The organism is Rubritalea spongiae, from assembly GCF_042652385.1.
GTDB classification, from domain to species: Bacteria; Verrucomicrobiota; Verrucomicrobiia; order Verrucomicrobiales; family Akkermansiaceae; genus Rubritalea; species Rubritalea spongiae.
The window spans coordinates 3,393,684-3,451,354 of sequence record NZ_JBHSJM010000001.1 but is presented as its reverse complement, the minus strand read 5'-3'; the positions used below and the strand labels follow the sequence as shown (position 1 = coordinate 3,451,354).

49 protein-coding genes and 1 tRNA gene (2 of these 50 cut by a window edge) are annotated in these 57,671 nt (G+C 46.4%); 16 read left to right on the top strand and 34 right to left on the bottom strand.

Annotation, left to right across the window (positions count from 1 at the left end; genetic code table 11):
• The 3 genes from thrS to ACFPK9_RS15255 all read right to left on the bottom strand — a co-directional run.
• A protein-coding gene (gene thrS / locus ACFPK9_RS15265; protein WP_377096271.1) for a threonine--tRNA ligase crosses the window boundary here: on the bottom strand, window positions 1-1,127 show its 5' portion. Its footprint begins 754 nt before the window's first position; the window shows 1,127 of its 1,881 coding nt (coding positions 1-1,127); the start codon lies at window positions 1,125-1,127; its stop codon lies off the left edge, out of view.
• 214 nt (window positions 1,128-1,341) lie between these two features.
• Window positions 1,342-3,183: a molecular chaperone HtpG gene (gene htpG, locus ACFPK9_RS15260; RefSeq protein WP_377096268.1), complete on the bottom strand. Its 1,842-nt coding sequence runs from the start codon at window positions 3,181-3,183 to the stop codon at window positions 1,342-1,344.
• A gap of 211 nt (window positions 3,184-3,394) precedes the next feature.
• Window positions 3,395-4,795 carry an MBL fold metallo-hydrolase RNA specificity domain-containing protein gene (locus tag ACFPK9_RS15255; protein ID WP_377096265.1) on the bottom strand — a complete coding sequence of 467 codons (1,401 nt, stop codon included), beginning with the start codon at window positions 4,793-4,795 and terminating at the stop codon, window positions 3,395-3,397.
• A 140-nt stretch (window positions 4,796-4,935) separates the two neighbouring features.
• On the opposite strand from ACFPK9_RS15255, the gene ACFPK9_RS15250 reads away from it, so the two are divergent.
• The 3 genes from ACFPK9_RS15250 to ACFPK9_RS15240 all read left to right on the top strand — a co-directional run bounded on the left by ACFPK9_RS15250 (window position 4,936) and on the right by ACFPK9_RS15240 (window position 9,396).
• Window positions 4,936-6,960 (top strand): alpha amylase C-terminal domain-containing protein, encoded by a 2,025-nt coding sequence (locus ACFPK9_RS15250; RefSeq protein WP_377096262.1) that lies wholly within the window; start codon window positions 4,936-4,938, stop codon window positions 6,958-6,960.
• Between the two features lie 48 nt (window positions 6,961-7,008).
• Window positions 7,009-8,565, top strand: a complete 1,557-nt coding sequence (locus tag ACFPK9_RS15245; RefSeq protein WP_377096259.1) for a DUF1254 domain-containing protein — start codon at window positions 7,009-7,011, stop codon at window positions 8,563-8,565.
• A gap of 165 nt (window positions 8,566-8,730) precedes the next feature.
• On the top strand, window positions 8,731-9,396 hold the full coding sequence (locus ACFPK9_RS15240) for a YoaK family protein (RefSeq protein WP_377096256.1): 666 nt from the start codon (window positions 8,731-8,733) through the stop codon (window positions 9,394-9,396).
• A 651-nt stretch (window positions 9,397-10,047) separates the two neighbouring features.
• Here the strand turns inward: ACFPK9_RS15240 and ACFPK9_RS15235 are convergent.
• From ACFPK9_RS15235 to ACFPK9_RS15225, 3 genes are all read right to left on the bottom strand, one after another.
• Window positions 10,048-11,442 carry an NAD(P)-binding domain-containing protein gene (locus ACFPK9_RS15235; protein ID WP_377096254.1) on the bottom strand — a complete coding sequence of 465 codons (1,395 nt, stop codon included), beginning with the start codon at window positions 11,440-11,442 and terminating at the stop codon, window positions 10,048-10,050.
• A gap of 99 nt (window positions 11,443-11,541) precedes the next feature.
• Window positions 11,542-12,132, bottom strand: a complete 591-nt coding sequence (locus tag ACFPK9_RS15230; RefSeq protein WP_377096252.1) for a sigma-70 family RNA polymerase sigma factor — start codon at window positions 12,130-12,132, stop codon at window positions 11,542-11,544.
• A gap of 240 nt (window positions 12,133-12,372) precedes the next feature.
• Entirely contained in the window at window positions 12,373-12,981 is a 609-nt protein-coding gene (locus ACFPK9_RS15225) for a PEP-CTERM sorting domain-containing protein (protein ID WP_377096249.1), read from the bottom strand.
• Between the two features lie 522 nt (window positions 12,982-13,503).
• Between ACFPK9_RS15225 and ACFPK9_RS15220 the strand changes: the two genes are divergently transcribed.
• Window positions 13,504-14,220 carry a ZIP family metal transporter gene (locus ACFPK9_RS15220; RefSeq protein ID WP_377096246.1) on the top strand — a complete coding sequence of 239 codons (717 nt, stop codon included), beginning with the start codon at window positions 13,504-13,506 and terminating at the stop codon, window positions 14,218-14,220.
• 54 nt (window positions 14,221-14,274) lie between these two features.
• Here ACFPK9_RS15220 and ACFPK9_RS15215 read toward each other — a convergent pair whose 3' ends face one another.
• Window positions 14,275-16,104 carry a chloride channel protein gene (locus tag ACFPK9_RS15215; protein ID WP_377096243.1) on the bottom strand — a complete coding sequence of 610 codons (1,830 nt, stop codon included), beginning with the start codon at window positions 16,102-16,104 and terminating at the stop codon, window positions 14,275-14,277.
• Between the two features lie 61 nt (window positions 16,105-16,165).
• Here ACFPK9_RS15215 and ACFPK9_RS15210 point away from each other — a divergent pair, with 61 nt between their 5' ends.
• Complete coding sequence (locus tag ACFPK9_RS15210) at window positions 16,166-16,690, top strand: hypothetical protein (protein WP_377096241.1); 525 nt, start codon at window positions 16,166-16,168, stop codon at window positions 16,688-16,690.
• 13 nt (window positions 16,691-16,703) lie between these two features.
• Window positions 16,704-17,231, top strand: coding sequence for a YbjN domain-containing protein (locus ACFPK9_RS15205; RefSeq protein ID WP_377096239.1), 528 nt, complete (start codon window positions 16,704-16,706; stop codon window positions 17,229-17,231).
• On the opposite strand, the gene ACFPK9_RS15200 is transcribed toward ACFPK9_RS15205, so the two are convergent.
• From ACFPK9_RS15200 to ACFPK9_RS15190, 3 genes are all read right to left on the bottom strand, one after another.
• On the bottom strand, window positions 17,228-17,929 hold the full coding sequence (locus ACFPK9_RS15200) for an SDR family oxidoreductase (protein ID WP_377096236.1): 702 nt from the start codon (window positions 17,927-17,929) through the stop codon (window positions 17,228-17,230). The genes ACFPK9_RS15205 and ACFPK9_RS15200 overlap by 4 nt on opposite strands.
• 225 nt (window positions 17,930-18,154) lie before the next feature.
• On the bottom strand, window positions 18,155-19,453 hold the full coding sequence (locus ACFPK9_RS15195) for a mechanosensitive ion channel family protein (RefSeq protein WP_377096233.1): 1,299 nt from the start codon (window positions 19,451-19,453) through the stop codon (window positions 18,155-18,157).
• A gap of 58 nt (window positions 19,454-19,511) precedes the next feature.
• Window positions 19,512-22,070, bottom strand: coding sequence for an MFS transporter (locus ACFPK9_RS15190; RefSeq protein ID WP_377096230.1), 2,559 nt, complete (start codon window positions 22,068-22,070; stop codon window positions 19,512-19,514).
• A 169-nt stretch (window positions 22,071-22,239) separates the two neighbouring features.
• Between ACFPK9_RS15190 and ligA the strand changes: the two genes are divergently transcribed.
• On the top strand, window positions 22,240-24,453 hold the full coding sequence (ligA, locus tag ACFPK9_RS15185; protein ID WP_377096227.1) for an NAD-dependent DNA ligase LigA: 2,214 nt from the start codon (window positions 22,240-22,242) through the stop codon (window positions 24,451-24,453).
• On the opposite strand, the gene ACFPK9_RS15180 is transcribed toward ligA, so the two are convergent.
• The 4 genes from ACFPK9_RS15180 to ACFPK9_RS15165 form a co-directional block, all read right to left on the bottom strand.
• On the bottom strand, window positions 24,450-25,382 hold the full coding sequence (locus ACFPK9_RS15180) for an FAD:protein FMN transferase (protein WP_377096224.1): 933 nt from the start codon (window positions 25,380-25,382) through the stop codon (window positions 24,450-24,452). The genes ligA and ACFPK9_RS15180 overlap by 4 nt on opposite strands.
• Before the next feature lie 5 nt (window positions 25,383-25,387).
• Window positions 25,388-26,212, bottom strand: a complete 825-nt coding sequence (locus tag ACFPK9_RS15175) for a PepSY domain-containing protein (protein WP_377096222.1) — start codon at window positions 26,210-26,212, stop codon at window positions 25,388-25,390.
• A 4-nt stretch (window positions 26,213-26,216) separates the two neighbouring features.
• Entirely contained in the window at window positions 26,217-26,684 is a 468-nt protein-coding gene (locus tag ACFPK9_RS15170; protein ID WP_377096219.1) for an FMN-binding protein, read from the bottom strand.
• A 150-nt stretch (window positions 26,685-26,834) separates the two neighbouring features.
• Entirely contained in the window at window positions 26,835-27,968 is a 1,134-nt protein-coding gene (locus tag ACFPK9_RS15165; RefSeq protein ID WP_377096216.1) for a hypothetical protein, read from the bottom strand.
• 345 nt (window positions 27,969-28,313) lie between these two features.
• On the opposite strand from ACFPK9_RS15165, the gene ACFPK9_RS15160 reads away from it, so the two are divergent.
• Complete coding sequence (locus ACFPK9_RS15160; RefSeq protein WP_377096213.1) at window positions 28,314-28,955, top strand: c-type cytochrome; 642 nt, start codon at window positions 28,314-28,316, stop codon at window positions 28,953-28,955.
• Here the strand turns inward: ACFPK9_RS15160 and ACFPK9_RS15155 are convergent.
• Window positions 28,952-30,094: a glycosyltransferase family 4 protein gene (locus ACFPK9_RS15155; RefSeq protein WP_377096210.1), complete on the bottom strand. Its 1,143-nt coding sequence runs from the start codon at window positions 30,092-30,094 to the stop codon at window positions 28,952-28,954. The genes ACFPK9_RS15160 and ACFPK9_RS15155 overlap by 4 nt on opposite strands.
• A 282-nt stretch (window positions 30,095-30,376) precedes the next feature.
• Here ACFPK9_RS15155 and ACFPK9_RS15150 point away from each other — a divergent pair, with 282 nt between their 5' ends.
• From ACFPK9_RS15150 to ACFPK9_RS15140, 3 genes are all read left to right on the top strand, one after another.
• Entirely contained in the window at window positions 30,377-31,705 is a 1,329-nt protein-coding gene (locus tag ACFPK9_RS15150) for a mechanosensitive ion channel domain-containing protein (RefSeq protein WP_377096207.1), read from the top strand.
• 671 nt (window positions 31,706-32,376) lie between these two features.
• Window positions 32,377-32,619 (top strand): hypothetical protein, encoded by a 243-nt coding sequence (locus ACFPK9_RS15145; protein ID WP_377096205.1) that lies wholly within the window; start codon window positions 32,377-32,379, stop codon window positions 32,617-32,619.
• 18 nt (window positions 32,620-32,637) lie between these two features.
• The gene (locus tag ACFPK9_RS15140) at window positions 32,638-32,796 is read left to right on the top strand and encodes a YqaE/Pmp3 family membrane protein (protein ID WP_377096202.1); all 159 of its coding nucleotides are present in this window, start codon (window positions 32,638-32,640) and stop codon (window positions 32,794-32,796) included.
• Window positions 32,797-33,919: 1,123 nt separating this feature from the next.
• Here ACFPK9_RS15140 and ACFPK9_RS15135 read toward each other — a convergent pair.
• Together ACFPK9_RS15135 and ACFPK9_RS15130 are read right to left on the bottom strand one after the other, a co-directional pair.
• Complete coding sequence (locus tag ACFPK9_RS15135; RefSeq protein ID WP_377096199.1) at window positions 33,920-34,369, bottom strand: PA2169 family four-helix-bundle protein; 450 nt, start codon at window positions 34,367-34,369, stop codon at window positions 33,920-33,922.
• 57 nt (window positions 34,370-34,426) lie between these two features.
• Window positions 34,427-34,921 carry a YciE/YciF ferroxidase family protein gene (locus tag ACFPK9_RS15130; protein WP_377096196.1) on the bottom strand — a complete coding sequence of 165 codons (495 nt, stop codon included), beginning with the start codon at window positions 34,919-34,921 and terminating at the stop codon, window positions 34,427-34,429.
• A 377-nt stretch (window positions 34,922-35,298) separates the two neighbouring features.
• On the opposite strand from ACFPK9_RS15130, the gene ACFPK9_RS15125 reads away from it, so the two are divergent.
• The 3 genes from ACFPK9_RS15125 to ACFPK9_RS15115 all read left to right on the top strand — a co-directional run bounded on the left by ACFPK9_RS15125 (window position 35,299) and on the right by ACFPK9_RS15115 (window position 36,578).
• Window positions 35,299-35,955, top strand: a complete 657-nt coding sequence (locus tag ACFPK9_RS15125; RefSeq protein WP_377096193.1) for a response regulator — start codon at window positions 35,299-35,301, stop codon at window positions 35,953-35,955.
• 180 nt (window positions 35,956-36,135) lie between these two features.
• Entirely contained in the window at window positions 36,136-36,372 is a 237-nt protein-coding gene (locus ACFPK9_RS15120) for a hypothetical protein (protein ID WP_377096190.1), read from the top strand.
• A 59-nt stretch (window positions 36,373-36,431) separates the two neighbouring features.
• The gene (locus ACFPK9_RS15115; protein WP_377096187.1) at window positions 36,432-36,578 is read left to right on the top strand and encodes a DUF1328 domain-containing protein; all 147 of its coding nucleotides are present in this window, start codon (window positions 36,432-36,434) and stop codon (window positions 36,576-36,578) included.
• A 641-nt stretch (window positions 36,579-37,219) separates the two neighbouring features.
• On the opposite strand, the gene ACFPK9_RS15110 is transcribed toward ACFPK9_RS15115, so the two are convergent.
• The 15 genes from ACFPK9_RS15110 to gcvT all read right to left on the bottom strand — a co-directional run bounded on the left by ACFPK9_RS15110 (window position 37,220) and on the right by gcvT (window position 53,846).
• Window positions 37,220-39,139: an ATP-binding protein gene (locus tag ACFPK9_RS15110; protein ID WP_377096184.1), complete on the bottom strand. Its 1,920-nt coding sequence runs from the start codon at window positions 39,137-39,139 to the stop codon at window positions 37,220-37,222.
• 55 nt (window positions 39,140-39,194) lie between these two features.
• Entirely contained in the window at window positions 39,195-39,416 is a 222-nt protein-coding gene (locus tag ACFPK9_RS15105; RefSeq protein ID WP_377096181.1) for a histidine kinase dimerization/phospho-acceptor domain-containing protein, read from the bottom strand.
• 24 nt (window positions 39,417-39,440) lie between these two features.
• Entirely contained in the window at window positions 39,441-40,841 is a 1,401-nt protein-coding gene (locus tag ACFPK9_RS15100; RefSeq protein WP_377096178.1) for a sigma-54-dependent transcriptional regulator, read from the bottom strand.
• A 646-nt stretch (window positions 40,842-41,487) separates the two neighbouring features.
• Window positions 41,488-42,105 carry an ANTAR domain-containing response regulator gene (locus tag ACFPK9_RS15095; RefSeq protein WP_377096176.1) on the bottom strand — a complete coding sequence of 206 codons (618 nt, stop codon included), beginning with the start codon at window positions 42,103-42,105 and terminating at the stop codon, window positions 41,488-41,490.
• A 156-nt stretch (window positions 42,106-42,261) separates the two neighbouring features.
• A complete protein-coding gene (locus ACFPK9_RS15090) occupies window positions 42,262-42,702 on the bottom strand; it encodes a hypothetical protein (protein ID WP_377096174.1) in 441 nt (146 codons plus the stop codon).
• A 337-nt stretch (window positions 42,703-43,039) separates the two neighbouring features.
• Complete coding sequence (locus tag ACFPK9_RS15085; RefSeq protein WP_377096171.1) at window positions 43,040-43,846, bottom strand: metallophosphoesterase family protein; 807 nt, start codon at window positions 43,844-43,846, stop codon at window positions 43,040-43,042.
• 14 nt (window positions 43,847-43,860) lie between these two features.
• Window positions 43,861-44,772: a diacylglycerol/lipid kinase family protein gene (locus ACFPK9_RS15080; RefSeq protein ID WP_377096168.1), complete on the bottom strand. Its 912-nt coding sequence runs from the start codon at window positions 44,770-44,772 to the stop codon at window positions 43,861-43,863.
• A gap of 236 nt (window positions 44,773-45,008) precedes the next feature.
• Complete coding sequence (locus ACFPK9_RS15075; RefSeq protein WP_377096166.1) at window positions 45,009-45,344, bottom strand: DUF4235 domain-containing protein; 336 nt, start codon at window positions 45,342-45,344, stop codon at window positions 45,009-45,011.
• Between the two features lie 1,082 nt (window positions 45,345-46,426).
• Window positions 46,427-46,503, bottom strand: a tRNA-Met gene (locus ACFPK9_RS15070).
• 152 nt (window positions 46,504-46,655) lie between these two features.
• The gene (locus tag ACFPK9_RS15065) at window positions 46,656-47,564 is read right to left on the bottom strand and encodes a hypothetical protein (RefSeq protein WP_377096163.1); all 909 of its coding nucleotides are present in this window, start codon (window positions 47,562-47,564) and stop codon (window positions 46,656-46,658) included.
• 93 nt (window positions 47,565-47,657) lie between these two features.
• A complete protein-coding gene (pyrC, locus tag ACFPK9_RS15060; RefSeq protein ID WP_377096160.1) occupies window positions 47,658-48,680 on the bottom strand; it encodes a dihydroorotase in 1,023 nt (340 codons plus the stop codon).
• Between the two features lie 83 nt (window positions 48,681-48,763).
• Window positions 48,764-49,189 carry a DUF5069 domain-containing protein gene (locus ACFPK9_RS15055; protein ID WP_377096157.1) on the bottom strand — a complete coding sequence of 142 codons (426 nt, stop codon included), beginning with the start codon at window positions 49,187-49,189 and terminating at the stop codon, window positions 48,764-48,766.
• A gap of 185 nt (window positions 49,190-49,374) precedes the next feature.
• A complete protein-coding gene (gene gcvP / locus ACFPK9_RS15050) occupies window positions 49,375-52,200 on the bottom strand; it encodes an aminomethyl-transferring glycine dehydrogenase (protein ID WP_377096154.1) in 2,826 nt (941 codons plus the stop codon).
• 148 nt (window positions 52,201-52,348) lie between these two features.
• A complete protein-coding gene (gene gcvH, locus ACFPK9_RS15045; protein ID WP_377096151.1) occupies window positions 52,349-52,729 on the bottom strand; it encodes a glycine cleavage system protein GcvH in 381 nt (126 codons plus the stop codon).
• A gap of 31 nt (window positions 52,730-52,760) precedes the next feature.
• Window positions 52,761-53,846 (bottom strand): glycine cleavage system aminomethyltransferase GcvT, encoded by a 1,086-nt coding sequence (gene gcvT / locus ACFPK9_RS15040; protein ID WP_377096148.1) that lies wholly within the window; start codon window positions 53,844-53,846, stop codon window positions 52,761-52,763.
• Window positions 53,847-53,974: 128 nt separating this feature from the next.
• Here gcvT and ACFPK9_RS15035 point away from each other — a divergent pair, with 128 nt between their 5' ends.
• Both ACFPK9_RS15035 and selA read left to right on the top strand, forming a co-directional pair.
• The gene (locus tag ACFPK9_RS15035; protein WP_377096145.1) at window positions 53,975-54,763 is read left to right on the top strand and encodes a hypothetical protein; all 789 of its coding nucleotides are present in this window, start codon (window positions 53,975-53,977) and stop codon (window positions 54,761-54,763) included.
• Between the two features lie 41 nt (window positions 54,764-54,804).
• The gene (gene selA, locus ACFPK9_RS15030) at window positions 54,805-56,184 is read left to right on the top strand and encodes an L-seryl-tRNA(Sec) selenium transferase (protein ID WP_377096142.1); all 1,380 of its coding nucleotides are present in this window, start codon (window positions 54,805-54,807) and stop codon (window positions 56,182-56,184) included.
• A 113-nt stretch (window positions 56,185-56,297) separates the two neighbouring features.
• Here the strand turns inward: selA and fabD are convergent, their stop codons facing one another.
• Together fabD and ACFPK9_RS15020 are read right to left on the bottom strand one after the other, a co-directional pair.
• Entirely contained in the window at window positions 56,298-57,227 is a 930-nt protein-coding gene (fabD, locus tag ACFPK9_RS15025) for an ACP S-malonyltransferase (protein WP_377096139.1), read from the bottom strand.
• 50 nt (window positions 57,228-57,277) lie between these two features.
• Window positions 57,278-57,671: the 3' end of a glycerate kinase gene (locus ACFPK9_RS15020; protein WP_377096136.1), read on the bottom strand. The gene runs 689 nt beyond the window's last position; only the last 394 of its 1,083 coding nucleotides appear in the window; the start codon falls outside the window, past its right edge; it ends in the stop codon at window positions 57,278-57,280.

Genomic DNA, 57,671 nt, shown 5'->3' with positions numbered 1-57,671 from the left:
GGAGTACAGAAAATGTGAGCATCATCTTGCGTAAACCCACGTACACGAGTCATGCCGCCGAGTTCACCAGATTGCTCCCAACGGTATACTGTGCCGAACTCAGCAAGACGCACTGGGAGGTCGCGGTAGCTGTGCGGATCACTATCAAAAATCTTGATGTGATGCGGGCAGTTCATCGGCTTCAGCATGTAGCCTTCGATATCACCATTGGAAAGACCATTGGTAAGAATCGAGCAGCTCGCATTTTCGTCAGAAAGTTTTTCCAGCGTATCGCGTTCTGGAATCGCCGGAAATTGACTATCGGAGTAGTATGGGAAATGGCCAGAAGTTCTGTAGAGATCAAGTTTACCAATGTGTGGTGTGTACACTTGGCTGTAGCCTTGAGCATCGAGTTCTTCAGTAATGAAATCTTGCAGCGCACGACGAACGAGAGCGCCCTTTGGCTTCCAAAGAATCAGTCCCTGCCCCACAGCTTCGTCGATATGGAACAGCCCGAGTTCTTTTCCGAGACGGCGGTGGTCGCGCTTCTTCGCTTCTTCTAGCTTTTCAAGGTGGTCAGTGAGTTCAGTCTTATTCTTGAAGCAAGTACCATAAACACGCTGGAGCGATTCCTTATCCTTGTCTCCTTTATAAAACGCGGAAGCCACGCTCATCACTTTAAATGCCTTACAGTTGCCTGTGCGACCAACGTGAGGACCCGCGCAGAGATCCCAAAAATCATTGTTTTTGAAAATCGAAATTTCTTCACCCTCTGGGATATCATTGAGGAGATCTACTTTAAATTTGGAAGCAACGTCGCGATCTGAAACCGCGCCGAGCCGGCCATCTTCAGCGAGCTTGAGCGCTTCGGCACGACTCACGACGACCTTTTCAAAAGGAGAATTCTCCTTCACTACCTTCTTCATCTCCGCCTCGATCTTATCGAAGTCATCAGGATTGATGCGGTGGTCGAGTTCAATATCGTAATAAAATCCGTTCTCTACCGGGGGGCCCCCAGCGAGTTGTGCGTCAGGCCAGATACGCGTGATCGCCGTCGCCAATACGTGGGCACAGGAATGACGCAAACGTTCCAAGTCACTCATCTGGTGACGTTCTTCAAGCGATTTTCTATCTTTTGTATCTGACATTGCACCGCTTTGAAAGCAGCCCAAGCCCCTTTTTGCAAGAAGTAAACACCTTCAAAACCTTCAGATTCCTGAAATTTCATACACATTCCAAAGGCTTGCGCCACAGCGAATAAACATTACTCGCTTAAACTATAAAAAACGGCCACTGAGCATTCCCAGTGGCCGTTAGAATTTTATCTTTAGTTAATGCCGACAAACTCGACAAATTTTCGACTTACTTCGCTACGCGAGCAAGAAGATCGTTCATACGAGAAACCATTTCCTGTGGATTCTCCAGAAGTCCAGCAGCGAGAAGTGCGTTATCTGTGAGCTGCTGTGTCACGAGACCAGCGAGCTCCGCATCGCGCTCCTGAAGACCAGCAAGATTCTTGATCACCTCAGAACGTGGGTTGATTTCGAGCGTGACTTTAGGCGCAGGAACTTCTTGCCCCATAGCTTTCATCATCGCCATCATCTGTGCATTCGGAGCTTCTTTCGGTGCAAGAGCGGCAATAGGGCTATTCACGAGGCGCTTGCCTGCTTCTACCTTTTCCACACGCTCACCGAGCGTTTCACTCATGAACTTAGAGAGAGACTCGACAGTCTTCTCATCGAGCGCTTCACCTTCAGTTTCGAGATCGTCGAGTTCGAGATCCGCTCTATCAGCAGGCACTAACTTCTTACCCTTGAATTCAGGCATGGAGTCTAACACGTACTGGTCGACCTGATCCGTGAACAGAGCCACTTCAAGACCGCGAGCCTTGAAAGCTTCGAGGTAAGGACCTTTTTCAAGAATCTCACGGGACGCGCCCACGAGGTAGTAAATCTCTTCCTGACCATCTTTCGCACGGTCAATGTACTCCGCAAAGCTCGTCTGCGTGCCTGCATCGGTCATGGTCGATTCGAAACGTATCAAGCCACCGAGTGCTTCTTGGTGCTCAAAGCTCGTCGCGACCCCTTCCTTAAGGAAGCGGCTGAACTTACCGTAAAACTCATTGTACTTCTCAGGGTCGTTCTTAGCTTCAGTTGCTAGGAACTTGAGGAAACGCTTAGTAATCAGCTTATTCAGTTTCTGAATCAACGCGCTGTCCTGCATCGTTTCACGTGAAATGTTCAACGGAAGATCCGCAGAATCGATCACCCCACGAAGGAAACGCAACCATTCAGGCAATAGCTTCTGAGGTTTTGCATCGATAAGCACCTTGCGGCAGTAGAGAGAAACCCCTGCTTCCATCTGCCCCATACCGAATTGTTCTTGGTTTTCGTTAGGTACGAAAAGAAGTGCGTTGATCGCAAGTGGAGCATCAGCACTGAAGTGCATGGTGTACTTAGGCTCGTCCCACGCGTGTGCGACGAACTTGTAGAACTCATTGTACTCTTCTTCAGAAACTTCACTCTTCGACTTGAGCCAGAGAGCATCCACCTTGTTCACGCGCTCGCCATTGAGTTCGATCGGGAAGGTCACGAAGTTTGAATACTTCTCTAGAATTTCTTTCACGCGATCCGCCTTGGCGAATTCTTCTTGGCCTTCTTTCAGCTTGATCACCATCTTACACCCACGAGCTTGCTCGTCAGCTTCTTCAATGGTGTAACCAGTCGCGCCGTCAGATGTCCACTTGAGGTTCTCGGCACTATTGTCCCAAGAATGCGTGTACACTTCCACCTCGTCAGCGGCCATGAAAGCAGAATAGAAACCGACACCAAACTGGCCGATCACATCAGCATTGCTGTCGCCTTTTTCCTTAAGTTGCTCAAGGAATGCCTTAGTGCCAGAATGAGCGATCGTGCCGAGGTTTTCAGTCAGCTCATCGCGCGTCATCCCGATACCAGCATCGGCGATCGTCAGAGTGTTATTCTCCTCGTCTGTGGTGATTGAGATTTTAAGCTCAGCATCTCCCTGATAAATGTCATTTTCAGTAAGTTGCTTAAGTCGTACTTTTTCCAAGGCGTCAGATGCATTGGATACGAGCTCACGGATAAAGATCTCACGGTCGGTGTAAAGCGAGTGAATCACGATATCCAAGAGCTGTTTTACTTCAGCCTGGAACCCATGTTGTTGTTTTTCAGCGGTTGCCATAATTGATGAATTAGAGCGCGAAATCTAATCCATCCACACACACATGCAAGTCCGATTCTGACTGAATCGAGTCACTCTAAATTCCCCCCATAAAACAATAATCACCTCTAGCAATAAATACGTAAAAAGATCGAATTATTACTATTGCCCTAGGATGAACGTAATGCCTCCGCCTAGGTATACACATGAATATCATGAAGACAAAAAATATTCAAAACTCCACACTCTCCCCGAGCACACCAATATCGACATTACCATGGTGCTCTTTTCGCAACGCTTCCTGCAAAGCGACCGAGCGATCTTCCTCACCGTGCACCAACCACGTTCTTGATTTAGGCCCAGTCATCTTATGATAATAATCTAACAATTCAGAATGATCGGCATGCCCAGAAAACGAATCCATAATCTCAATCCGCGCTTTAACGTCATATTCACCACCTAGAATTTTCACCTTTTTATGCCCCTCACGGATTTTCCATCCAAGAGTCTGTTGCGCACAATAACCAACAAACAAGATTGTGTTTTTCGGGTTGTCGATTTCGTTTTTTAAATGATGCAAAATGCGCCCCGCCTCACACATACCCGATGCCGATATAATGATCGCCTGTTCTTGACTGCGATTCAGCGCTTTCGAATTCGTCACTGAGCGCACTAATGTGAGCCCCTCAAAGCCGAAAGGATCCCGTTTCTCGAAAAGAAAATTATAGATCTCTTTATTAAAACACTCGGGGTGCAATCGGAAAATTTCCGTCGCATTCACAGCCAAAGGACTATCCACATACACAGGCACATCAGGAATCGCGCCTTCTTCAAACAATTGGTGCAATACATACAAAACTTGCTGGGTACGTTCCACAGCAAATGCAGGAATTATCACCTTCCCCTTTCGCTCCAAAGCCCGACGCAAAATGACAGCGATCTTCTCATCCGCCTGGGTCCCTAACTCGTGCTCCCTCCCCCCGTATGTACTTTCCATTAACACAAAGTCCACATCCTCCACCGGCTGAGGATCCCTCAAAATATCATTTTTCCCACGTCCCACATCACCAGAAAAAACAAAGCGCTTTTTCTTGCCGTCCGCCACATCCTCAACATCTAACACCACCTGAGCGCTTCCTAGTATATGACCCGCATCGACAAAGCGTAAAGTCACGCCAGGAGCGATGAGTAAGGGCCGATCATATCCCACATTCACAAACTGACGCATGCACCGCTCCGCATCCATTTCATTATATAAAGGCTCTACTAATGGCTCTCCCGCTTTCTTCTTTTTCTTATTCAGCCACTGCACATCGTACATTTGAATACGCGCGCTATCTGCTAACATGATCTGACACAGGTCGCGTGTTGCGAAAGTCGCATAAATGTTTCCTTCAAAACCGCTGCGAGTCAGATTCGGCAAGTTTCCACTATGATCGATATGCGCATGGGAAAGCACCACGGCGTCTATCGTCTTCGGATCAAAATACGGGAAATGCTTATTAATTTCAAAAGCATCATGGCGTCGGCCTTGATAGAGTCCGCAATCTAATAAAATTTTTGTCCCATTCACTTCGAGTAAATGTTGAGAACCTGTCGTTGTGCCTGCCGCACCGCAAAATGTGAGTTTCATAAAAAAATTAGCTAACAACCACCCTAACGAGCTATCCCAGATCTTGACCAGAACAAAGACATTCAAAAAAGCTCCTCCCCCAGATGCAACGACTTTGTCAGCAGCCTCACTCAAGAAAAGCATCGCTCTTGGCATGCAGAATGTTAGATTCACTCACGATGAGTCATCAAGAAATCCCCACCCTCGTTAAAAACGACATTTGGCTAAAAGATCAAACTGAAGCCATTCAGCAACGCATCTCTCGTTTTCAACACAAACTGGCTGAAATTGAGAGCTCCCACACATCACTTTACGATTACGCCAACACTCACCTCAATCTCGGCATCCATTTCGATCCCGAAACTTCGTCTTGGCTGGTCAGAGAATGGGCCCCCAATGCCAAATCCGTTGCACTCGTTAGCGACTTCAATAATTGGGATGGTGAAAATGCTCCACTCACACTCGGTGAGCATGGCGTATGGCAAGGCAAACTAGATGGCTCATCCCTCAAGCACGGCAACAAAGTCAAACTACGTATTACTGGAGCTGACAACTCAGTGCGCGACCGCATTCCCTCCACAATCACCCGAGCCATCCAAGACCCCGACACCCACGACTACGCCGGTCAAATTTGGCAACCAGAAAACAACTACACTTGGAAGCACGAATTCGACCCCAGCTCCATCGGTGCCCCGCTCATCTACGAAGCCCACACAGGAATGGCTGGTGAAGAACCACGTCTCCACACCTACCGCGAATTTGCCGATGAGGTCATCCCACGCATCGTCGAACTGGGCTATAACACCATACAGCTGATGGCCGTTCAAGAACACCCCTACTACGGCTCCTTCGGTTATCACGTCTCTAACTTTTTTGCAGCTTGTTCACGCTTTGGCACTCCAGAGGACCTCAAGCACCTCGTCGACACAGCTCACAGCCACGGCATCGCAGTCATCATGGACATCGTCCATTCTCACGCCGTCAAAAACTTGGCTGAAGGACTCAATGAATTCGACGGTACCGACCACCAATACTTCCACGGCGGAGACAAAGGTAACCACCCGCAGTGGGATTCCAAATGTTTCAACTACGGCAAAGAAGAAGTCATTCGTTTCCTCCTCTCTAACGTTCGCTATTGGCTAGAAGAATACCGCTTCGATGGCTTCCGTTTCGATGGCGTGACTTCCATGCTATACGATCACCACGGCAGTATCGCTTTCGATCATTACGACAAATACTTCGGCGATGGAGTGGATCACGATTGCGTCCTCTACCTCCAACTCGCCAATACTCTTGCAAACTCTATCAGACCGGGAGTCCTCAATGTTGCCGAAGATATGTCAGGCATGCCTGGCCTCTGCCGTCCCATAGATGAAGGTGGCGTGGGCTTCAGCCATCGACTCGCTATGGGACTCCCCGACTACTGGATCAAGCTACTCAAACACAAGACCGATGAAAACTGGATCATGAGCGAAGTCTGGGAAACGCTGACTAACAGACGCCACATGGAGCCAAACATAGCCTATGCTGAGTCTCACGATCAAGCTCTCGTCGGCGACAAGACTCTCGCATTTTGGCTAATGGATCAGGAAATGTACTGGCACATGTCTGTAGACGACACGCATCCAGTCATCGATCGCGGTATCGCTCTCCACAAAATTATCCGCCTGCTCACCGCTTTCATCGGAGGCGAAGGCTACCTCACCTTCATGGGAAACGAATTCGGCCACCCTGAATGGTTAGACTTCCCACGCGAAGGCAACAACTGGTCCTACCACTACTGCCGCCGCCAGTGGTCATTAGTCGACAACCCAGATTTGAAATATAAGTTCCTCAACAACTTCGACCAAAGACTTGTCCACAGCCTACGCGAACACAATGTCCTCGCCACCCCACAGGCGCAACCACTCTGCTGCCACGACGGCGATCACCTCATCGCCTTCGAGCGCGCCAACCTCATCGGCGTCGTCAATCTTCACCCGACCCAGTCCTTCACCGACTACCACATTTCAGTACCTCAAGCCGGTGAATACGAAATCATCCTAAACTCAGATGATGCATCATTCGGCGGCCACAAACGCATCGATAGCAGCATCAATATCCACACTATCAGTACTGACCAAGGACCAGTTCTCTCACTCTACATTCCCTGTAGAACCTGCCTCATAATGAGGCGCTTTAATTAATCTTCAGACATTAACAAACCTCCCTCTTCACTCTTAATCTAACAAACTATGAAAAAGACACCCACTTCCCTCATTGCGGCAATGTCACTCCTCTCGTCTCTTGCATATGCAGAAGACCCCACTCCCGGATACAATCACACAATTCCCGCAAAAATAATGACCCCAGATAGGGTCGAAACGCGTATTGGTACACTCGAGTTTTTCGACGGCATGCCAAAGGCCGAAACCGTCAAAAAACTTTATGACAACCTCCTACTGATGCGAGGCGTCGAGACATTCCTAAGCGGAATTCCGGCCACCTCTATTTCAGGAATTCAACATGGTAATGCGGATATTGGAGCCAAAACTTCAAATCAAGTTGTCCTGTTTGACAAGTTACTAGATTCCTCACCTCTCTTCCTAACAGGCAATACTGACACTGTCTACGCCTCTGCATTTCTCGACCTACAAAAAGATGGACCAACGGTCGTAGAAATTCCCTCAAAATGCGGACCAGGCACAGTCAATGATGCCTATTTCCGTTTTGTCACAGATATGGGTGTACCGGGACCAGACCGTGGAACCGGTGGTAAATACCTCATTCTTCCACCCGATTACAAAGGAGACCTAGATGGCCCAATCGGAAGTAAAAAAGCCGAGATAGATGGAGAAACCTACTATGTCAGCAAATCGACGAGTTACGTAAATTGGTTGATTCTACGTGGATTCCTCGTCGACGGCAAACCAGATACCGCCGCTAAAATGTTCAAAGATGGTCTCAAAATCTATCCATTGGCAAAATCTAACAACCAGCCAAGAATGGAGTTCATTAGCGGCACAGGAAAAAGCTTCAATACCATCCACGCCAATAATTTTGAATTTTATAAAGAACTCCACGAGGTGATTGAACGTGAACCGGTTGGTTTCCTTGATCCAGAGTTACGGGGCATCTTCGCAGGAGTTGGAATCGAAAAAGGAAAACCATTCGAACCTTCTGAAAGCCAAAAAAAAATCCTCACAGAGGCTGTCGCGATTGGAAATGCAACTGCTAGGTCTCTCGTCTTCCGACCAAATTTGGACGGAGCGAAATACTATGAGAACAGTGGTTGGATGACTGCTTTTGTAGGCGGTGATTATCAATGGTTGAAAAACGATGGCAAAGGAGGGCGTAATATCGATGCTCGCACGCTCTTTTTCTACCAAGCCACAGTCAACACACCTGCGATGGTACTTAAAATGATAGGTAAAGGCTCGCAGTACGCATATTGTGTTAGCGACAAAAATGGCGAGTACCTTGATGGAGCAAAGAACTATACTTTAACAATTCCCGCCAATGTCCCAGCCAAGGATTTCTGGTCAGTAGTAGTCTACGATCCACAAACTCGCTCAGAACTTCAAACTAGTCAGCCGTACCCGAGTAAAAATAACAAACGCAGTAACTTGGACATCAACAATGACGGCTCCGTCACCCTTTATTTCGGCCCGAAAGCACCAGAAGGAAAAGAGAACAACTGGATCCAGACCATACCGAATAAAGGCTGGTACTCAGTTCTTCGTCTCTACGGACCACTTGAGCCATGGTTCGACAAAACCTGGCGTCCTGGCGAAATCGAGCCGGTCAAATAACTCTACTTCCTATGGATTTGCAATAGTAACACCCTAGCACTAAGTTTTGGCTATCAGGTCCAGCTATCAGTTAGAGTTATAAGTAGAAAATAAATGCCTAGTATAGGTCAGCCTTCTGAGAGCTGAACATATTTCTCTATAGACTCAGCACTCGACAAAATAAGAATGCTCATCACCCCCAATAAGATTGTCCTCGGTGGATGCGTTCTCGCATTCGGTGCCTCATTTCTAAATACAGGTTTCCTGCTTACAGCAGGAACCTCCGTGAGTCACCTGACTGGCGATATCGCACGTCTTGGTTCTGGGCTCTTACTGGTAAGTCATACTGGTGAAGCCTTACTGGCCAAAGTAACCTTGGCGTCACTAGGCTTTATTTTAGGTGCGACAATCTCTGGTTTTTTATTACATCACCCTACGCTTGAAATCAGTAAGCCTTACGGAAGAACACTTTTTACATTAGGAGCTTTTTTACTATTAGCTCACATCTTATCGTCAAATCATCCTTTGTGTGCAATTGGGATTGCGAGTGCTGTATGTGGAGTGCAGAACTCATTAGCTAACCGCTATCGTGGAGTTGTCCTACGAACAACCCATCTGACCGGACTTTTTACCGATTTCGGCATTCATTTAGGAATGAAAATTCGAGGACATGCCATTGAAACTTGGAAACTTCTCATCCCTCTCTGGATAACCTTTTCCTTTCTACTAGGAGCCATTTTCAGCAGCTATTTAATTCTGAAAGAAAGAAGTGATTGGTTACTCATTGCTGGAATCGGCTACATCGCCGGTGGAATTTCATGGAGCATTTATAAGAGAACTCAACAACAGTAATAAAAATAGAAATTCCTCAACCATGCCCAAAGTACTGCTTGTGTAAGAACTCATTCTGTAAGAGCTTTCACACTATCTGAAAGAGTTGACCATACCTAGTTACAAAACAATAATACCCCTCTAACTGTTAACATGCTTTTCGCATCATATAAAAAGTGGTCGAGTCCCTTCACTTATGAATGCTGAAAAAAAGAAACAGAGACTCATCACTGTATTTGAAGTCACTGGATCATCACTCGCTATCTTCTATGCATTATTGATAGCCTCAAACACAGGCAATGAGATCCTAGGTTTTTCTCTACTGTTAATCTCAGCACTGCTTTTTGCTGCTTGGGCGCTTATTGATAAACGATGGGCCTTCTTAGTGCTCCAGTTTTTTTATGCCACATCCGCAATCATAGGTCTAATCCGGTGGGCCTAAAATTATGCAATCTAGGAATATGGTTCATTTCTGATAAAACCCAATCAGCGCCGTAGAACGCTGCCCCTTCCGAGGACATTACACTCCATAAGTATTATCGGTACTTCCTATAGCAGCCACAACTTCAATCTCAAAAAATCAAAGATAAGATTCCATGCCAAGACTCATGGCATGGAATCAATCGCAAATGTATTACTCAGATAAAACCGAGTGATCCTTTAACCTATGCATCATTCACAACACGTATCTCCCTTTTGATTTTTGTCAGCAACTTCAGACTCCGTGCAACAATGAAAATCTACGCTTTCTTTTGGTGTCTCGGAGCAACATGGAGACTGATTCATGGTCTGATCACAACTCGGCGTAGAATCAAGCTGGCACACCCCAGTTTCTGGTAATCTAAGCTCCACCTTCGCCGCTGCTTCATGATCTCCAGTGATTTCCGCAACCACGGAACGCACCTGTTCGTGTCCAGTCGCTAGCAAGAAAGTGGGTGCCCGCCCGTAACTCTTCATCCCGACGATGTAGAACCCCTTTTCAGGATGAGCAAGCTCGCGAGCGCCATGCGGAGGCACACTACCACAGCTGTGCTCATTCGGGTCTATCATCGGAGCTAGTGCTCGCACGGATTCAAGAGCACCATCAATTTCTACTCGAATCTCGCGTAACATTGAAAGCTCGGGACGGAATCCAGTTTTGACAATGGCACGATCGACTATGAACTCACAGGCTCCTTCCGGACCAGTTCCTAACACTTTCATCTGCATGTCACCGTGACTCGCCACTCGTTCAATTTCTAAGGGAGTGATAAGCTCCACATCGCCATTCTTGACCGCCTGCTTCGCCTTCATTCCCATTTCCCCACGTGCTGGCAAAGTATCATTAACCCCACCTCCGAAAACGGTATCTAAGGACTGTTTCCTCATCGCCCAAATGATCTTCGTCTTAGGAAACTCCTTCTTCAAATCTAACAAATCCAACACACTCGTAAACGAAGAATGACCACTACCGACAACAAGAACGGTAGCCTCCTGGTAGTCGATCCTACGGCTGCCACGGATATCAGGAATACCGTAATCGATACGCTCGCGCACCTGTTCTTCACCGATAGGTTGAAGACCGTTAGAGCCCATAGGGTTAGGCTGATTCCACGTCCCACTAGCATCAATCACCGCTCTAAATGGCAACTCCTGCTGTATGTCATTTTGTTCGACACGCAGCAAAAACGCTCGCTCATTTCGACCTGCACTACGTACTTTGTCTACCCCTTTACGGGAAATAGCCAACACCTTGCATCCGAAATTTAGACAAGAAGCCACGCACGGATGCGCCGCCAGTGGTGCGAGATAATCTTCGATGAGCTCCTCTCCTGTCGGCAAATGTTCAGGATCTGGCGCATTCCAGCCCTGTTGCTCTAATAACTGCTTAGCTGCAGAATCGATATTATATTTCCACGGGGAGAACATACGCACATGCGCCCACTCGCGTACCGAGCTAGCCACCGACTCTCCCAGCTCGAAAACCACAGGCCGTTCACCTCTCTTTAGTAAATGCGCTGCAGCAGCCAAACCAACTGGCCCAGCACCTATAATCGCAACTGGTAATGTTTCTGTAATAGAGTTCATACCTAAATAAGACGTGCGTTCTCAAAAAAGGACGCAAAAAAATTCTCTTTTATAGAGGTGAATGTGATCTACACCACCTCCAGAAATCAAAATATGACGCTAGCCACAATAGCCAGGACGTGGCTCGACCTCCACAACTCCTCCATAAGTATCCGTTTCTAACAAACAACAACGCTCTACAGCATCTCGCACCGCTGCACGTGCACGCTGAACTCGGGATTTAGCTCCAGAAATCGAAATCCCCATCTGTTTTGCTAACTCAACTTGGCTGTGCCCCTCACAGTGTGTATAACAAAGCGCATCTCGATAAATAGGCGGAAGATTATCAATAACATCCCGTAGGAAGGAACTTAAAATTTCAGGGAAATAACTTGTACCGTCACCTCCTTGAAACATCGGCATCTGAGACTCCTCCATCTCACCTTGATCAAAGAAAGTCACACTCCCTTGAGCTCCGCGATAATAATCAGCTATGGTATTCCGAGCTATTTGAAATAGCCATGCCTTACCACGTCTGTCATCTTGCAAACTAGAATAGTTTTTGAGCGCCTTAATCAGTATATCTTGCGTAAGGTCCTCAGCTAAATGAGGGTCACGCACCCGGCTGACAACAAAGGAATATATTTCTAAGCGAGTACCCTCACTTATCAACAAATCGTCGGTGACATATTTAGATTCTAGTGGCGACATGAAAGCTTCAGCAAATTCAGCAATAATTTAACACTGCCCCTCCCTGTGTCTAGGTAAACTTCCTATACTTTCCAGACAAGATTCTCCGTAAAATCGCTGACTTCCACCAACTTTCTAATGTGCACATAACCTATTAGAATAGTTAGCAAACTCTAAAAATCAAAAGCACGCCTTGTCCTAGCGTGCTTGATTTTTCAGAATCACCCCTAACAACTTAGGTCTATAATTTTCGTGGAAGTTTCACGCCCCTCTTCTGCGGTGAAAGAGAAGAGAAAATCCTCCCAAACCTAGCAGGAAAGTCGAAGAAGGTTCAGGCACCTGCCATGTCACTGTATCTGCTGCTGTGTTGTTCAATGTCCAAACAACAGGGGTATCCACATCAACAATATCAGCTACATTCACCCCTGAGAATGTTGTAGATCCAGACCCAGTCCACACATTATTGATATCAATATCATCTGGATCCAGAAGCAACTGCGTATTAAGTATTCCAAGTTGTTGAGTAAATACCGGTGAGCCCGCACTAATCAAATCAGTTCCGGGTTTGGCAAAATTAGGATTGGAACTCCAAGGTGAAACAAATTGGCTTGCATCAGATAAGCCAGCATTCCAGCTTAACCCAATAAATGAAGGGTCATCTAACCATAAACTAACACCCACACTACTTCCTGTACCCACTGTGGTTGAAGACAGTCCTGACAGGTCAAGACTTCCTGAGTAATTGACAATTGTATCACTTCCAGACTGAATAAAATTAACAACTACAGCTGCGCTGCTACTACTGACAAGAATACCAGATGCAAATATTGCAGTAGTAATAGAATTTATTTTTTTGAGGTTTATTTTCATAACTAATTTACTCTATTTCTCACTTAATACATTAAATATCATAAAAATAGTATTCCACTTACTATCATCTAAAAATATTCACTATTCTAAAAAACAGATAATCTTCTATCTACACTCCTACAGAGACTACATCTAATAAAAGATTGTTTAGGAAAATGAAGATTCTTCACAAATAAGGGGGGTATTGATTTTTAAATATAATGGTCACATCGAGCACTTTTAAAATATGTAATTCATACTCGCCGACAATGGTTTAGAGAAATTGACAGCTCTCGGCAAGTAAATAAAATATCGAAAGTACAATAGATTGTATCCAATGCCTAAGCTGTCCAAAGAAACGCCCAAAAATAGCTTCCGAGCTCTAGCAAGTGAACTAGGTAAAGAAGCGAAAAAGCCATGTGCAGGGAAATCGAATTTCTCTAAACGCCACCAATCTATTCTTATTCAGCCAAAGACTCATAAACTTCCCCAGTAACTAACAACGATTGACCAGATATCCTATCACCCCTAAACCATCCAATAATGAATGAGTTAGCTCAAATTATTTTACTCACACTATTCGCTGGAATCGCAATGCCACTAGGTGCATTTCTCGCGTCCATTGAAAAGATTCGTCCTCAATGGTTAGAAAATGATCTCCGACATGGAGTCATCGCCTTCGGTGGTGGCGCACTACTGTCAGCTATCGCACTCGTTCTCGTTCCTGATGGGATACATAATCTGTCAATCATACCTGTGATCACTTGTTTTGCAGCAGGCGGTATCATATTTATGTTTCTTGATCTTCGTTTAGCCGCCAATGACAAACCTCTTAGTCAGCTAACAGCTATGCTATCTGATTTCATCCCCGAGGCCTTAGCTCTGGGAGCGACTTTTACCTTTTCTAAAGAAGCCGGAGTATTACTAGCTGGTCTCATTGCACTCCAGAACGTACCCGAAGGCTTTAATTCATACCGAGAAATTAAAACTTCTACCAAGTATAGTTGCCTGCAAATCATCGGAGCTTTTACTCTCATGGCGTTATTAGGACCCATTGCAGGTGTCACTGGATATTTTCTCTTATCTGACTACCCTCACGTCGTCTCAGGCATCATGCTCTTTGCTGCAGGCGGTATACTCTACATCATTTTCCAAGATATTGCTCCCCAAGTTAAAATAGAAAAGCACTGGGTGCCTCCATTAGGTGCAGTTGCAGGTTTCTTATTAGGAATCATAGGACACATGTTAGTTGGTGGATAACTCAACCGGATGTCATGATTTATCCCACCCGACCTAACGAATAATACACCATCATTAATGCGAACTCGCATTCTGCTGTCGAGCAATATCATTCAGCGTAATCATACCTAGTAACTTCTGGGAGTTGGTGGCCGAAACAACTGGAACTTGTTGGAAATTATTAGCAATCATTTTGTGCGCCGCGTCGCGAATAGATGTCTCAGGATTCACCGCCAAAAGAGTTTGATCGAAAATCAACTTATCTAATAAATCTGACGGCTCCGCTTCCTGCAACTCATGCCGAGTAATAATGCCCACAACATCTCCCGCAGCATCGAGAATCGGATACGCATGATACAGCAGCCCCTGTGGTCCTACACTCTGGATCGCATCTTCCACAGTCTCACCAGTAACCAGCGTTACTAACTCATGCGTCATTATCGTTGAAACAGGCAAACTTCGATAATCTTGATGCCCTTGATACGCTGTAAACTTCTTCAGATTTACCCCATCTTGTAACAATAACGCATCGTATAAAGCAATCGGTCGGAACTTTTTAGCGATTGACCACGCGAGCATGTTGCCGGCCATCAGCGGTAAAATCAGGGAATAATTCCCCGTCATTTCAAAAATGATAATCAGCGAGGTGAATGGACAACGCACCACCGCGGAAAACATCGCCCCCATTCCTAACAGAACACATCCACCAACTACCTGATGATGTCCAGGCCAGTGAACAAAGTGAAACCAGTTCTCAAGCGCTACTAATACCATTCCAACTAGACCACCAAACATCCCACCTAAAAACAGCGTCGGCGAGAACAAACCGCCCGAACCACCAGTCGCGTAATTCACAATCACTGCCGTGAATTTACAGATCAGTAACACTGCTAAAATCTGCCAAACCAGCTTATCTTGGAATGCCAGCTCCAAGCTTTCGTAACCAATACTGAAAACTGTATTCTGCGGCTCTCCGAACAAACCTGTCACCTGCAACGCCAACAAACCTAACACACCACAACACAAGCCACCAATAGCAGGTGTCAACCAGCTGTAGTCAGCAAACTTAGTCTTACACTTCGAGCGTAAGCCTAGCACCGAGCTTACAAAAAAATGTCCTAAAAATCCAGCAATCACACCCATCGGAATCCCCACAAACATCCAGGGAGATGTAATGAATTCCTTACTGATAAAATCACTCGCCAAAATCGGATCCTCCCCCAGCATTGTCCGTGAGACTGCCGCTGCAATCACCACCGCAACAACGATCCCGCCGAGGGCTTTCATCGAAAAGTTATCTAATAATTCTTCAAAAACAAAAGTGATCGCCGAGAGTGGCGCGTTAAACGCCGCAGCGATCCCCGCCGCCATTCCCACAGGAAGTGCCGACTGAATACGATGCTCACTTTTAAAGAAAAATCGTCCAAGTCTGGAAGAAATTGCCGAAGACAAATGCACCGTTGGACCTTCACGCCCCAGACTATTTCCCAAACCACAATAAATCGACCCAAGTACAAATCGCCAAACACCCGAAGCGCTCGGGATAAATCCAGCCCGATTGTAATAAGCCATTTTCGTTTGAGGAATCCCGCTCCCCGCTGCATCGGGTGCAAAGAACTTCACAGAAATCCCTACAAGGAGTCCACCCAGCGTCGGTGCCCCCAACATGATTGCATAAAATTGCCAACCGCCGCAACCAGTCGCCCAATCCCACAAATGGTGGAAAATACCATGGATCGACCAATGAAACAGCACCGCGGCAACCCCACAGCTCAGCCCAATCAGAATGCAAAGTATAAGAAACCTCTGACCGTCATCGAGACGGGCTTTCATCCATTCAGAGATATCTCGCGTGTTCGGCATGAGCAACGCATCGGGAAATAGCACAGAATTATAAATAGCCAAGCCCGATCCTACGAATTGATTTGTGCAAGCCATTCATCTACTCCAAAAATCCTAATCATTGATGGAGAAAAAAAACGACAAACCCAAACTCGCAAAACGCCTCCTAGGCTCTGCACCCAAACCACTCGAAGAAACCCACAAGGAACTTCGATTCACCAGAGCCCGCCAAGGATCGTTCTTCATGCTCCTCTCGGCCTTCTGTGTTGGCCTCGGTCTTGCAACAGCCATCGCTATGTTTTCAAAATGGGGGCCATACGACCCCGATTATCAAAGCTTCATTTGGTTCTGTCTCATCCCACTGGTTCCAGCCTTCGTCTTACTACGTCTAGCCCTCCACTGCATCCGCCACGCCTACCTTATCCTCACTCCTATGGGAATCGAAATCTTCCCCTTTTGGAAACCAGAGAAAAACCTTCAGGTCCTGTTCTGGCAAGAAATCGACTCCGCTGAATGCGATTCGACCAAACTCACTCTCCACCGCGACGCAGCTCAAACCAGCGGCATTGTCATCAGTCTGAAACCTATCGGCAAACAACAAATCTCCTTGCTTCAAAAAGCAATCAGCGCCAGAACCAGCAGCAAGTAACAGCCTCTCAAATATGCGACCACCATCTATCCAACTCACATCCGTAGCAGACGCCTTTAACGAACAAGGTTGGGCACACGAAATCATCGAAGGCCGTGAAGTCCTCACCACAGCATTCGAAGCGCACCACACCCGCGTTCAGCTCTTTGCCCAAGTCTTCACTCAGCTTAACTCACTCACTGTAGTGGGCGAAACCGCTCTGGAAATCGACGAACTTCGTCAGCCGCTCCTACTCGAACTTCTCCACCGCGCGAATAAACAAATGAACCTCGGCGGCCTCGAGTTCGACCTCGATCGTCAGCGCGTCGTCTTCCGCATTACCAACATTTTCGAACGCGAAAAATTCGACAAAGATATCGTCTCTACCATGGTCCATTGCACCATTGCTGAAGTTGACCGGATCATCCCCTTCTGCACAATCATCCAACAAACCGCAGAAGACCTACTAGACGACCTCAATATCGAGCGCCTACTCCTGCGCCAAGATCTCCTGCCACCAGTCCCAGGTGAGGGAGAGGACGACGAAGTCTCACCGATCTAAGCTTTCTGGTCTACGGACCGCAGCTGAATATCACCAACCTCGACATGCAAAGGCATGTCGAGTACATGCAAAATACTCTCCGATATATCCTCAGCGGTGAGCATTTTTAATTGTTCCTTGGTGGACCGAAGCGTGTCTTCCCGCCCTTTGAAATAATCGTCTAACAACGGAGTATCGACAAAACCAGGAGAAACCGATGCCACCCGAATCTTCACTCCATCCATACGAAACTCCGCACGCAGAGACTCGGTGATCGCGCGCACAGCGAATTTTGTCGGTGCGTAAAACCCACCAGTTGGCGGTACTCGGTGCCCACTCATACTGGAAATATTTATAATCTGCCCACTCGTTTGATTTAGTACGGAAATCCCGAGCTGACAGCACAACGCCAAGCCGCGCACATTCACATTCCACATCCTATCCCAGTCAGCGATATCGCCATCACTAATCCGAGACAAATAGGCAATTCCAGCATTGTTAATCAAGACATCGACTTCCCCCACTTGATCTCGAACGGTCTCGAATGCTGCACGAACTGATGCCTCCTCACTGAGATCACAATAAATACCCTGCACACCATCCGGTAATTTCTCCACTGAACGACAGAATCCGATTACCTCATGCCCAGCGTCTAGCAAAGCTCGCGCTGTCGCTTTTCCAATTCCCGACGAAGCTCCTGTGATAAGAATCCGGCGCATGCCTCAATAATTTAAAGACCTCCAACGCCGCCCATACCCACAGTATGCGCAGCTCCGCGAACCACACGCCCCGGCATTGACAAGGTATTTTGAACGATTGGAGCACCGCAAGAACTCAATAAAGTGCTCACAGTCACAAGAAGAAGTATATTGCGGAACAATCTCATAAAGCGCACCCTAACTGCTTGACCATAGCTGTCAAATCTAACTCTGGCCTGCGCCAATTTAAGCTCCAAAAGCACGCTGCATGTCTAAGCCACTCGGACGTTGGAAAAGCTTTAGACCGAATTCTGGTGTCACCGCCATTAAATGATCAAAAATATCACTCTGGATCGCCTCGAAATTCACCCATGCATTATCCGAGCTGAAAGCGTAAATCTCAATCGGAAGACCATTATCCACCGGCGACAAATGCCGAACCAGAATCGTCTGGTCCTGAGCAATCTTCGGGTGATTCTTCAAATACTCTACCACGTACGCACGAAATGTCCCTATGTTAGTAAGAGCACGAGCATTCACCAAATCAGTGTGATCCACACCTTTCGCCGCATTCCATTCAGCGACTTCTGCCTCCTTCTGCTCAATATACTCCTTCAACAGGGAAATCTTGCGCATGCGATCCAGCTCATCCGCTTTCAAAACCCGCACCGACTGCATATCAAAATGCAATGAGCGCTTAATCCTACGCACTCCACTTTCACTCATCCCTCTCCAGTTTTTAAACGAATCTGAGATCAAGGCGTAGGTAGGCACAGTCGTAATCGTCTTGTCCCAGTTGATAACCTTCACCGTAGTCAGAGCCACCTCGGTGATCTCACCATCCGCACCAAACTTTGGCATCTCAATCCAGTCACCCACCGCCACCATCTGATTCGCTGAAAGCTGCACACCCGCGACGAGACCAAGAATCGAATCCTTGAAAATTAACATCAAGATTGCAGTCGCGGCCCCTAAACCAGAAAAGATATAAAGAGGTGATTTCCCCATCACGCTTGAAATGATAAAGATCAAACCGACCAAGAAGAGAATTACCTTAATCACTTGAATAAAGCTCTTCAAAGGCAGCTTCTTCGACACCTCGTAGCGATTGTAGATTCGCTCCACAATGTTTAGCGCCGACATCGCCGAGAATAAAATCAGCACAATCGCCGCCACTTGTGAGGCAATTAATAAAACCTGCCCAATACCAGCGATCACAGTGTCAGTAGAATCCACACCGAAAGCGTCCGCATCAAAAACTACAAGCGACGTCTTCCAGACGATCGTCACAGGTACTAACAAGGAGATCCAAGTAAAAATTTTACTCTTCAATAACTCATCATCCCAGTCATTCGGCGTCGCGTGCACGATCTTCGCAACAACCCGATAAATCATGAAGCGTGTGAGGAAATACGCCGCACCAGCAGCCAATAACACCATCGTAAATAACACGAGGCTTACCACTAATTGCTCTGTCAGCCCATAATCTCCTGCATCAGAGTATATGAACTGATACACCCGATGGTGCCAATCTTGGTTTTGCATACAGAGCCAATACAGCTGCAGCCTCTAAGATTCAAGAATGTTACAATAAAGATTCTGCCTACTCAGCGAAGTACAAAAATCCAGAAGCATCCATCCTACCCTTCAGCAGCACTCCATTATCGAGGTCGCCACCAAACACTAAACTTTTCAGCTCCATCTCGCCCTCAGCTAACACTTGATAAGCAAAACCTGGCAACAAACGCCCGACACTGCCTTCCTTCCACCCTGCTTGGAATAGATTTAACTCGCTTATCGCATTCGGGTGCTTTGTCGATATCGACACGACACAGCTATCGACTGCGCCGATCGGATAACATGGATGCACCGCCTCAGTATCTAACAGACCCCGCGTGTGGTAAAACACCCCAGACTGCACATCGGAATCCTTCAGCACAGTATGCAGAGTTTCACCACCCACATACGCCTCGATCTGATACTGTCGATCCCACTCGCGCACTTGCTCTTTTGTCACCTCTTTATCCGTCAAAATCACCCGCACACGATGCACTAACATCAACCCAATCGAAAACACCGGAGCCAACTCCGTCGTACCATCTACGACAATAATACCACTTTTACTAAAAGCCGGACTCTCCGCCACCTGCAATGCATTGGTAAATAATGCCCGTTGTTCCTTTTCTGACATAGCACGCACCCGGTCTAACATCGTTCGCCACATCGCAGACTCACCATTCAAGGGCTCGATATCCTGCCCCAAAAGCTTTGCCGGGTAATGCAATATTTCTCGCATCCCAATCGCTTCCGCTGACAACTTATGCAATGACTTCCGCACCGTCTCAGATTGTGAATCATTCCACTCTAATGCTTCCCCCCAAGCGACAGTCACCCCATAGGGCAACTTGTAAGGGACTTTCTTAAAAAGCTTCCCTCTCTCAAACGAGAAAATCGATCCCCACAAGCCATCCATATACACTGGCAGCACCGTACACTGAGCCTTGCGTGCGATCATCTCAAAGCCGCGCTTCATTTCTAGCATAGCACCACTGCGCGTCAGTTGCCCCTCTGGGAAAATACACACAACCGAACCTTCAGCCACAGCTTCCGCTGCGACCGTGATTGCCTCTTTAGCCTTCGAAGGAGATATCGGCACCGTATCAAACAACTTGCTGAACTTTGCGATGATCCCATCTCGCTTGAAAAAATTGTCATGCATCAAAAAGCGAATCGGACGAGGACTCGCCGCTGTCAGAATAAAAGAATCAATATACGTCACATGGTTCGGCACGATCAGCACCCCACCCTCTGCCGGCATACGCTCTGCATGCAGCACCTTCTGACGGTAAAAAATGCGAAACACACTCAGCAAAGTGAAACGCACGAAATGCTGAGGAAGTAACTTCGTAGAAAATCCAGTAACCACCAGCGTCAGAACTGCCATCGCCACAAACTGCCCACTCATCGACACCCCAAACTTACTCAAGGCCAGCTGAAACGCCACAGCACCAGCACCCGCTAAACAATCCAGCAAATTCAAACCCGCTAGAATACGCCCACGCTTCGAAGGATCCACCACATCTTGCACATAAGCATTCAGCGGCACCAAAAATAACGCGCCACCAGCGCCAGTAAATACCATCCAGGTCTTCATCCACCCCGAATCCAAGGGCGTCAAAGCCATTGCCACACAACCAGCCACTGTCGTCAAACTACCAATCGGAACTAAGCCCAACTCAATATTTCTCCGGCATCCCAGCGAACCTAATAAACCACCCAGCACGATCCCACCAGAAGCCGCCGCCAGAAACCATGCCATTTCCGAACCAAAACCTTGCTTCCCACCGGTCAATTGCTCAGCCAGCTGTACTGCCGCTAAGTTGATAAAGCCTCCAAAAAACCAAAAGAAAGCCACCCCCAAACAACTCCATTTCAATCGACGGTCATGAAACAACTCACCTAACTGTCCGAAATGCTCCCACAGAATCTCTTTCCGAAACGGCCGGTTCGAAGGCGATGGATAAAACTTCATCGTAAATGAAAAAATCACCGCCGGCACCGCTAACACCGTCAAAATCATCATAGGCTGCAACGCCGCACTCCAGCCATCTCCCGTAGCAGCCAAGCGATTATCAAACCAAAATCCACTTACAATCTGCCCCACACAAATCGCCAAAACAGACGCCATTTCTAACACACCACTGGCAAATCCCAAGCGTTCACTACCCACCATTTCCTTTACCAAGCCCTTCTTCGCGGGACTCAAAATCGTTGACTGAATCGCCAATAAGAAAAAGCCCAAGATTCCGATATTTAAATTCTGCAAGTAAATGCCCAACGAAATGAGCACCAACACTCCGAGCTGAATCACCATGCTCGCCCGCATCACTGATGTCTTACTAAATCGATCCGAGATCCACCCCGCCACCGGCGAGAGAAAAATAAAGGGAGCCACGATCAATGCACCTAACACATACTTCATGTCCCCGCCGCCGCCAGCTCCACTCTGAATCACAATCCACGCCGCTAAGGGAATCAGAAAAAACTGCGCCGCCTTGTCATTGAATGCATTTTGAGCTGCTAGAGTGACCATCGTCCAGTAGGAGCGCTCATCTCTCTTGCTAGCAATGTGATGCTCTTCTCGTTCGCGTAGATTTTGCATAGGCTGTAAAAGCTATTACATAATCTCTAACACTTGGAAATCGATAAAAAGTGACACTCTATTGTTTTTGCCAATAGTTCTTCTTAGTTCACCTACTCCTGAGCTGCTCAAATGAAAAATCTCTCAGCTTCCACTTGCCAGTTCACAGCGAAAAAGCCACTAATGCCGCATGGACGATCTGTTTGATTTCGCATCTAACCAAGAACCGCAAAAAGACCAAACTCCTGCAGCACGCATGCAGCAGCTCGCGGCCGAGCTCGATCACCATAACCAGCTCTACTACCAAGACGCTCAGCCAGAAATCTCAGACGCCGAGTACGACGCACTCTATCGTGAACTAGAAGAACTTGAGAAAAAGCATCCAGAACTCGCTGATCGGAATTCCCCGACCCAGCGAGTCGGCGGCGCCCCACTCGATTCCTTCGAAAATATCGAACACCTCGTCCCCATGCTCTCTATCGACGATGTTTTTGAGCACTCCGACGACTATCTTAAGAATCACCCTGAGGTGAAACGCGAACAAGAGCTCATCACCTTCTATCAGCGCCTCCAAAAAAATCTCAGTCAATCGGAGGTCCCCGTCACCATCGAACCCAAACTCGACGGCGTTGCTGTCAGCCTCGTCTACCGTAATGGCCAGCTCGACTACGCCGCCACCCGTGGCGATGGCAAACGCGGTGACCTCATCACTGAAAATGTCCGCACGATCCAGTCAGTACCGCTCAAACTCGGTGAAAACCCACCCGAGCTTCTTGAAATCCGCGGCGAAATCTTCATGCCTAACAGCGGCTTTTCAAAAATGAATGAAGAGCGCGATGAAGCGGGGCTCCCCACTTTCGCCAACCCGCGCAACGCCACCGCAGGAACCCTCAAGCAACTCGACTCACGCGAAGTCGCTAAGCGCCCACTCGCATTCCTCGCTCACGGCCTCGGAGCCTACGAGGGCCCAGAACTCCCCACCGAACACGATTTTCATAAACTGTTAGAAAACCTCAACATCCCGCGCAACACCCCAGTCCAAGTCGCCAACACCTTGGAAGAACTACTCCAAGCAGTCGCTAAACTCAACCAAGAGCGCCACGACTTTGATTACGCTACTGATGGCGCTGTCATCAAAGTCATCTCCCGCGCCGACCGTGAAAAACTTGGTTTCACCTCTCGCGCACCGCGCTGGGCCGCCGCTTACAAATTCCTCCCGGAACAAGCCGAGACCACGCTCAACGCCGTCACCATTCAAGTAGGCCGCACCGGAGTCCTCACCCCCGTTGCCGAGCTCACCCCCGTCCTCGTTTCAGGTACCACAGTCTCCCGCGCCACCCTCCACAACCAAGACGAAATCGAAAAAAAAGACATTCACATTGGCGATACCGTGGTGATCGAAAAGGCCGGTGAAATCATCCCTGCCGTCGTCAAAGTCATCAAAGAAAAACGCCCAGACGGAGCCACTCCCTACAAACTCTACGATGCCGTAGACGGAAAATGCCCATCCTGCTCCGGCCCGATATCCCAAGAAGAAGGCATGGTCGCTTGGCGCTGCACCAACTTCGCTTGCCCCGCCCAAGCCGTCACTGGCATTAAACAATTCGCCTCTCGTAAAGCACTCGATATCGACGGCCTCGGAACCTCCGTCGCTGAAGCCCTAGTAAGGGACGGCCACGTCACCACCCCGCTCGACCTATTCGACCTCGACCTCATCACCCTCAGCGAACTCAACCTTGGCACCAAGTTTGAACCACGACTCTTCGGTGAAAAACGCGCCACAAAATTGCTCAACTCACTCGAAGCCGCAAAAACCAAACCCCTCCACCTCTGGCTCTACGCCATGGGCATCCGCAACATCGGTGAATCCGCTGCTCAAGAACTCGCTCGCCTTCACCAAAAACTCACCGACCTTTCTGATAGCCCCGTTATCGATGCTCTAGCAGACCTTCCTAACTACTGCGAACTCAGCGTCTCAAAACGCAAAAAAGAAAACCACCCTCTACTCGCTCAATTCCAAATCGACGACAACTTAGGACCAGTCGCCGCTGCCAGCATCCGTAGCTTCTTCCAATCTGAAGCCGGAACCAAGGTGCTCGAAAAAATAGCTAACCTAGGGATCGAACCGAAATCAGAAAATTTCGCACCAAAACCCGCAGATATCGACCAATCTCAGCTCCCCTTCACCGGCCTAACCTTCGTCATCACCGGAACCCTTTCCAAACCCCGCCCTGAATTCAAAAAGCAAATCGAATCCCTCGGAGGCAAAGTCTCAAGCTCCATCTCAAAAAACACTACCTATCTCCTCGCTGGCGAAAAAGCGGGCTCTAAAGCCGATAAAGCAGAACAACTAGGTGTCAACATCCTCGACGAACTAGCATTCAATTCGCTACTCGAAAATTAGGCCTCAAACACCAACGTATTTTCCTCCCAGATCTTCACCGCTCCACTTCGTCTAACTATTAGGTTCTGATAAAGTTTTGGCCAATATTGACTTGGAGCAACAGTAAAGGCTGTGGCAAATGCATCTGCCACCGCAGCGCCTTCCTCACTCACCACTGCAACCACGCGATTCTCAATCTGCGCTTCACCTCGTTTCGGATTAAGCAGTTTACGCGTAGAGTCGTGAGTTGACACAGCCAAACCAGCATCCTCGAACCGCATCGTTCCAACTAAATCCACTTGTTCCCCTACTGGAGTCCCCATCACGGCAAGTTCCCACGGACGCTGTTCAGGATGTTGCCCAACTCCATAGCTCTCTCCGAAATGAAGCAAAGCCGACTTGACTCCGAGAGTTCGCAAATGCTGCGCCACGTGATCCGTTAAATACCCTTGTATCAATGCGTTAAAACTCACCTCAATCAGTGGATCGCGTAGTCGCACAGCTGCCTCACTAACGGCGACATTATCCATCGTTGCAGCTGCGAGCATTGCATCGCTCAACTCCCCCTCCTCCATTGCCATCCATGCTTTGTGGATAGCTGGCTGGTAGTATCCCTCAGTCCTCACACTCAACTCACGAGCCAGTTCTAACACTTTTAAAAACACGGCACTCGGATCACGTAAAACTCGCTCACGATTCAACACACTCACCTCTGAGGCATCATTGTACAAAGAAAACGCTAATTCAAGTTGCTGAATCAGCTCTTCGAATCGCAAAGATTTCATGCTCGCTGGATCAAACTGATACAACTCAGCGCTCATCGGAATGCCGAAACCGATACCCGACCAATGGTGGTCGATCAAGTCAACAGCTTCCAGTTTCCGCCCGCAGCCCACTACACAAAAGACTGAGAACCCCTGCAGAAAAACACGTCTGGAAACCTTTTGCATCGACTCTATTTTACATTCCGATTCCGACGACTCGACCGATACTGCAGAACCACTCCAGTGCCAATCAGCCACAGAGTACAGACGATCACAAAATCATAAAAATACTTGGCAAAAGCACCACAAAAATGACCTGCATGAAGATCTAAGATAACACGCGCCAACGGCAGCCCACCACCAGCCCATTCCGTGGCCAAAGCCGAACGCGTCCTAGCATCTTTCACCTCCACCGGAGCCAATTGAAACTCAACCTCTGCTTCAGCTACTTTAGAAAACTCTATCCAGTCAGAGTCAGCCAACCACCACCCCTGCTCATTTTTAACAACGATTCCATCCACACTCGTTCCAATATTTATGAGTGGAAGCTCAGGTAATGATAGCTCATCAACCACTTCTAACAATTCACCCGTAAGACTATAAAGAGCCACAGATTCCGCAGTCGCCACAGCGATTTGATTCTTCCCCACCGCCACACCAATCGGCTGTTGGGTAAGTTCCATCGCCTTACCATTCAGAAAGCTCACACCGTCCCAATGCGCTAATTCCTGCTCATAAACTTGATAGATCTCTGGCTCTCCCTTGGGTGTCATACCGTAGAGCTTAAGAATAAATGGAGATGTTACACGTTTCTGATCCAGCTCAAAATCATCACTGTGGTTGAGTAAAAAACCTGTAAGTAGCACCCAGATCAAAGGAAGTGCCGCCACCATTCCCAACCAGCGGTGCCACGCACGCGACCTGCGCTTGCGGCGTTTCGGTTTCCGAACCACATCGCAAGCAGGTGAGCAACCTGGCTTAAAATCAGTTTGCATCGATGTGGTCGGATCTGCCATGCTTCTACTTCCCAACTTGGGACGATAAATACAAGGCTGCAGCTCCTACTTTTTTCATAGAATTTACTGAAAGAGTCGCTCCGACTATCCCATCGATAGAACGATCGAGCCTATTTCCATTGAGAGTGGCTCCGACAAATTGTTTGGTAAAAAAGGGCTTACTCACCTCCCAGCCATGGCTCTCTCGGTAGACTAACACTTTAATCTCTGAAATGCTTCCAGACTTCACTACGACTCCAATCGTGATTGGCTCGCTTTTCCCAACCTCATCTATAACAAAAGCAGTTTTTCCCCCACCTTGCCAATAACGTACTTTCTTCTCCTTATAGCTATGCCCAAAAATGGATTTGAGATGTTTCAGCTGTACAGAGCTCAGCGAGAGAACTTGGGTTTTAGGGATGCCGCCAAAATGGCGTTTCATGAAAACCGAGGGCTTCTCGTACACCTTGGTCGCCGCGAATAGTGGCTGCATCACTGCCACTAACATAAATAATAAAAAGACCGCTCGACCCCAAAATGATCGAACGGACTTCATGAATAACGGTATTGATACAATTCCCATATGAGGAGAAATGCTGATCAACTGAGTGTTGACCAGCAAAAATGATCAAATAAAATCAGCTTAGTAGTACCAACCAAAGCCAAGGTTGTAGATTTCAGTGCCGCCCACTTCACCTTTAATTTCTTGGTTGAGGTAATCCGCTTTCACTACGAGATTTTCATTGATCCAGTAGTTCCCACCAAGGTTGTATTCAGTGTATTTCTTGGAACTGCTGCCAACCGCAAGATCTGCGTACTCATACTGAGAAAAACGTCCAAATACACCAACTTTACCGATAAAGGTGTCCCATGCATAAGACGGCTCAAGGTAGTAACCCCACTGGCTGTCACCTTCACTCTCAACATCAATTTCCCATGCTGACCCGAGTGCGATAAACTGGAAGCCACCCTTGCGGTAAACACCATGTACTTCACCAAGAACACCATCTTGGGTACCTGACGCAGAGCTATCCATATCGGACTGGTACTGAAGGGATGCACTTAATTTAAGATCTTGAATACCGGTGTATTTTGCACGTCCTGTGAACGCCCAGCTGTCATTGTTTTGATTAAAACGATTACCATCAGAATTCACTGTAAAGAGGTCGATACCATAACTGGAACGTCCGCCACGGATTGAACCACCACGAGTATCATTACCACCATGGAACATTCCGTCTAACTGCCAATCAGTTCCAACATTTTGAGTCACACCTAGTCCGAGTAGTGTCCAAGTCGTAGGAATGATACGCACCTCTACGTTCGGACGCTCCACACCATAAAAAGTTGTTGGTTCATGGACTTCGTTAATCACACCAACTGGTGCAAGAATAAGACCACCCTTAGCAACAAGGTCATCGCTGAATGTGTATTCTAAGTATGCTTGCTCTAGTTTGAGCTCAACACCAGTACTAGTGAAAGAAGCATCATGACGTCGCTTCTCAAGTGAGTGCTCAAGTTCAGTCTCAGTAACGAGCTTCAAATTATCAGTGAACTGGAAATCCGCAAAAAGAACAATGCGGTGCGGGTCAACTTCTGTGCCACCATCTTTCCAAAAGTTTGCGTGGATTTCACCATAAGTGCCAAAGGTGAAGCGATCCCAAAAACTCTTTTCAGTTTTAATCAGTGACGCATCAAGTGCATCTGCATCTCCCGCTACAGCGGAACCCATCATTACAGCTCCCAGAGCTGCTGAGGTAAGAAGTGTCTTTTGCATAGTAATGTAGTAAGTGTGTGTTACTCCAAATTAATTTCTCTAACTATCTGGCTTTAAATAATTCTAAATAATCAGTTTGGACGGCGCGTTTCCTATCGAGACCGATTCTCATTAGCAACCATTATTTAACAAAATCGACACAATAAATTTCAAAAAGGCTCTCAACAAACTATAAAAAAGAGAGATACAACCATTAAATGCAATGAAGTTATTTTGAAATTTCGCCAAACAATCCCTTCACTCCTGAGATATTTATGATTCCCTAAACTCCATAGAAAATCCTTGTATTTTCCTTGCAGCCAAATGGATCGACGCTTAATTTCTGTCTAGACCAAATTCTTAATTATGAAGAAACTCACACTGATTCTCGCATCCGCAGTAATTGGCCTTGGCCAAGCTGACGCAGCCGACGGCAAAGCACTTTACGCAACATGTTCCGCATGTCACCAAGCAAATGGCGCTGGTATTCCTGGAGCATTCCCTCCACTTGCAGAGTCTGAGTGGGTTAACGGACCAGTCGAAAACCTCATCCGTATCCAGCTTCGCGGTCTCATGGGACCAATCAAAGTCAAAGGAGTCGAGTACAATAGCATGATGCCACCAAACGCATCCATGTCTGACGAAGAAATTGCTGCTGTTCTCAGCTACATCCGTAGCAACTTCGGCAACACTTCAGGTCCTGTCACTCCCGACCAAGTGAAAGCTCTCCGTTCTGAAGCCGGCAAACCACCACTCAAAGCTGACGAACTCATCGACCCTAACGAAGCTCCAAAAGAAGAAGCTAAACCAGCCGGTGAAGAAGGCGCACAAGCAGAACCTGCAGCACCAGCTAAAGTACTCGCAGCAGGTGATGTTACAGAACAAGGTGATGTCACCAAATCTGATGTCCAATCAGGTCCAAACAAACTCGTTTGGGGTGGCTTTGCCGCATGGACCCTTCTCTGTATTTTCCCTGTAGTCACAGGTGTTGGCCGCAAAAAAGGCTAATCCAATAACTTAGCATAAATCGCTAATACTTTTTCAGCAGCGTCTTGCCATGTGTAAGACGCTGCTTCTTTTTGCAGGCTTTTACAGATTTTAAAATAGTAGCCCGCGTCAACATGAGCACGATGCAGGTAATCACTCCATGACTTCGCTCGTTCTAGGGAAAATCGTGGAGCCGAAGGCAGAAGCTCAGCCACTCCACATTGTTCCGTAACCAGCACTGGAACACCCATCTGTGCTGCTTCCAGCGCCACTAAGCCAAACGGCTCTTGGTAGGACGTCATGCACACAAAGCTCGCGTCTCTATAGTATTGCCCCACATCACAATGGCTTTGATGCTCCACCCAATCTACCGCAGCTCCAAACCCATAGAAGTCGACCACACATTGAAGCTTCTCCAATTCCTCCCCACTCCCAGCGAACAAAAAAGAATAGTCATTACTTATACTATAAAGCTGCCGCATGACCTCAACCATGAACAATGGAGCCTTCTGCTCACACAACCTGCCAACAAAAAGAACTCTCCGCTTTCTTACCTCACAGAGCTGATTCCCTAGGCGGTTTGAAAACTTACTGCTATTATGAACCACTCTTACTTTCTCTGGCTCGATAGAAAACGACCGCACTAGCTTGGCGGCCGCGTGATTACTCACACTGATCAACGAATCTGACTGGCTTGCCCCCCATTGCTCCAAACCTGAAATAAAGTCATTCACATGTCCCCCTAGCCGTTCTCTTTGGGTCGAATGAAAATGCAGAACCAGTGGAATTTTTAAAATGCGCTTCAGAGCAACAGCCGCAAGAATACCATGCCAATCATGCACATGCAGAGCCTCGAGAGAACCACGCTTGAGCCCGAGTAATGCTAAATTAAATCGCCAAACATCCTGATCTATTCCCGCGTAAGGAAGCAGTTGCCCTGAAACCAGTTTTCCTAAGGCACGCTCATAATCAACTGCTGCTATGGCACTATCACTATAGTAACTAGAATAAGAAGACTCTCTCCCCTCTATCAGCCCAGCAGCAGACACCAGCACATGACTTTCAGGAAGCGCCTCGACAAGCTCTGAACACGCAACTCCCAATCCACCAGAACTACTCCCAATGTCTTCCCACGTGATATGCCAGATACTACCGCTCATCAATAATCCATCTATCCTGTCAGCTCCTCACACCAAAGCAATCTCGATTAAGCAATAGAACATACACATCGCTACCCAAGACGAGCGAAGTGAGGAGAGACAGATGCCCATTGTTACAGAATACTCTCACCAAACGACTCAAAAGATACTGTTCATGAATTTGATCATCACATAGAGCTTAAATTAGGTAGGCATACTACTTGCTAGCGTGATCATGGTAGAAGAGTGCTTTCCTACAATGAGGATTTGCACTGATTCAGAACTCATCTATTTTCTCATGCTATGAACAAATTTCACTGTGTTGTCATCCTGCTTCTCTTGAACCTTCCCCTATTTGCTCAAGATGATGTGAAGGAAAACAACGATCTCATTGCGGTACAAAATGTCACCTCCGATGAAGCGATCAAAAACCGTATCAGTGAAATCTATCAGGCGGTTGGTGGCTTCGATGGGATTACGATCACAGTACAATCCGGAGTTGTTAAACTCACTGGTGAAATCGCAGATGACTCCACACGCGAGGATGCTGTGTCTCTTGCATCTCGAACTGACGGCGCTGTTCTCATCATTGATCGGCTTGAGGAACCAGTAGAAATCACCAACCAGCTTGCTCCCGCATATGAAAAAGTTCAGGAAATGGGAAGAGCGCTGGTCACGAAACTACCACTTATCGCTGCGGCGCTAGCCTTACTCTTCTTCGGATACCTTCTATCCAGATTCATTAGTAAACACCACAACTGGCTTGACCGGATGAATGTTTCCTCTCTGAGTAAGCAACTTATATTGAGGCTCATTACGCTGGCTATCGGTCTGCTTACAGTCCTCACAGCCTTAGAGCTGCTAGATGCTACCGCCATCGTTGGAGCCATCATCGGCGCTGCTGGATTGGTAGGAATTGCACTAGGTTTTGCCTTCAAAAACATCGTTGAGAACTACCTTGCAGGCGTGCTTCTAAGCACCAGAAATCCTTTTGAAATAGGTGACTCAGTGGAAATCGACGGCAACACAGGAAAAGTCGCATTACTTACAGCTCGCGATACTGTTTTGGTCACTTTAGATGGTAACCACCTTCGCATCCCCAACGCAGTTGTCATGAATTCTGTACTGACCAATTTCACCCGAAACCCTTTGCGTAGATTCGACTTCTACGTTGGTGTGTCTACTGATTTTGATCTCGATAAAGTCAAACGAATCGCCATGGATATTCTAAAGGAAAACCCAGCCGTTTTAGAAGATCCATCTCCGATGGTGGTTGTCGATAACTTGGGTGACAGCTCGGTAATGATCAGATTATTTGGGTGGGTCAATCAAACAAACCATGATTTTTTAAAGTCTAAAAGTGAATCGATTCGACTCGTAAAAGAAGCATTTGATGACGCTGGCATCGAAATGCCAGAGCCAATTTACCGCGTCCATCTTCGCGAGAGTCCCGCTACTATTAGTAGTTCCAAGAAAGAAGAGATTAAGCAAACTCAAGAGAGAAAAAGTAAGAAGAGTGTAGATTATGCTGACATTGCTCCTGACAAAACCATCGAAAACCAGATCCATGATGAAGCAGGCAAGTTAGATGAAGAAAATCTTCTCAACAAACAACCTTTGAGCAAATCCTGAATCTAATAGCAAAAACGAAGAGACGCATTAGCTCCCAGCGATAACTTTGTTTCTATCAACCTAGTGCCACTCCATATCGGGCAAAATGCACTAGGTTAGGTTGATATTTGCCCACGTCTGAACCATTCATGAGAGTGTAAATTAACTAGATTGCCCATACTTTGGCAATAGAAGGTAATTTTTGATTCGGCATGCTCCATGAAACTTGAGTTTTGCCTACATGATACCGGCAATGGCCTCTATCAGGTAAGGCTACTGTGTTCTGGGAAAAGAACCCTCCTAGAAATAGCGCACCTGTGAATTTCGAGAACAAGTAGAATGATGTCATGGCAGCTGCATTATTTTCTCTCGATGAACCCAGCGACCAAAAGAATTCTAAGAAAATAAAAAACTATGAAAAACAAACAGGTATTACTCCTCAAATTTCGACGAGCGTTCACAACAAAATCACCGTGTACATTGCCTCATATCAATGTGCATGCACTCTGCATAATGCAATTTACTAGGGGGGCAAGATGCAATCATTGTGACTCAAAAATACGATTTTCTTAATAAGACCTATCAATCAATAATTATCAAAACCCCTTGTATACAAGTCGAATGCGACGCATTTCACTACAACAAACTTGGAATGGCATACCATCTGCAAATATAGTGTTACCATGAAAAACATGATTACATTACTACCCTTTGCCGCTGTTACTGGATTATTTCTCACAAGCTGCGAGGTTGAAAAAACTGAAGAAGGCAAACTGCCCGAAGTTGATGTCGACGTAAAGACTGAAGAAGGCAAGCTTCCCGAGTATGACGTTGAAACTGCAGACGTTGAAGTGAAAGAGAAAAAGGTCGAAGTCACAGTGCCTGACGTCGATGTCAAAATGCCTGACGAACAAAAAGAAGAGGAGAATGAATAAATCTGATTTCACAATAATATGTCTCTTATAAAAATCATTCTTGCCATTTTTCTCCCGCCAGTAGCTACATTCTTGCAGGTTGGGCTGGGAGCTCACTTTTGGCTTAACATACTCCTAACATTACTCGGCGGAGTGCCGGGTATGGTCCATGCATTATGGCTGGTTCTCAAAAAATAAACCCCTGTGCACTTCATCTAAGATAATAGATATATCAACCTAAACCGTGTGGTGAAGTAATTTGTCCACACGACCTAACTAAAAAGGGAAGGTAGCTCAAGCTTGAGCCGCCTTCCCTTTTTTAGAGTCATCCCAATGACTACAGACCACCAAGATTCTAGTTTGCTGTGAACGAAGATGCAGTTTGATATTTTCTGTCGAGGCAATTATAAGTCATCAGTTTAACTTTAGCTCAACAATAGCTATTCCCTTTATCGGCAACTGAATAGCAACCTCTCCGCATAGGGGAATATTGTCGGACCAGGCTGTTAGGATTTTCGCACGGGCCTCTCTTCCACTAGTTAAAAGGATAAATGAAGTAGCCTATAGGTCTAAAATGTCACTAACTGATAGATGATTGCCGAATGCTACTTCTTCTGGCATTCTCGAGACTGTGATTTTTATAAGACTTTATTCACCGACAAAAATACTTATGGAGAACACCTATTTGAATTAAGTTCGCAGTATATCCTTACCTCAACATTTTTATTACTAATAGTGCTCCAGCCTAACTATTGGAACTCTCCATCTATTTACTAGAAACCCGATTGTTCCTCAGCGTCCTCCCACATAAACCTCATAGCTGTTTACAGATTAGTTGATTAATTATTTTCCTCACTAATCGAAGAGCTGCATTCTTCTCCACAACAGTGCTACTTATTTCCTTCACTAAGCAGTGGCTTACGCTTCAATTCACAACTCAGATGTTTAAAGTTCAGCAGGTTCAAGTTCAGTTTTGATTGAAGTAACCAGTTCAGATCTAATTACCATCTGAGCCGTCTTTCCCCTGCAGCGGTACACTTCCAGTTTGAATCCGCAGAATCATATTTCAGAGTATTGTACTACTTTGAGTCTGAACACGCGAATGTTCTAGCAGCCACAATAACGCCTCTGAGTGATTGTGATCACACATTAACTTTTCGCGTCCCACTAAAAAACTAATCATATCTCTCGTGCAATGCGCACGACCAAGAGCGACGATTTGCAACAAATAAAAATCCCCCGCCCAGAGTAATATCCGGACGAAGGGACCTAGCATAAAAATATGGACTCATTTTTCTGAGACCCGTTTTCTTATGGATTACTAGTCAAGTGCATCTAGAGCTCTGATGTGAGATTTCACGCGAGGCAACCACTGCGTTTCGATAAGAGAACGGCACTCAGGCATGGTAGATGATTCTTCAATGGCATCCTCATATTCTTTAAGGCCATGTTTTTCACCTTGTTTAAGAGCCGCCACAGCGGAGTCATCACCTAGAAGATTGGCAGCACCCTGCACGGTGTTCGCGAAACTACCCCATGCTCCGGAATCATCGTCTGGCTCTCCACCCATCTGCCTAATATTTTCACGCAGCTCGAGAACAGAAGTTTGGTGCTCATCTTTAATGCGTCGTAATGTAGCCACTTCCTCGTCATGGGCAAACTTCTCGATCGCTTTCTCGTAAGTTTCCACTGCTGAGAGTTCACCGCGCAAAAGGCTATTACATGTTCCGATGCAGTCTATTTGTCTTTCTGTTAGTGTATTGTTGTTCATTGTTATTTGTTTTCTAATGTTGAGTGTTTGTTTATTTGTTAGAGTACTTCCTGTGACCTATGCGACTGATCCTAGAAACAGCACCTCTTTCTGTGCAATGTAGGTAAGGTCACGGTCTGCCTTGCCTTCCTCTTCTAGGGACTCGCGCATAAGCTTGGAAATTTCGTTTATGCCTAAGGCGTTGGCGAGAGCTACGATATTTCCATAACCTGCCATCTCATAATGCTCCACGCGCTGCGCAGCACAAATGAGGCCCGCATCCTTAATTTGCTCATCCCCGTCCATTCCAATCATGTCTTCTCCCTCTTTGATTAGACCTTCGGCTCCAGAGCAATGCTCACCGCCAGGTTCATAGTCCAATGAGGCAAACGCTGACTCAATTCGGCTAATGTGAGTTTTTGTCTCTTCGAAGTGATCCTCAAACACCTTCTTTAAGTGTGGGTTGTGCGCAGCTTCTGCCATTTTAGGTAAAGCTTTGAGAATTTGCTTCTCGGCGCTGTAGAGATCCTTCATTTCATGAACGAGTAGTTTTTCTAACGAGTCTAATTTCATCTGTTTGTTTTTTGCTTCATCTATTACAATGCGAACAGAATGCCAAATAGCTGAATCTCTTACAAACCCCTCAACTACAGCGATGAGCAGTCCTCAAGGTGAATATTCTTTCATAGAAAAAGTGGTAATTTGAAACAAATGGTTCCCAATTGGTTGCAAACTGCATCAGATAAATAATTCTCGATGAAAACAAATCTGCATCTCTAATCTTTATTTACTCTGTCTACAGCGAGTCCAAATAGTTACCTATTCCTGTAGACCCTAGTAGATTAATGCTTTAACTCTGGTTCCACCCCAATCCTGGGGACCACGTTAACCACACAAATACATTCACTTGAATTGGTGGCACAGATTAAGCTAAGTATTCCGTAGAAAAAATGCACGACGACCAGCCACAACCTTTAATGATGGCCGACCAATTGACCGAAGCTAGTCATAAAAAACATAGAATACTCATTGTAGACGATGAGCCGACTCTGCGTATCGGTCTGGAAGTAGCACTTGAAGACGATGATCGCGATATAGTGAGTGTCAGCTCAGGCAGCGAGGCTCTGGAGCTCTTGAAAGAAGAATCATTCAACCTCATCGTGCTTGATCTCAATATGCCAGACGTCACAGGTCTTGACGTTCTCAATGAACTAAGAAAGAGAGGTGACATGACTAGGGTAATGGTCTGTAGCGCTCACGTCACAGATAGAGCTGTTTTATCCGCAGTTCGTAATGGCGTCGTTGACTTTCTAGCCAAACCAATTTCTCTGCAACAGCTTAGAGACTTTGTAGACACGCTCCTCGGAAGTGCTAAAACATACGAATCTGGTTTAGAAGAGGCATTTAAATATGCTAGACAACTCAAATTTCGTGAAGCTGCCTCAATAATCAAGCAGCATATGGACGATTCTAAGGTTCCGCCTCATTCCAAGCATTGGATGTGCCTGTTTAAAGTTTTGGCTACATACCCGCGGTCAGCTCATGACCTCGGAATGGATGCTGCAGGTGCCATTGCACAAAATGCTTGGGTAGATAAAAGCCTCTAATATAGAGGACGAGCTGGGGACAATTGCAACTATTTGTGGTGCTAATTGCACTTACTGAGTTTTTCCACTCACTCGGAACGCCCTCAAAACAAAGACTCAATCACCTTATTTATAACAACTTATAGACACTTAAACGAGATTTCATCACATGGAACGCTTTCTGCGATACTGTGTTTTGTTATGAATAAAGACAAAGTTAAGAAACTGTCACACCAAACATCTGACACAGTGTCGTCTGCACTCAAAGCGATACGGAACAAGCCAGTCTCACGGACTTTATTGGGAACTATCTGCCTATGCGCTGGTGCATTCTTCCTTGCAAGCTGTGAAAAAAAAGGACCAGCAGAACGTGCTGGAGAAAAAGTCGACGATGCTGTCGAAAACGCTGGAGATAAAATCGAAGAGGCCACTGATTAACAAAAATCGCTCTCGCTGCAATCTGACTCCACTAAACTAACTAACAACCAAAAAATATAATGTTACATTGGACACTTATCTTCCTCGTTATCGCCATAATCGCTGCCATCCTAGGATTCACTAGAATAGCGGGTGCTGCATCGGGGATTGCTAAAATACTCTTTCTCGTATTCCTCGTAGTATGGATCGTTACTCTCATCTTGTAGATAAAGATAACTTTCTAACATCTCTCACAAAGATTCATCAAGCACCACTCAATGCTTATCGAGTGGTGCTTTTTCGTGTTCCAGACTTGCAATCTTAGGCTAAATAAATTTTGCAACTGTGTTATATTATAAATACGCGACAGGTCGACGCTGTAGATAGGTCCAAGAAGGAGGCTAAATAAATCTGGGCTCCAATTTAATGCACATTCTTCAGATTGATGTAAATTTAAACCCATAACACCTGAAATATGCCGTCCATATAGTCGTGATAAGGTATTAGTTTTAAGGTCTGCACGCCTTGGATGTAACTTGCTACTCTACCGTCAACTGGATCAACCTTTGGATATCATCCACTTCTATCATATACAAACATGTATTCGCAATGGTTGATGTCACAGAATACGCTATAAATCATCATACAAGATTGTGAATGACAATGGCATTTCCTAACAGAACAACAATCGCCCGTTCAACAAATCCTAATGTAGCTTACGGTCATACCTCTGTATAAAGATAATTTTTATAACATCAGTTGTTATCAACTTTCAGAGCATCAATCTACTACGCTGAGGAGAGGGGTTTGCATAAAACCACTGGCTCTGTTACTGGAAGCGCAGTCACAAACAGAGGGTTTACAGTTCCTATTCCTTGTACAGAGACTTGCAAATACTCTGCCTCAGTGCGTCTAGCTCAGGAGGTTTGGCCAAAAATTCATCAAACCCAGCTGCTAGGCATTCTTCAACATGAGATGGGTCACTGTGACCAGACAGAGCTACTAAGTAGGATGGAATCTTGCCATCAAATTTACCTTGAAGCATTCGAAGAAAATCGAGGCTATTTTGATCCCCTCCTAATGCGTGATCACAAAACACAATGTCTGGCTTAGACTGCTCAACCATCTCGAGCGCCTCCATCACGTGAGCTGTATGTTGCACGGTATGTCCCTCGAGCTCAAAGAAGAACTTGAGAGATGCAGCCACGCTCTGATTGTCCTCAATCAACAAAATATCGGCGGGATCTAGTGATATATGACTATTTTCTTCAGGAACAGCCGCTTCCTCATCTGGCGATTCGGTGCATGGTAGTTTCAAGCTGAATGTCGTACCAGTGCCCAATCCGTCGCTGGAAGCGCTGACCGTGCCTGAGTGTAGCTCGATGAGTTTAGCCACAACTGCCAGACCTAGACCCAGCCCCCCTTTATTCTGCGGCCGTTGCTCGTTCTTAGAGCTTTGAGCAAAAGGTTTAAAGAGCTTGGTTATCTCCTGTTTATCCATGCCAATACCAGTGTCTTTTACTCTGATCAGCACGTTTTTTTCCTCATCCACAGGGCAGACGGAAAGTGTGACTTTGCCGCCAGCCTCTGTGAATTTAGTAGCATTAGTCAATAAGTTACCGATGCATTGCACGATGCGGACGGAGTCAACATCTACCCATAATGGTTGATCATGCAGATTAAGTTCAAAGGTGATGCCGCGTCCTTTGGCTATTTCGTCTACGCCAGCTGCCGCAGTGCGTACCAACTGATTCACTTCTGTGGGGACTTTTTCCACCCTCAACTTGTCAGAGGTCAGCCGTGAAATATCCAGTGTATTATCTACCAACTTCCTGACGTGCTCAATCTGCTCACCGAGCTGAAGTAGTGCCGAGTTCCTTTCATCTTCTTCAGCTTTAGGGTGGCGAATAATTTCGTAAGTCGCAGAAATAGCAAGAAGAGGATTACGCAACTCGTGACTGAGTTCAGCGATAAACATGTCCTTCTCTTCTGTTGCCTCTTGTAGAGAAATCTCAGCACGTTTCAAATCCTCAATATCTGTTAGAGTGCCATACCAACTTGTTATTTTTCCTTCATGGTCGCGAATTGGAACTGCTCTAGCTCTGTGGTAGCGATACTGTGAATTCGCGTCTTTTAGACGGTAAGAATAATCGTAGATATCTCCTTTTTCAATAGTTTGCTTCCACATCGAAACCGCTTGAGCCCGGTCGCTCTCATGTACGAACGAATCCATATCAGTGTACGCTTCATAGTCATCCATGGATACGCCTGAATATTCTGACCACTGGGGACTAATATAGTTAATTTGTCCTTCAGGGTCAGATGTCCATACGATGCTAGGTAGACTTTCTGCCAAATGGCGAAATTTTAACTCATGAGGAGTACGGATTCCATCCCGAGGTAAGGCTGTATCTTGCAAGAACATGGCAGTTCCTACCTCGACAATATCATCATCTTCATCAAAAACAGGAAAAAAACTGAAGACAGCCTTATGCTTTTGATCCTCATCACATGTATCAATGACGCACGGTTGAATCGGTAGAGGAACGCCGCGATCAAATACGCATAGAATACTTGCAAATAACGCGTTTGCAGTCAGCGGATGAATCTCAGAAATTTTCCTACCAATGTGATCATCCGTAGATCGCTTATTGATCTGCGCCATGTATTCATTGACGCGCGTATATCGACCATCACGGTCAAAAAAGGCCAAGCCTAGTGGCGCATAGCTAAATAGGGACTCCAATGCTAGGGCATCGGATTTGTCAGAATTGATAATTTGGGACATTTAAGTAGTAATGAGATCAGTGCCCCGTTTGATTCGCTGTGGAGAGGGCTCACAATCACGGTTCTATATGACTGCTGCTGAAGTGTTTGTTAACTGCATTAAGAAGTTGATCGCTGTTAGAAACAATGCTTTGCAGCATTTGTTCCTGTTTTTCGTTGAGAGGTCCTACTTTCTTCTCGAGAAGTAAGTGAGACATCATACGGATTCCAGTCAGAGGACTTTTAAGGTCGTGACTGATGGATGACAGCGATTCGTTGGCTTTCTTAGGATCTGGCATAACAAATGACTACTTAGTGAAGTGTTAGTTCAGGTTGGATGGTAATATTTCGGTTTTTTCGTATTTTTTGCGTTTTCGATAGAGTGTGGTTTTATCGATCCCTAATATCTCTGCTGCTTGCTGCAGACTAGATGTGCGCTTGATGACACGTTTGATATGTTCCGCCTCGAGTTCCTCAACACTGATGTCACTGCCAACGATGGCGTCATGACTTTGCATTTGAGAAGTTTCCGCACCTGGTGATGGTATATCCTCAGGCTCTATTACATCACCCTTGCACAGGATTACTGCCCTTTCAACCGCATTTCTCAGCTCTCTTAGATTGCCAGGCCATGAGTAGCCCTTCAGTGCAGCAAGTCCAGAATTTGAAAACCCAGTGATGGGACGCCCTACCTGCTTCGCAAAATAGGATACAAAATCATTTGCGAAACGCGTGAGGTCATTTTTGCGTAGCCTAAGAGGTGGCAGCTCCACAGAAATTACGTTTAGCCGATAGTAGAGGTCCTCTCTGAATTCGCCGTCTGCTACGCATTGCTTTAAATCTCGGTTCGTGGCTGTAATAACACGTACATTGGCGGAACGTGGCTTATTCTCCCCCAAGCGCTCGTACTCTCGCTCTTGCAATAGACGAAGCAGCTTAGGCTGAATCTCAATCGGCAGTTCACCTATTTCATCCAGAAAGAGCGTTCCCCCTTCTGCCGCGCGAACTTTCCCCCATGAATCTTTCACAGCTCCAGTAAAGGCTCCCCTAACGTGACCGAACAACTCACTCTCTAAGAGCTCTCGAGATAGACTTGGGCAACTTACTGTGACAAAAGGCTTTCCAGCTAAATGGCTATTTTCATGAATGGCGCGAGCAATCACACTTTTTCCGGTGCCACTTTCACCTAAAATCATAATTGATGCAGGCGTGGGTGCAGCTCGGAATAATGTATCCATTGACTCTTTCATCACATCGTCATCAGAACCAAACGAAGGTGGAGGAGAATTAGCAATGACTTGAGTCTTAAGTGTCTGCACCTCAGTCTCAAGAGTCTGAATCTCATCTTGAGTATTTATCTGTTTTCTAGCTTTGGCGAGAATGGCGCGAATCTGATCTGGATTAAAGGGTTTTTCTAAGTAGTCAAACGCACCTAGTTGGGTTGCTTTAATTGCGGTGTCCACGGAAGCGTAGCCTGTGAATATAACGACTGGGAGCCGCGGATTAGTCTCGTGGATATAACGAAGTAGATCTAACCCGTCTTCGTCTTTCAACTTAAGGTCGAGAAATACGAGATCATATTCACCTTCTTTAAGTTGAATTTTTGCCGATGATATGTCTCCTGCAGGTTGAGCATAATGCCCATCCTCCTCCAAGGCTATAATCGTAGCATACCTAACAGATTGTTCGTCATCAACGACGAGAATATCGAGTGTTTTTTTCATTAAATTATGTGTAAAGCAGAGCGATAATCCAGACCTTCGTGTGTTGCGAGTAACACCTCTTTTTGATCTAAGAAATTACTGTTAACGCATGCGCCCAAATAATTAGGGTTCACTGGCGGACTTATTTTTCCCAAACCGTTGGAAGTTTTTAATTTATAACAATTTGGTCGTGTCGTCATTTGCGATTAGCACTGCGTAAATGATACTTGGTTTTTCCGAGACTGCACAAGCATGAATTCTAGGACAGAATTAACACCGCATACAGCTCTGACGCTTCATATTGCCAGCTCGGTCTGGGAATTATTTATGATGCCGTACAACTCATATGACATTACCAGTTTTCACTCGAGATTCTATTTTAATATAACTCAGATACAAATCTAATCGAAGTGACTCTAGAACCTTCTGTTGAGTCAGCTTCTCAGTGCTTTGTGATAAAAACCATGTCTATGATAGAAACGACACCAGACTTACACCTAGCTACTTCAAAAAATATCAAATATTCACTAAACATGGGAGCATCTCCACATGCTCTCACTACACCATCTCTGACGTGGACAGCTCAAACAAAGAACAATCCACACAGAATGTATTCATTGAATACAGTTTAGAACAAAGAACCTACCTCGATATACCACAGCTCATTTCATAGCTCCTCGGTGGTCTCTTTGATTATTTTGTCTGCGACATCAGCGATCTTTATGCGCTGCTGGGTGGCAGAGTCCCTAATTTGCAAATATGCATCTTCCTCAGTGATTTCATATTTTGCCATCATGATCCCCTTGGCTCGTTCGAGTTTCTTCCGCGTAAGCAGTGCTTCTTTCAGAACGTCATTCTCATTGCGCAACTCTTCAAACTGGCGAAAACGTCGCATTACTAGGTAACATGTAGATCGTAAGTCATGCTGATCTACAGGTGCCACAAGATATGCCATCACATGATCTACCATCGCTTTTTCCACATCTTTCAAGTCAGCCTTTTCCGCGATAATAATGGCTGGTAAAGGCTCATCCTCAGCCACAGCAAGCAGGGAATTGACTGCATTGCCGTCCTCAAAATGCATACCTGTGAGAATCAGGTTGGGACGCTCCATACTAATATTCTTTAGTAACTCAACACTCGTCCTAGATTTCCCAACGACATGCATTCCTAGGACCTTGATAATCGAACATAGTTCATTCAATAAATCCTCTTTGTCGTGAGCCACTTGCACTAATACACCCTTCAGATCAGAGTCTTTGTCATCCACATTATCCTTACTCATGGCTATGTATTAAGAAAATACAATCAGCACATGCAGTCGAGCCAAATCCTAACTGTCAACAGGCTTTTGTCAGCAGCAAGAAAAACACAAGCCCCGCCGAATACATCCGTCGAGGCTATGATAGTGAAACCAACTTTTAAAATCTGCTAGCAGCCGCTAGGATTTGGATCTTAGCAGTCTGCCTAACAAGAATCCTGCTCCGACCAAGATGGCGGCTGTGGTGCGAGGGTTAGCTTTACTCTTAGAGTAGACATCCTCGGCAAGGTCTGATGGTTTTGATTGCTGTAAATATTGAGATGTGCTCGCAAGCTTCTCGCTTACTTTGTGCATCGCAGGCGATAACTTAGTTTGGTAGCCAGAATCTAATTTTTTGCGCGCGCCGTCGCTGGCTTCGCTAAGGCGTCCGAGTGAAACTCCGAGTTTAGTGGTTCCATCATCGATGATGCCGGTAGTCTTCTTTTTAGCTCTACTAGTAACTTGATTGACAGACTCCTTGAGGCGTTTTGTTCTCTTGCTACATCTTTTAGTAGTCTGAATGTCGTCAACCAACATAGGATCTGAATATTTTTCATTTGGGCTGGATTGTATCATTGTCATAACACCATTCATTGAAGCATTTTCCGAACCATCAAGTTGGATATTCCCCACGGCTCATACAGCCAAGACACCAAAAGGGATAGCGGGCGTTTGGGAAAAAATACAGCGCGAGAACATAATCCCTGCATGGTTCAAATTGCACCAGAAAGATGGCAATATGAAACTGAGGATTCTATTGTGCTGAGTGTAGATGAGAAAAATCAGACTCAAGTGTTAGAGAGAAGCCAGCCCGTGCAACCAAACCTTTCAAGTAGGGTGCCTCGGCTGATCAGATCTTTGAAAAAATCGAATCGTTTTGCAAATGGCTTAACTGACAACACACTAGAATACGCATGTCTCAATATAATTGAGTCCATCGCTCGGCTTTTTTTTCAAATTCGTAGGTCATATCATGTTTGAACTCACTATTCTCCCATTTGAAGCGTAGAATCTCGACTTTGACCTCTGATAACCTAATTAAGTGAAAGCCGGCTGCTTCACCCTTCGTTCGTCTCGAACAAACAGTCGATGCTTGCGAGACAATCAAGTTGCGATTCTGGTGATTAAGCTCAATCACCCCAACATAGGACTGATGAAAATGCCCAGCGAAAACGATGTCTACTTTGCCCATTGCGAGTGATTTTTTAATCAAACCGACTGGAGATATGAGCACACGCGAAGATTCGTTTTTCCGGTGTAACGGATGGTGGAATGCCACTATGTTATATCCATGGTTTCCTTCAAATCCTGTCTCTATACGCTGCCCCTGAAAAGGTGATAAGAACCCTCTCGACCAATCAATGTGCAAACCAAATGGAGTGGATGAGTTAAATCCAAGTAGCCTTCCACAGGGTAAATCCATCGTTGGCTCAAGCTCTACATTAATGTACTTTTTATAGCGTCTAAACGGACTAAAAAAGCGATCTATAGGTTGGTTCAAAAGCGGCACATCGTGATTTCCTGGCAAAGTAAACTGAGGTGTGGGAAGTTTACACAACCAAGCCTTAGCTGCTTTCATCTCGCGTTTACGTGCGCGCATAGTAAAGTCCCCCGGTAATAGCATTAAGTCAGGAGCAAGCTCATTAGCCATCGCAACAGCAGCTTCTGCTTGTTTTAAATTTACCGCACCGAAGTGTGGATCAGAAAACTGAAGAATTTGATACATATTGTAAAAATAGTTTATCGTGGCTGGAGCATGAGAAGCACGCTGCTGTGAATCTCAATTTTCAATGGATTAGGTAGTTGAAGGATTTCCCCATCGATCATCGTACTGACTGCCTTTTTATTCTCGAAATTAATTTCGAGCGATGTTGTTTCGACCTCTTCCATGTCTGGATCAGACTTACTTTTCCCAAGAAGGCAGGCTATCATGCCTCGCAGCATTGCGATACGTGTATGATGGCGGAAAACATAGATATTAGCTTTCTGTGAACGAGTATCCTTCCTCTCGGGGATTATCCCCATTGTATCACGGTACTCACCAGGCACGACGGCCAGCATCCTGCTTTTGAATTCTTTCTGAATTAATTCTGAGCCATTGACTCCCTGCAGAGAAACTCGATAGATGGTCGATTTAGCGAACCTCAAGATGGACCACCATATAACAATCAATGACTTACGCCACCAATACTTACCGTGATACTCGTCAATCATGCGAGCCATATGTGGATAGAAGCCAATGATTGCCGTGCAAAGACAGGGACGTCCAGAGATTTTCATCAAGTGTATGGGCTCTGGTATGGCCGTTGATAACACGCGAAGCGCAGACTTGAGCTCCAGCGGTATGTTGTGATCTCGCGCTGCGAGGTTGAATGTTCCCATGGGAATTATTCCAAGTGCTACCCCACTGTTTTCCATTAGTCCAGCTGCTGTAGCCACTGTCCCATCACCACCAGCGACGATGATGGCGGTTGGTAGATCTCTCAACAGGTCAGTAATAACCTTTTCAATTTCTCTGCCTTTACAAAATTCCACACACACCCTGATATCCTCGCTCTGAAGACTATCTAACACTGCGGCCTCAAAATCAGCGCGGTTCATTTCTTCAGCTTCGCCTGATTCGGTATTCACAATGACTTGGAAAGTACGCATTTCGGGTAATCTATTGGCTCATTAAAGTTAAATCACTCATGCTAAAACCACCATACAGGTCTGCTAGATCTTGCGCCGAGTTTCTGCTCCCATCCGTAGCTGTGATGAATCAAATGAAGACAAGCTAATGGCGCAGCAGCCAACAATAGAGACAACCAGACATCTAGCTTCGCTATTAAACCCATTGGATATATTCCTCTCAGGCCAGAGCCTTCAATGTTGCGATCAGAAACTTGCTATGATTCGCCAACATCTGAAACCCCAGAACCTCCCAGAGCTTTTTCTTGGTTTTCATGATCGTAACCTTCAGTAGGAATGGAGGTGTGCGCTAGTATTTTTCTCATGATAAGCCTCGACACTCCTCCAGCAGCTCCTGTGAGGATACTCCAAGCTAGGGCATCTTTCCATGCAGTCGTTGGAGACGCTGGATTCTTTGGTGGTTCTCTATCTGAGAGCGCCCGATAACCAGATCCTATGATACGTTTTGTGGCACGGGAAGCAATGAGTGGTATCGCGACTCCTGCAATTATTAGTGCTAGATTTTTTGTTTTGTCTTGTGATGAAATTTGCATAGGGAAAGTTTTTATTCAGTATTAATAAACTAGGTAACCTAAGGCCTATCACAGGCCTCCGATTCTAGATCAGTGTTGTTAGTTTTAGCTATTCATGGAGAGTTTTGAGTATTCAGAATCAGATCCCTAGCATAGAGACGGCTTAATCACTGATACAAACCTAACTCAAGATCCACAAGCTCGGCAGTGATGTTACAAACATGACGGACAAGCGTATCTTTTGAGAGCAGGGAGTTCTTCCACTAAAGATAATATGCAAATCATATGCCATGTCTTAAATGACGCTCTTAACCTCTATTTCACAGGACTCCTTCAGTTTCCACGCTCAACTAAATCCTATCGAATAATGCAGAATGCCACCTTTACAGATCACGAAACTGCATGATGCATTCTAGTACCTAGTAGAGATGGTTCTCTCGAAGCACTTCCCCCATCACCACCGTGACAGAATATTGCGACAAACCATATGAACATAGGACGATGAGACTTCTAGGAACTCCCCTCTCGATCGATTCTGCTCTTACTCGCACCTGCTGGATACTTTCTACAATGCTACTTTCTAGGCGACGATAGCCTACAATAATTTGTAGTTTCAAAACTATCACTACATAGGTTTCTTAATAACCGTTTTACTTCTCTAGCGCAGAACGAGTTTATGCTCGTACTTATCGTTGCACTGAGCCTGACGACTATCACTGCGTAGACAACGTCCAGTTTTACACATCATCTCAGCTTCTTTATCAAGCAGCCTGTTGACTGGGGTCTTTGACAGCACTGACAACCCACTAGGACAGTTTTTAGTTCGCTGCCACCAATTCGACTCATCTCAAGCTTGGTCCTCGCAGCTGAGATATTTACGACTGCTGTTACCTTTATCCGTAGTCTACTAGGTATAGTTCATTTTATTTATCCGACCAGTCTTCCTTGAACGCGAAGAAGAAGATGGTTCCTTTTTAGTTAAGATAATTCTCGTGGACTTCTTGAACAAAATTTAGCCAACATCTTCATTTACCCTCCCTGCTTTGTTAGATCACCCCCACAAACAAAAACGCTGTAACCTTTACAGTTACAGCGTTTTAAGTTGGTTACGGGAACAGGATTTGAACCTGTGACCTTCAGGTTATGAGCCTGACGAGCTACCTGGCTGCTCCATCCCGCGATTGAAATAGTGCCAGTCGCCTGAGTGGTTAAACTCGTTAGTGGCGAAACCCTTTCGGGTGCGGGCGCAACCTAAGGTTGAAATCGGTTAACCGCAAGCTCTTTCTACACTAAAATTGAAACTTTTTTTAGTAACAGAAGCGCCAATCTTCATTACTCATTGTGTCCACTGGCTTTCATGAATTCAATCAGCTCTGGGTCACGTTGAGGATATTTATTCAAGATCCGCTGTCCCTCTTCATAAGGGAACGCAAACTCGAGCCAAATTTGTTCAAGAGTGTAAATAATGATCGTTGGTTTTCCAGTATTTGAGTTAGTTCCTTCTGCTAAAATAAAATCGCGGATCGTTTCTTGCTTCACGCCTTCAAGAAGGTACGCGAATTTTTTCTGACAATCGATCGCTCGCAAAGCTGCTGGATCATGCTTCAGAGACACTCCACCACTTGGGCCTTCCATTGGTGCAGGCGCTTTCGGGGTGTCAGGTTTGGCTGCAGCTGCTGCAAATGGATTATGAAAGCCACTCTTAGGTACTTGTGGTGTTCCCGCGGCAGCTGTGACACCAATGGGAGCTGTCATCGGCCCAGGCCATTGAATATTGCCCGGACCCGGAATTCCTTCAGTACCTGTCTTTGGCTTAGGAATCGCGTGTGAACTAGTAATCGGAGCGGGAATCCCTTGCTGAATAGGTTTTGGGATCGCAACATCACCTTTTAAACTTTCAGCTGTCGAAGCGATGAGTGAATCGTTCAGAGAGTCTTCACCACTCACAATATCCGCATAGCTTTTTTCCTTAGTAACTTCAGGCGCTGTCACGCCCTCGCTAAGTTCGCCAGCGAACTCCTCTAATAAACTCCGGTAGCATATGAGCAACTCATCGCGACTTGGCCACGGAATATTGGTATTAACTCCGTCGGGTTGGAGAAAAGTGCCCTTAGGGTCGACGAAATGTTCTACCATTTCGTGATCCATGTTCAGCTTCGTTTTACGCCATTCTTTATGGAAGACGCGCTCCATTTTTTCGAGGAGGTCTTTAACCTTACTTCTGAGAACTTCGTCGCTCATTTTTTAATTCTAACTATTAGGGGAAGTTAATCTTGGATTATCTAGCAGAATCAAACAAGTTCAATCTGCTGTTGTTTGTAGATTTTCAATGGTTTATGCTTTGATAGAAGTCACATTCCAGTCCAGTGTTTCTCCTGCATGCATTGGTACGACGTGTTGGTCGTGGCCTGTGTATGCCGTTGGGACTTCGAATGGGACATTTGCTACAGTGACAAGTTTTTCTGCTGGCTCGACTCCATAGAGGCGCTGAGCATTGTCACTGATGAATGCCTGTAAGTTATCCAGTTTATCGTGTTTGTCAAAAAGTTGGGCTAAACGAGCGATTGCTAGAGGCGCGGTGAAAACACCAGCCGCACATCCGCAGCATTCTTTCTTCTCCACAGGATGAGGGGCTGAATCACTACCAAACATCAATCTAGGATGCCCTTCGAGAGCTGCTTGGAGAAGAGCTTCTCGGTCTTCAGGGCGCTTAGCGATAGGTTTACAGAAAAGGTGTGGGTCGAGCATTCCTCCCGCCACGTCGTCGAGTGTGATGATTAAATGCTGCAGCGTCACTGTCGCTCGCAGGTTTTCATGTTCATCAAGCAATGCCACAGCATCTGCAGTAGTAATGTGCTCCATAGTAATTTGCAGCTTAGGAAACTTCTGGGCGAGGTAGTCATAACTCGCGAGAAACTCTTTCTCCCTATCCATCACGAACCCATGGGTTTCTCCGTGCACCATCAGCGGAATCCCCATTTCTTCCATCATCTTGAAGACTGGCTCCACGGCGTCGATAGCCTTCACACCAGCTTCACTATTCGTTGTAGCACCAGCCGGATACAACTTAATGCCAAGCATATACTCTTTCGCAGCAGCTAATTCAGCCTCGGTATAATCTCCTCGAAAAAAGAGCATCATGTAGGGATCAAATTGATGCCCTCCAAGGCTCGAGAGAATGCGCTTCTTGTACGCCAAAAGTAGTTCAAGGCTATCCACAGGAGGAACTAGATTCGGCATAATCACTGCGCCAGAAAAAGTTTCAGCAGTGAGTGGCGTCACCAGCTTCATCATGTCTCCATCACGAAGATGAAGGTGCATATCGAGTGGCGAACAGAGAGTAATTTCTTTAGGCATAAAGTTAAGAGAGGGTTTAATTCAACAGGCTAAAACTGCACTGTCACGGTTAAAAAAATAGCAGGAATATTCAAAAAAATAAACTAATACCCTTCTTCGACATCCATAAAGTCGAAGAAGGTGGTGATGTCATCACGATGTCCGAGGCCAGCCTCCGCTTTTCGCATTTCGAGCCGTTCAGAGAGTACGTCGCGGTATCCACAATTGCGAATGTGGCTCAACCACCATTCCAAAACTGGCGATTCTGGCTTTACACCATTCGCATAACACCAATCGAGAGCGGCTCGGTCGTCAGCCCCCGTTTCAATGATATACTTCACAAGATCAGCATACTCCACTTGCAGCAGCTGACAGGTCCAGAGATCCATCGCACGTCCCATATTGTTATGGTAATCTGCGTGCAACTCACCTGCTGCATACATTCTAATCTTGTCGCACATTCTCAAGAAGTATGGTAGACCATCAATCTCAGCCTTACAGCTACAGGGAAAATCTCTTGTGTCAGACATGTGCGAAATCTCCCCCGATTCCCCCACTCCGTCAAGCGGCTATTCCATTGATTTCAGGATGAATTCCTTCATATGCTTCCAATATTTCCATCAATGAAACTGAATTTAAAAATTCTATTTCATTCCCTACCAAAATTTCTCTGACTGTAAATGATTTTCAAAGGAACTCCGTGAGCGCTTTTACTCTATTTGTACTCTTTCATGTCAGGACAGGAACACACTAAATTGCGATCACCGTAGACATTATCAATGCGCCCAACATAAGGCCAGAATTTGTGTTCCCGCAACTTCTGCACCGGGTAAGCGGCCTTTTCACGAGAGTACGGTTTTTCCCAAGCATCACTGGTCACCACTTGCGCAGTATGAGGAGCATTCTTCAGCACGTTATTTTCACGATCAGCAGTGCCATCAATCACTTCTTTAATCTCCCCATGAATACTGATAAGCGCATCGCAGAAGCGATCGAGTTCTTCTTTCGATTCAGACTCAGTTGGTTCAATCATCAAAGTTCCAGTTACTGGCCAAGACATCGTAGGAGCGTGATACCCGTAGTCCATCAAACGCTTCGCCACATCTTCTACTGTGATTCCTGACTTCTCTGAAAGCGCACGTAGATCGATGATGCATTCGTGTGCCACCAAGCCTTTATTCCCAGTATAGAGCACTGGGTAAAATGACTTAAGGCGTGAAGCTACATAGTTCGCATTGAGAATCGCCACCTTTGTTGCCTCGCTCAGCCCTTCACTCCCCATCATAGCTATGTACATCCACGAGATCACATTGATTGATGCCGAGCCAAACACTGTTGCGCAAACCGCTCCTTCTTTTTTTTCAGAACTCAAATGACCAGGCAAGTAAGGCACGAGTTGCTCAGCTACGCCAATCGGGCCAACACCCGGTCCTCCACCCCCATGCGGAATGCAAAACGTTTTGTGAAGATTGAGATGACAGACATCTGCTCCGATTACTCCTGGGCTCGTCAATCCAACCTGCGCATTCATATTCGCACCATCCATGTAAACTTGCCCTCCAAGCTCGTGCACTAATTGGCAAATCTCCACGATCGTCGACTCGTAAACTCCATGAGTCGAAGGGTAGGTCACCATCAAGCATCCCAATTTCTCACCAGACTCCTCCGCTTTCGCACGAAGATCCCCCATATTGATGTTGCCATCTTCATCGCATGCAACAGGTATCACTCTGAAACCAGCCATTACTGCAGATGCAGGGTTCGTTCCATGTGCTGATGTTGGAATAAGACAGTCCGTTCGATCCTCATGGCCATTTGCTAGATGAAAGCGACGAATCGCTAGCAATCCAGCATACTCACCTTGCGAACCCGCGTTTGGCTGAAGAGAAACTGCTGAAAACCCAGTAATCTCAGCGAGCCAATCAGCCAAACTATCGAGCATATCAAGATATCCATGAGTTTGCTCCTCAGGTGCAAATGGGTGCATATTGGCCACCGTTGGCCAACTCAGGGCCATCATCTCAGATGTTCCATTGAGCTTCATCGTACAAGAACCCAGAGCTATCATCGATTCGTTCAAAGCGAGATCTCGTTTTTCAAGCCGTGAAAGATAACGCAACATTTCAGTCTCTGAGTGATAGCGATGAAATACTTCTGCCGTGCAAAACTCGGACTCACGGTCATGAAATGCATCCCAAGCCACTTCCTCTTCCTCAGGCAAAACAGGTTGATCTACGCCGAAGATTCCAAGAATAGTCATCACATCGTCTTGGTTCGTCGTTTCATCAAAGGAAATTCCTACGTGATCCGCATCGATACGACGGAAATTAAAGCCAGCCGCCACTCCTTGCTCGATCACATCTTCCGCTTGGCCAGACACTTTAATCGTAAGTGTGTCAAAGAAACTCTCATTGACCACCTCATGCCCACGCGCACTCACCGAGCACGCTACCACCTGAGCTAGATAGTGCACATTGTAAGCAATATTACGCAGCCCGTCTGGGCCGTGATACACAGCATACATAGACGCCATCACCGCCAGAAGTACTTGCGCAGTGCAGATATTAGATGTCGCCTTATCTCTTCGGATATGTTGCTCACGCGTTTGCAGAGCGAGCCGATAACCTTTATTACCTTGGGCATCTACCGACATCCCAACAATTCGACCTGGTAGCTTACGCTTCAGTTTATCAATACATGCTATGTAAGCTGCATGCGGACCACCAAATCCGAGAGGCACACCGAATCGCTGAGTATTTCCCACTGCAATATCTGCCCCAAACTCACCTGGAGGAGTCAAAACAGTCAGCGCTAGAATGTCTGCGGCCACAATAGTGGTAGCTTTGACCGCATGCACTTCCTCGTGAAACTCCGAGTAGTTATGTACTGCTCCATCCGCATCAGGATACTGAACAAGAGTCGCGAACAAGTCATCATAAGCGCTCGGATCGAAGCTCTGCCAATCCCCCACCAGCACTTTTACTCCAAGCGGCTCGCAGCGGTTCTTCACCACATCTATCGTCTGAGCGAAGAGCCTATCAGACACAAAAACGGTTCCACCTTTCGGTTTCGCAGATCGCGCCAATGCTACAGCCTCAGCCGCTGCAGTCGCCTCATCAAGCAAGGACGAATTAGCAACATCCAAGCCGGTAAGGTCGGTGATCATTGTCTGAAAATGAAATAAGGCCTCGAGTCTACCTTGAGCAATTTCAGATTGATATGGAGTATAAGCCGTATACCAACCAGGATTCTCTAACACGTTTCGCTGAATTACAGCTGGCACTTTCGTGCCGTAATAACCTTGCCCGATAAATGGTTTCAGAACCTCATTCTGATCCATTAGCATTTTTAAAAGCTCTAAGGCATCACTCTCAGCCAGTGGTGCTGGTAGGTTGAGTTCCCTTTCCTCTAGGACCTCTGCTGGGACAGCATCTGCAATGAGTTCAGAAATACGCTGGTAACCGAGTGATTGAATCATCGTCTCTCGGATAGAACCTTGCACACCCACATGGCGGCTACAAAAGTCTGAATAGATAGACATTATAAAATAAGAAAATGAATTAAGTGAAAATAGCTGAAACCCCAAAGGCCTTGGATTGAGCCCCGATCATCGACACACGCTCAAATTTTGCAAAACTAACTGTAATCTATCTAGATTCACCTGCCAGCGTCGCCATCCGACTTTATTGTTAGTATCCAATATGTGTAGTATAGGCAGCGGCATCTAATAAGCCATCTAACTGAGAGGCATCACTCAGCTTGATTTTAAAAATCCACCCTCCAGTATGTGGATCAGTATTTACTAATGAAGGGTCAACCTCTAGTGCTTCGTTCACCCCAACCACCTCACCTGAAACCGGAGCGTAGATATCCGATGCAGCTTTCACTGACTCCACCACAGCAATTGCTTCTTCCGCATCACACACACGACCGAGCTCTGGAAGCTCAACAAAAACGATGTCAGTGAGCTCTTCTTGCGCATGATCTGTGATCCCCACAGTCACCACTTCTCCTTCAACTAGAACCCACTCGTGATCTGTTGTGTATAAATATTTCTCAGGGACGCTCATAATAACTTTCGTTAGATTAATAGAAAAGGAATTAGCCTTTCTTGTAAAAAGGTTTTTTTACAACTTCAGCCTCAAATCGACGCCCTCGCACATCGACATCTACCAGCGTTCCCAGCGAAGCATGTTCCACCGGAAGATACGCCATTGCAACACCCTCGCGCAGACTAGGAGAAAGTACCCCGCTACTCAGTTCTCCAATGCGTTCATCCGCTTTCGAGAAGACTTCATAGTGCGCTCGTGGTGGCGCTCCTTTTCCCGTGTATTTGAGAGCCACTAACTTCTCATTCAGCCCCTCGGCTTTTTGTGCTCGCAATTTCTCAACCCCAATAAAATCGGTCTCGAGCGCACAAAAAAATCCCAGCCCAGCCTCGATCGGAGTCCTCTCTGGCGAGAGATCAGCACCATTGAGTGGATAGCACACCTCCGTCCGCAAACTATCACGAGCGCCCAAGCCACACGGCTTCGCACCCGCATCTATACACTTTTGAAAAAAACGAATCGCTGCACTAGCAGGAACAAATAGCTCAAACCCATCTTCCCCCGTGTAACCAGTCCGGCACACAATTATCTCTTCGCCAAATTGCTCCCAGCGATCAATCCCATTCCGCCGTGGCAGTATGCGCTCAGAAAACAATGCACCATAAACATCAGCCGCATCTGGCCCTTGCACCGCCATTCCTGCCCAATCTTCACTTTCGTTAGACAATGTTAGACCATCTTCCAAATGCAGCGTGAGCCACCTAAAATCTTCCGCAATCATCGAAGCATTCACCACCATGAAAACTTGGCCAACAGCAATGCGGTAGATGATAAGATCGTCAATCACACCACCATTTTCATTCAGCATCAAGGTGTATTGCGCATCGTCGACCTCTAAATTCTCCACATCGTTCGTCAGCATTGTGTTGAGCCACGCTTCAGCACCCTCACCACTCAATAAAAACTGGCCCATGTGTGAAATATCAAAAACACCCACCGCATTCCGAACAGCAGAATGCTCATCCATAATACTCGTGTACTGCACAGGCATATTCCTGCCAGCAAACGGGATCATCTTAGCACCCAACTCTAGGTGAAGCTCAGCCAATGGGGTTTGCTGAATATTCTCTTCGCTCATTCTAAATACACGCTGCTGTGTATGGCCACCTCTGTCAACACCACACTAGACTTCGAGAGTTCGCCCTTGCACCTTGATCTAGAAGTGAGACATTGAGTCCGAATCAAATTATCTAACAAAGTACCTACATGTTGAACCAACTTGAACGACAATTTGGCAGTTGGGCCATTCCCGGCCTGATCCGCTATCTCGCGCTTCTCTTTGTCGGAGTCTTTCTTCTCACTGCCATCAATCCAGCTTTCGCTGAAACACTCGACTTCGATTGGTCTAAAATTACAGATGGTGAATGGTGGCGACTTCTCAGTTTTATCTTTGCCCCTCAGATTGACTCACTCAGCGTCTTCGCGGTGATTTTCATGATCTTCGGCACCATGCTGATGTTCTCATTTAGCGATGGACTTGAACAACAATGGGGAATCTTTCGCACCAACCTCTTTGTCTATTGGGGAATCCTCAGTGCTATGCTCGCTAACATCCTCTATGGCGCAGTCTGGGATGTTCAATTTGGCCTTTCAGGAATCTACCTCGGCGCTTCAATCCTCTTCGCCTTTGCCACCTATAATCCCAAATACACGATCATGGTCTTCATGATCATCCCCTGCCCGATCTGGATTCTTGCAGCACTTGCTGGCGCGCCCATGTTGTTAAGTGCTATCACCAGCCCATTCCACGGGCTCTTCGTCGCTATCTGCATTTCTAACTATCTCATCATCGCCATACCCATGCTCCTTCGCTCTAGCAAACATCGCAGTTCGACAAAAGCGCGACGCAAGAAGTTTAAGGCCTACCAAACATCAGACAATCAGCCATTCCACACTTGTCACGTCTGCGGAGCCAACGACATCAGCAACCCAGAAAAAACATTCCGAGTTGGAAAAGATGGGAATGATTATTGTGAAGAACACCTCCCACAATAATACTTACCCACTATCTGTAAATAATCTCCTCACTCAAACCGATGTCTTCAGCTCTCAAAATACTTCCCCCCATCGAACCACTCGCTTTCCAACTAGCAAGGGCTGTCAAACTCCCCAAGCCACTCGTCGTTTCTTTCGTAAGAAAAGAAGTCACCGCTTGGCGCAAGCAACTGTTAGAAGGAACTGAAAGTGACAGGGACACAATCGAAAAGGACATTGAAGCAAAGCTTCAGGCCTTTGCAGCCTCACGGCTCCAACCAGTGATCAATGGCACTGGAGTGCTGATTCATACCAACCTCGGCCGTTCTCCTCTGGGCAAAACTGCTGCCGCTGCACTCGAACAAATTGCCACCGGCTACTCCAATCTCGAATTCAATCTTCCCGATGGTACTCGCGGCAAACGCGCTGGCTACCTCGAAACTGCTCTCGCCTGCTTAGTCAACGCCGAGTCCGCCACAGCCGTCAACAATTGCGCCGCAGCTTTGGTACTCATTCTTCGCCATCTCTGCGTTGGAGAAAAAAATGAAGTCATCGTCTCGCGTTCTGAACTCGTAGAAATTGGTGGCGGCTTCCGTGTCCCTGAAATTTTAGAAACTTCCGGTGCTAAACTTGTCGAAGTCGGAGCCACTAACAAAACGCACCTTGCAGACTACGCCAAAGCCATCACTCCAAACACTGCGATCATCCTAAAAGTTCATCGCTCGAATTTTTATATCGAAGGCTTCACCGCCGAGCCCGACATCGCGGAGCTCTCCACTCTTTGCAAAGAGCACGACATCCCTCTGGTCGAAGACATTGGCTCAGGCGCTATGATGAATACCGACGAACTCGCTCCAATCGATCACGAACCTACCCCACAAGAAGCACTCACCAAAGGCGTCGACCTCATCTGCTTCTCTGGCGATAAATTATTAGGAGGCCCACAATCTGGCATTATCGCTGGCCGTTCCGATCTTGTCGCTGGAGTAAAAAAAGAACCATTCTTCCGCGCCGTACGTTGCGACAAATTAATTCTCACAGTGCTTCAAGAAAGTATCGACGAATACCTCCGGACCCAAGCTGCGCCAACAAAAACAGATGTCCCGAACCTCAAAGCTCTGGCCATCAAACCTGAGGAGCTCAAACAAAGAGCACTCTCACTCATCGACTCAGTAGGTGAATGTCCTGAAGCAGAACTAAGTATCACAGAGTCAATCGCCACCACAGGCGGCGGAACCATGCCGCGATCCAAGATTCCCTCCATAGCGATCAAAATCACTCCAAGAGGAATCAGCCTCAACAAACTCGCTCAACAACTACGCGTCGGCACACCCGCCATCGTTGGTTACACACAAGAAAAGCACCTCTTGCTGGATCTTCGCACCATCTTCGACTGGCAAGACGAACTGGTAGTCAGTCGTCTTAGCGAAATACTCAGTTAATATGAGCAAATAGTTTTACAGCGGAAATCTTGCTATATTTACTATAGCTGCACAATAAAAACGCCCAACACAACAAGTGCTGGGCGCTTGCATATAGTAAATGGGTAAGACCCCTAACTGAGTTCTGCAACAGCTGCGTCTAATGACGCCACATCGTCGACAGAAAGAACTTTTACTGACTTATCGATGCGCCCCATGAGACCTGCGAGCACTTTACCTGGCCCGAGTTCGATGAAAGTTGTGTTTCCTTCAGCAATCACAGCTTGCATGCTTTCTGTCCAGCGTACGGAGCCTGTGACTTGCTTCTCGAGTGTTTCACGGATTTCAGCCGTGTCAGCAACTGCAGTTGCCTTGAAGTTGGAATAAACAGGAACTGATGGCATGGAAATTTTTGTTTCAGCAAGTACTGGGGCGAGCTTATCCTGAGCGCTCTGCATAAGGCGTGAGTGATACGCACCAGCTACTTTGAGTTTCTTCGCCATGCGAATACCACGCTCTTTAGCTCCAGCAACGGCTTTGTCGACACCCTCAACAGAACCTGAAACCACGATTTGGCCAGGAGCATTGAAGTTAGCCACATCCACGTCACTGTCGGCAGCAAGTGTTTTCACTGCAGCCTCGTCACCACCAATCATAGCCGCCATGCCACCTTCTGTTGCATTACACGCTTCTTCCATGAAAGCACCACGTTGCTCAACCACTTTGAGACCATCTTCAAATGAGAAAGTCCCAGCTGCTGCATGCGCAGTGAACTCACCAAGTGACAGCCCTGCAGCTGTCACGATCTCGAGATCTGGAAGCTTTTCCTTAAGAACCTCAAGACACGCAAGACCATGAAGGTAGAGCGCTGGTTGACAATTCCCTGTACGAGTTAATTCCTCATCAGGTCCTTCAAACATCACAGAACTCAATGAACGCCCCAATGCTGCATCCGCCTTGTCAAAAAGAGCTTGTGCAGAGGGATACGCCTCAACCAAGTCCTTACCCATGCCCACTTTCTGAGCACCTTGTCCGGAAAAAAGTACAACTACCTTATTAGCCATGGCTCGTGTCTAACTGTGCCCCCCCTCTGACGCAATCACAATTCCAGCTTTCACCACTTCTCCGCTTCTTCCTTCGCCACATTTCTTAGAAGTGACGCAGCACGTGCGATACACTGCTCTAGAGGTAAACCAAGATTTGCTAGCGCGTAATGACGGTCAAACATCTCCTCCGCCCCATCCTCAATCCGTCCAGCCATCGCGACGACTGTCTTTCCTGCAGCTCTAGCCATTTGAGCAATGCCCGCCGGCCCTTTGCCCTCCGCCGTCTGCGCATCGAGACTACCTTCACCAGTAATCACCACGTCAGCCTTCGCGATGCGCTCTTCGATTTTTAATTCCTGCGCGAGCCACTCAAAGCCATTCACTAGCTCTGCTCCACAAAAGTGCATCAGTCCAAAACCTAACCCACCTGCAGCTCCTGCGCCCTCGAGTTCAGCAGTATCG

Bases quoted from the DNA above. Each gene is read 5' to 3' on its own strand.
- htpG (WP_377096268.1), bottom strand. From the start codon at position 3,183: ATGGCAACCGCTGAAAAACAACAACATGGGTTCCAGGCTGAAGTAAAA.
- ACFPK9_RS15255 (WP_377096265.1), bottom strand. From the start codon at position 4,795: ATGAAACTCACATTTTGCGGTGCGGCAGGCACAACGACAGGTTCTCAA.
- ACFPK9_RS15250 (WP_377096262.1), top strand. From the start codon at position 4,936: ATGTTAGATTCACTCACGATGAGTCATCAAGAAATCCCCACCCTCGTT.
- ACFPK9_RS15245 (WP_377096259.1), top strand. From the start codon at position 7,009: ATGAAAAAGACACCCACTTCCCTCATTGCGGCAATGTCACTCCTCTCG.
- ACFPK9_RS15240 (WP_377096256.1), top strand. From the start codon at position 8,731: ATGCTCATCACCCCCAATAAGATTGTCCTCGGTGGATGCGTTCTCGCA.
- ACFPK9_RS15235 (WP_377096254.1), bottom strand. From the start codon at position 11,442: ATGAACTCTATTACAGAAACATTACCAGTTGCGATTATAGGTGCTGGG.
- ACFPK9_RS15230 (WP_377096252.1), bottom strand. From the start codon at position 12,132: ATGTCGCCACTAGAATCTAAATATGTCACCGACGATTTGTTGATAAGT.
- ACFPK9_RS15225 (WP_377096249.1), bottom strand. From the start codon at position 12,981: ATGAAAATAAACCTCAAAAAAATAAATTCTATTACTACTGCAATATTT.
- ACFPK9_RS15220 (WP_377096246.1), top strand. From the start codon at position 13,504: ATGAATGAGTTAGCTCAAATTATTTTACTCACACTATTCGCTGGAATC.
- ACFPK9_RS15210 (WP_377096241.1), top strand. From the start codon at position 16,166: ATGGAGAAAAAAAACGACAAACCCAAACTCGCAAAACGCCTCCTAGGC.
- ACFPK9_RS15205 (WP_377096239.1), top strand. From the start codon at position 16,704: ATGCGACCACCATCTATCCAACTCACATCCGTAGCAGACGCCTTTAAC.
- ACFPK9_RS15200 (WP_377096236.1), bottom strand. From the start codon at position 17,929: ATGCGCCGGATTCTTATCACAGGAGCTTCGTCGGGAATTGGAAAAGCG.
- ACFPK9_RS15195 (WP_377096233.1), bottom strand. From the start codon at position 19,453: ATGCAAAACCAAGATTGGCACCATCGGGTGTATCAGTTCATATACTCT.
- ACFPK9_RS15190 (WP_377096230.1), bottom strand. From the start codon at position 22,070: ATGCAAAATCTACGCGAACGAGAAGAGCATCACATTGCTAGCAAGAGA.
- ligA (WP_377096227.1), top strand. From the start codon at position 22,240: ATGGACGATCTGTTTGATTTCGCATCTAACCAAGAACCGCAAAAAGAC.
- ACFPK9_RS15180 (WP_377096224.1), bottom strand. From the start codon at position 25,382: ATGCAAAAGGTTTCCAGACGTGTTTTTCTGCAGGGGTTCTCAGTCTTT.
- ACFPK9_RS15175 (WP_377096222.1), bottom strand. From the start codon at position 26,212: ATGGCAGATCCGACCACATCGATGCAAACTGATTTTAAGCCAGGTTGC.
- ACFPK9_RS15170 (WP_377096219.1), bottom strand. From the start codon at position 26,684: ATGCAGCCACTATTCGCGGCGACCAAGGTGTACGAGAAGCCCTCGGTT.
- ACFPK9_RS15165 (WP_377096216.1), bottom strand. From the start codon at position 27,968: ATGCAAAAGACACTTCTTACCTCAGCAGCTCTGGGAGCTGTAATGATG.
- ACFPK9_RS15160 (WP_377096213.1), top strand. From the start codon at position 28,314: ATGAAGAAACTCACACTGATTCTCGCATCCGCAGTAATTGGCCTTGGC.
- ACFPK9_RS15155 (WP_377096210.1), bottom strand. From the start codon at position 30,094: ATGAGCGGTAGTATCTGGCATATCACGTGGGAAGACATTGGGAGTAGT.
- ACFPK9_RS15150 (WP_377096207.1), top strand. From the start codon at position 30,377: ATGAACAAATTTCACTGTGTTGTCATCCTGCTTCTCTTGAACCTTCCC.
- ACFPK9_RS15145 (WP_377096205.1), top strand. From the start codon at position 32,377: ATGATTACATTACTACCCTTTGCCGCTGTTACTGGATTATTTCTCACA.
- ACFPK9_RS15140 (WP_377096202.1), top strand. From the start codon at position 32,638: ATGTCTCTTATAAAAATCATTCTTGCCATTTTTCTCCCGCCAGTAGCT.
- ACFPK9_RS15135 (WP_377096199.1), bottom strand. From the start codon at position 34,369: ATGAACAACAATACACTAACAGAAAGACAAATAGACTGCATCGGAACA.
- ACFPK9_RS15130 (WP_377096196.1), bottom strand. From the start codon at position 34,921: ATGAAATTAGACTCGTTAGAAAAACTACTCGTTCATGAAATGAAGGAT.
- ACFPK9_RS15125 (WP_377096193.1), top strand. From the start codon at position 35,299: ATGCACGACGACCAGCCACAACCTTTAATGATGGCCGACCAATTGACC.
- ACFPK9_RS15120 (WP_377096190.1), top strand. From the start codon at position 36,136: ATGAATAAAGACAAAGTTAAGAAACTGTCACACCAAACATCTGACACA.
- ACFPK9_RS15115 (WP_377096187.1), top strand. From the start codon at position 36,432: ATGTTACATTGGACACTTATCTTCCTCGTTATCGCCATAATCGCTGCC.
- ACFPK9_RS15110 (WP_377096184.1), bottom strand. From the start codon at position 39,139: ATGTCCCAAATTATCAATTCTGACAAATCCGATGCCCTAGCATTGGAG.
- ACFPK9_RS15105 (WP_377096181.1), bottom strand. From the start codon at position 39,416: ATGCCAGATCCTAAGAAAGCCAACGAATCGCTGTCATCCATCAGTCAC.
- ACFPK9_RS15100 (WP_377096178.1), bottom strand. From the start codon at position 40,841: ATGAAAAAAACACTCGATATTCTCGTCGTTGATGACGAACAATCTGTT.
- ACFPK9_RS15095 (WP_377096176.1), bottom strand. From the start codon at position 42,105: ATGAGTAAGGATAATGTGGATGACAAAGACTCTGATCTGAAGGGTGTA.
- ACFPK9_RS15090 (WP_377096174.1), bottom strand. From the start codon at position 42,702: ATGACAATGATACAATCCAGCCCAAATGAAAAATATTCAGATCCTATG.
- ACFPK9_RS15085 (WP_377096171.1), bottom strand. From the start codon at position 43,846: ATGTATCAAATTCTTCAGTTTTCTGATCCACACTTCGGTGCGGTAAAT.
- ACFPK9_RS15080 (WP_377096168.1), bottom strand. From the start codon at position 44,772: ATGCGTACTTTCCAAGTCATTGTGAATACCGAATCAGGCGAAGCTGAA.
- ACFPK9_RS15075 (WP_377096166.1), bottom strand. From the start codon at position 45,344: ATGCAAATTTCATCACAAGACAAAACAAAAAATCTAGCACTAATAATT.
- ACFPK9_RS15065 (WP_377096163.1), bottom strand. From the start codon at position 47,564: ATGAGCGACGAAGTTCTCAGAAGTAAGGTTAAAGACCTCCTCGAAAAA.
- pyrC (WP_377096160.1), bottom strand. From the start codon at position 48,680: ATGCCTAAAGAAATTACTCTCTGTTCGCCACTCGATATGCACCTTCAT.
- ACFPK9_RS15055 (WP_377096157.1), bottom strand. From the start codon at position 49,189: ATGTCTGACACAAGAGATTTTCCCTGTAGCTGTAAGGCTGAGATTGAT.
- gcvP (WP_377096154.1), bottom strand. From the start codon at position 52,200: ATGTCTATCTATTCAGACTTTTGTAGCCGCCATGTGGGTGTGCAAGGT.
- gcvH (WP_377096151.1), bottom strand. From the start codon at position 52,729: ATGAGCGTCCCTGAGAAATATTTATACACAACAGATCACGAGTGGGTT.
- gcvT (WP_377096148.1), bottom strand. From the start codon at position 53,846: ATGAGCGAAGAGAATATTCAGCAAACCCCATTGGCTGAGCTTCACCTA.
- ACFPK9_RS15035 (WP_377096145.1), top strand. From the start codon at position 53,975: ATGTTGAACCAACTTGAACGACAATTTGGCAGTTGGGCCATTCCCGGC.
- selA (WP_377096142.1), top strand. From the start codon at position 54,805: ATGTCTTCAGCTCTCAAAATACTTCCCCCCATCGAACCACTCGCTTTC.
- fabD (WP_377096139.1), bottom strand. From the start codon at position 57,227: ATGGCTAATAAGGTAGTTGTACTTTTTTCCGGACAAGGTGCTCAGAAA.